This window comes from Pseudonocardia lutea, assembly GCF_042658055.1.
Taxonomy (GTDB): Bacteria; Actinomycetota; Actinomycetes; order Mycobacteriales; family Pseudonocardiaceae; genus Pseudonocardia; species Pseudonocardia lutea.
Genome location: NZ_JBHSQK010000040.1, coordinates 47,739 through 89,572, shown reverse-complemented (window position 1 = coordinate 89,572; position 41,834 = coordinate 47,739). Strand labels below are relative to the sequence as shown.

The 41,834-nt window shown below is 74.9% G+C and carries 37 protein-coding genes; 27 read left to right on the top strand and 10 right to left on the bottom strand.

From position 1 onward, the window contains the following. From ACFQH9_RS16745 to dnaE, 11 genes are all read left to right on the top strand, one after another. Positions 1–688: hypothetical protein (locus ACFQH9_RS16745; protein ID WP_379567060.1), on the top strand; the 688-nt coding region annotated here is incomplete at its 5' end. A 311-nt stretch (positions 689–999) separates the two neighbouring features. Then, complete coding sequence (ileS, locus tag ACFQH9_RS16740) at positions 1,000–4,152, top strand: isoleucine--tRNA ligase (protein ID WP_379567059.1); 3,153 nt, start codon at positions 1,000–1,002, stop codon at positions 4,150–4,152. An 81-nt stretch (positions 4,153–4,233) separates the two neighbouring features. After that, complete coding sequence (locus ACFQH9_RS16735) at positions 4,234–4,992, top strand: class I SAM-dependent methyltransferase (protein ID WP_379567058.1); 759 nt, start codon at positions 4,234–4,236, stop codon at positions 4,990–4,992. A 320-nt stretch (positions 4,993–5,312) separates the two neighbouring features. After that, positions 5,313–6,818, top strand: coding sequence for a potassium/proton antiporter (locus ACFQH9_RS16730; RefSeq protein WP_379567057.1), 1,506 nt, complete (start codon positions 5,313–5,315; stop codon positions 6,816–6,818). 8 nt (positions 6,819–6,826) lie between these two features. After that, on the top strand, positions 6,827–7,393 hold the full coding sequence (lspA, locus tag ACFQH9_RS16725; protein WP_379567056.1) for a signal peptidase II: 567 nt from the start codon (positions 6,827–6,829) through the stop codon (positions 7,391–7,393). Between the two features lie 37 nt (positions 7,394–7,430). Further along, positions 7,431–8,315 carry an RluA family pseudouridine synthase gene (locus ACFQH9_RS16720; RefSeq protein ID WP_379567071.1) on the top strand — a complete coding sequence of 295 codons (885 nt, stop codon included), beginning with the start codon at positions 7,431–7,433 and terminating at the stop codon, positions 8,313–8,315. Beyond that, positions 8,308–9,033 carry a hypothetical protein gene (locus ACFQH9_RS16715; RefSeq protein WP_379567055.1) on the top strand — a complete coding sequence of 242 codons (726 nt, stop codon included), beginning with the start codon at positions 8,308–8,310 and terminating at the stop codon, positions 9,031–9,033. The genes ACFQH9_RS16720 and ACFQH9_RS16715 overlap by 8 nt, the downstream gene beginning before the upstream one ends. A gap of 974 nt (positions 9,034–10,007) precedes the next feature. Further along, entirely contained in the window at positions 10,008–10,733 is a 726-nt protein-coding gene (locus ACFQH9_RS16710; RefSeq protein ID WP_379567054.1) for a DUF998 domain-containing protein, read from the top strand. Continuing rightward, entirely contained in the window at positions 10,730–11,605 is an 876-nt protein-coding gene (locus tag ACFQH9_RS16705) for a hypothetical protein (protein WP_379567053.1), read from the top strand. Before ACFQH9_RS16710 ends, ACFQH9_RS16705 begins: the two co-directional genes overlap by 4 nt. Continuing rightward, entirely contained in the window at positions 11,602–12,759 is a 1,158-nt protein-coding gene (locus tag ACFQH9_RS16700; protein WP_379567052.1) for a glycosyltransferase, read from the top strand. Before ACFQH9_RS16705 ends, ACFQH9_RS16700 begins: the two co-directional genes overlap by 4 nt. Positions 12,760–13,120: 361 nt before the next feature. Beyond that, positions 13,121–16,651, top strand: coding sequence for a DNA polymerase III subunit alpha (gene dnaE / locus ACFQH9_RS16695; protein ID WP_379567051.1), 3,531 nt, complete (start codon positions 13,121–13,123; stop codon positions 16,649–16,651). A gap of 188 nt (positions 16,652–16,839) precedes the next feature. On the opposite strand, the gene ACFQH9_RS16690 is transcribed toward dnaE, so the two are convergent. Further along, positions 16,840–17,739, bottom strand: coding sequence for a PaaX family transcriptional regulator (locus ACFQH9_RS16690; RefSeq protein WP_379567050.1), 900 nt, complete (start codon positions 17,737–17,739; stop codon positions 16,840–16,842). A gap of 464 nt (positions 17,740–18,203) precedes the next feature. Here ACFQH9_RS16690 and ACFQH9_RS16685 point away from each other — a divergent pair, with 464 nt between their 5' ends. After that, complete coding sequence (locus ACFQH9_RS16685; RefSeq protein WP_379567049.1) at positions 18,204–20,507, top strand: SulP family inorganic anion transporter; 2,304 nt, start codon at positions 18,204–18,206, stop codon at positions 20,505–20,507. Between the two features lie 37 nt (positions 20,508–20,544). Further along, positions 20,545–20,934 carry a thioredoxin gene (gene trxA / locus ACFQH9_RS16680; protein ID WP_379567048.1) on the top strand — a complete coding sequence of 130 codons (390 nt, stop codon included), beginning with the start codon at positions 20,545–20,547 and terminating at the stop codon, positions 20,932–20,934. A 163-nt stretch (positions 20,935–21,097) separates the two neighbouring features. Here trxA and ACFQH9_RS16675 read toward each other — a convergent pair whose 3' ends face one another. Both ACFQH9_RS16675 and ACFQH9_RS16670 read right to left on the bottom strand, forming a co-directional pair. Beyond that, positions 21,098–22,021 (bottom strand): RNA polymerase subunit sigma-70, encoded by a 924-nt coding sequence (locus ACFQH9_RS16675; RefSeq protein ID WP_379567047.1) that lies wholly within the window; start codon positions 22,019–22,021, stop codon positions 21,098–21,100. Continuing rightward, positions 22,021–22,440, bottom strand: coding sequence for a VOC family protein (locus tag ACFQH9_RS16670; RefSeq protein WP_379567046.1), 420 nt, complete (start codon positions 22,438–22,440; stop codon positions 22,021–22,023). Before ACFQH9_RS16670 ends, ACFQH9_RS16675 begins: the two co-directional genes overlap by 1 nt. A gap of 141 nt (positions 22,441–22,581) precedes the next feature. On the opposite strand from ACFQH9_RS16670, the gene ACFQH9_RS16665 reads away from it, so the two are divergent. Beyond that, on the top strand, positions 22,582–23,079 hold the full coding sequence (locus ACFQH9_RS16665; protein WP_379567045.1) for a type II toxin-antitoxin system PemK/MazF family toxin: 498 nt from the start codon (positions 22,582–22,584) through the stop codon (positions 23,077–23,079). Positions 23,080–23,089: 10 nt separating this feature from the next. Here the strand turns inward: ACFQH9_RS16665 and ACFQH9_RS16660 are convergent, their stop codons facing one another. Together ACFQH9_RS16660 and ACFQH9_RS16655 are read right to left on the bottom strand one after the other, a co-directional pair. After that, positions 23,090–23,770 carry an LON peptidase substrate-binding domain-containing protein gene (locus ACFQH9_RS16660; RefSeq protein ID WP_379567044.1) on the bottom strand — a complete coding sequence of 227 codons (681 nt, stop codon included), beginning with the start codon at positions 23,768–23,770 and terminating at the stop codon, positions 23,090–23,092. Positions 23,771–23,774: 4 nt separating this feature from the next. Continuing rightward, a complete protein-coding gene (locus tag ACFQH9_RS16655) occupies positions 23,775–24,494 on the bottom strand; it encodes an NUDIX hydrolase (RefSeq protein WP_379567043.1) in 720 nt (239 codons plus the stop codon). Between the two features lie 171 nt (positions 24,495–24,665). On the opposite strand from ACFQH9_RS16655, the gene nadA reads away from it, so the two are divergent. Genes nadA through nadC form a run of 3 tightly spaced genes read left to right on the top strand, consistent with a single transcriptional unit; the run spans position 24,666 to position 28,122 of the window. Then, complete coding sequence (gene nadA, locus ACFQH9_RS16650; RefSeq protein WP_379567042.1) at positions 24,666–25,667, top strand: quinolinate synthase NadA; 1,002 nt, start codon at positions 24,666–24,668, stop codon at positions 25,665–25,667. After that, on the top strand, positions 25,664–27,244 hold the full coding sequence (locus ACFQH9_RS16645) for an L-aspartate oxidase (RefSeq protein WP_379567041.1): 1,581 nt from the start codon (positions 25,664–25,666) through the stop codon (positions 27,242–27,244). Before nadA ends, ACFQH9_RS16645 begins: the two co-directional genes overlap by 4 nt. After that, the gene (nadC, locus tag ACFQH9_RS16640; protein ID WP_379567040.1) at positions 27,241–28,122 is read left to right on the top strand and encodes a carboxylating nicotinate-nucleotide diphosphorylase; all 882 of its coding nucleotides are present in this window, start codon (positions 27,241–27,243) and stop codon (positions 28,120–28,122) included. The genes ACFQH9_RS16645 and nadC overlap by 4 nt, the downstream gene beginning before the upstream one ends. 124 nt (positions 28,123–28,246) lie before the next feature. Here the strand turns inward: nadC and ACFQH9_RS16635 are convergent, their stop codons facing one another. Further along, positions 28,247–28,660, bottom strand: coding sequence for a hypothetical protein (locus ACFQH9_RS16635; RefSeq protein ID WP_379567039.1), 414 nt, complete (start codon positions 28,658–28,660; stop codon positions 28,247–28,249). 12 nt (positions 28,661–28,672) lie between these two features. Then, a complete protein-coding gene (locus ACFQH9_RS16630; protein ID WP_379567038.1) occupies positions 28,673–29,839 on the bottom strand; it encodes a winged helix DNA-binding domain-containing protein in 1,167 nt (388 codons plus the stop codon). A gap of 87 nt (positions 29,840–29,926) precedes the next feature. On the opposite strand from ACFQH9_RS16630, the gene hisD reads away from it, so the two are divergent. Genes hisD through hisB form a run of 3 tightly spaced genes read left to right on the top strand, consistent with a single transcriptional unit; the run spans position 29,927 to position 33,047 of the window. Then, on the top strand, positions 29,927–31,273 hold the full coding sequence (gene hisD / locus ACFQH9_RS16625; RefSeq protein WP_379567037.1) for a histidinol dehydrogenase: 1,347 nt from the start codon (positions 29,927–29,929) through the stop codon (positions 31,271–31,273). Next, positions 31,270–32,451 (top strand): histidinol-phosphate transaminase, encoded by a 1,182-nt coding sequence (locus tag ACFQH9_RS16620; protein ID WP_379567036.1) that lies wholly within the window; start codon positions 31,270–31,272, stop codon positions 32,449–32,451. The genes hisD and ACFQH9_RS16620 overlap by 4 nt, the downstream gene beginning before the upstream one ends. After that, the gene (gene hisB, locus ACFQH9_RS16615) at positions 32,448–33,047 is read left to right on the top strand and encodes an imidazoleglycerol-phosphate dehydratase HisB (protein WP_345379137.1); all 600 of its coding nucleotides are present in this window, start codon (positions 32,448–32,450) and stop codon (positions 33,045–33,047) included. The genes ACFQH9_RS16620 and hisB overlap by 4 nt, the downstream gene beginning before the upstream one ends. A 67-nt stretch (positions 33,048–33,114) precedes the next feature. On the opposite strand, the gene ACFQH9_RS16610 is transcribed toward hisB, so the two are convergent. Beyond that, the gene (locus ACFQH9_RS16610; protein ID WP_379567035.1) at positions 33,115–33,966 is read right to left on the bottom strand and encodes an alpha/beta fold hydrolase; all 852 of its coding nucleotides are present in this window, start codon (positions 33,964–33,966) and stop codon (positions 33,115–33,117) included. Positions 33,967–34,049: 83 nt separating this feature from the next. On the opposite strand from ACFQH9_RS16610, the gene ACFQH9_RS16605 reads away from it, so the two are divergent. Genes ACFQH9_RS16605 through hisI form a run of 5 tightly spaced genes read left to right on the top strand, consistent with a single transcriptional unit; the run spans position 34,050 to position 37,552 of the window. Beyond that, a complete protein-coding gene (locus ACFQH9_RS16605; protein ID WP_379567034.1) occupies positions 34,050–34,943 on the top strand; it encodes a LysR family transcriptional regulator in 894 nt (297 codons plus the stop codon). Between the two features lie 41 nt (positions 34,944–34,984). After that, the gene (hisH, locus tag ACFQH9_RS16600; protein ID WP_379567033.1) at positions 34,985–35,620 is read left to right on the top strand and encodes an imidazole glycerol phosphate synthase subunit HisH; all 636 of its coding nucleotides are present in this window, start codon (positions 34,985–34,987) and stop codon (positions 35,618–35,620) included. Positions 35,621–35,664: 44 nt separating this feature from the next. Then, on the top strand, positions 35,665–36,390 hold the full coding sequence (gene priA, locus ACFQH9_RS16595) for a bifunctional 1-(5-phosphoribosyl)-5-((5-phosphoribosylamino)methylideneamino)imidazole-4-carboxamide isomerase/phosphoribosylanthranilate isomerase PriA (protein ID WP_379567032.1): 726 nt from the start codon (positions 35,665–35,667) through the stop codon (positions 36,388–36,390). Beyond that, a complete protein-coding gene (gene hisF, locus ACFQH9_RS16590) occupies positions 36,390–37,172 on the top strand; it encodes an imidazole glycerol phosphate synthase subunit HisF (RefSeq protein ID WP_379567031.1) in 783 nt (260 codons plus the stop codon). Before priA ends, hisF begins: the two co-directional genes overlap by 1 nt. 35 nt (positions 37,173–37,207) lie before the next feature. Next, entirely contained in the window at positions 37,208–37,552 is a 345-nt protein-coding gene (gene hisI, locus ACFQH9_RS16585) for a phosphoribosyl-AMP cyclohydrolase (protein WP_379567070.1), read from the top strand. Between the two features lie 85 nt (positions 37,553–37,637). Here hisI and ACFQH9_RS16580 read toward each other — a convergent pair whose 3' ends face one another. Further along, positions 37,638–38,528: an oxygenase MpaB family protein gene (locus tag ACFQH9_RS16580; protein ID WP_379567030.1), complete on the bottom strand. Its 891-nt coding sequence runs from the start codon at positions 38,526–38,528 to the stop codon at positions 37,638–37,640. Positions 38,529–39,128: 600 nt separating this feature from the next. Then, complete coding sequence (locus ACFQH9_RS16575; RefSeq protein WP_379567029.1) at positions 39,129–39,740, bottom strand: TetR/AcrR family transcriptional regulator; 612 nt, start codon at positions 39,738–39,740, stop codon at positions 39,129–39,131. Between the two features lie 59 nt (positions 39,741–39,799). Between ACFQH9_RS16575 and ACFQH9_RS16570 the strand changes: the two genes are divergently transcribed. Further along, positions 39,800–41,386, top strand: coding sequence for an anthranilate synthase component I (locus ACFQH9_RS16570; protein ID WP_379567028.1), 1,587 nt, complete (start codon positions 39,800–39,802; stop codon positions 41,384–41,386). Further along, the coding region (locus ACFQH9_RS16565; protein WP_379567027.1) for a Trp biosynthesis-associated membrane protein at positions 41,379–41,834 on the top strand (456 nt) is incomplete at its 3' end. The genes ACFQH9_RS16570 and ACFQH9_RS16565, both read left to right, overlap by 8 nt.

Here is a 41,834-nt window from a genome sequence, read left to right as displayed (position 1 = left end):
CCCGCCCGCTGGTTCCGGTCCCGCGCCCGGTGGCACGACCGCGGGTGCTGCCGACGCCGGAAGCGGTGCCGCCGCGACCGGCGCCGGGTCCGAGGACGGGACCGGCACGGTGGGCGCGCCGGAGGGCGCGGCCGGCACCCCCGGCGCCGGCGCGGCGGCCGCCCCGGAGGACATCGACGGCCCGACCGTCGCCACGGCGGCCCACGGCGGGCCCACCACCGCCCACGGCGGTTCCGCCACGGACGACGCTGGCCCCGCTTCGACCCGGTCCGTGGACGGGGACGAGCCGGCCGGCCGGGCAGCCCAGGACGACCAGGCGCCCCAGGGACAGCAGGGCAACGCGGGGCGGCCCGAGGACCGGCAGGGGCAGGAGGGCCAGCAGGCGCCGGCCGCGCAGGAGCCCGCCGGCGGTCCGCCGCCGGGCTCGATGCCGCCCCCCGGCCCGCACGGCGAGCCGCCGGAGGAGCCCCGGGACGCGACGGTCGCGGCGCTGGTCGCCGAGCTCGAGGACGAGGTCGTCGTCGTCGACGAGCAGCCGCGCTACCACCTGCCCGGCTGCCGGTCGCTGCCCGGCCGCCAGGTGATCCCGCTGCCGGCCAAGGAGGCCGTGGAGCTGGGCTTCACCCCGTGCGGCTGGTGCACCCCGGACCGCACCATGGCGAGCCGGCACCAGGCCGCCGCCCGCTGAGGTCCTCGACCTGCACGAACGGCACCCCCGCCCGCGCCTGCGGAGCGGGGGTCCCGCCCGGGCACGACGCCCGGGAATAAGCGCTCGCGGCCTCGCGCTACCCTGGTCGCACAGGCACCGATCCGGCCATCACCGGGGAGCCTCCGGAAGAAACCGGCACCGCGCGGCGCCGGGAGTAGAACCGGACGGGTTCGGCCCGTCACAGCCGTCGAACGAGCGGTCCCGCGCGAGCGGGGCAAGCGGGGTGGTACCGCGGCGTGAGTCGTCCCCGTGCAGCCAGGCCACACACTGCACGAGGAGCACCGTCCGCCATGAGCGAGAGCTATCCCGCGGTCCCCGCGCATCCCGCCTTCCCGCAGCTGGAGCGCGAGGTCCTCAAGTACTGGGAGGCCGACGACACGTTCGCCGCCTCCGTCGAGGCGCGCCCGGCCGGCGAGAACGGCAGCAACGAGTTCGTCTTCTACGACGGCCCGCCCTTCGCCAACGGCCTGCCGCACTACGGCCACCTGCTCACCGGCTACGTCAAGGACGTCGTGCCGCGCTACCAGACCATGCGCGGCAAGCACGTCGAGCGCCGGTTCGGCTGGGACACCCACGGCCTGCCCGCCGAGGTCGAGGCCGAGCGCCAGCTCGGGATCAACCACAAGTCCGAGATCGAGAGCATGGGCGTCGCCGAGTTCAACGAGGCGTGCCGCACCTCCGTGCTCCGCTACACCGGCGAGTGGCGCGACTACGTGACCCGCCAGGCCCGCTGGGTCGACTTCGACAACGACTACAAGACGCTCGACCTGGACTACATGGAGAGCGTCATGTGGGCCTTCAAGACCTTGTGGGACAAGGGCTTGATCTACTCCGGGTTCCGGGTGCTCTGGTACTGCTGGCGCTGCGAGACACCGCTGTCGGCCTCCGAGACGAAGATGGACGACGTCTACCGGGACCGGCAGGACCCGGCCGTGACGGTCGGGCTGCGCCTCGTCAGCGAGGACCCGGAACTGGACGACGCCCTGGCGCTGGTGTGGACGACGACGCCGTGGACGCTGCCGTCGAACCTCGCCGTGGCGGTGAACCCCGAGGTCGAGTACTCGCTGCTCGCCGCGAACGGCGAGAAGTACGTGCTGGCCTCCGCGCGGGTCGCGGCGTACGCCCGCGAGCTGGGGGAGGAGCCCGAGGTCCTGCGGACCTTCACGGGGCGCGAGCTGCTGGGCCTGGGCTACACCCCGCCGTTCGACTTCTTCGTCGGCCGGGAGAACGCGCACCGGGTGCTGGAGGCGGACTACGTCACCACCGAGGACGGCACCGGGCTCGTGCACATCGCGCCCGCCTTCGGTGAGGAGGACAAGGCCGTCACGGACGCGGCCGGCATCGAGGCGGTCGTGCCCGTGGACTCGCGCGGCGAGTTCACCGTCGAGGTGCCGCCCTACACCGGCCAGCAGGTGTTCGACGCCAACCCGAACATCATCCGGGACCTCAAGGCCGGCACGGCGCCGTACGTGAAGGGTGTCCTGCTGCGGCACGAGACCTACGACCACCCGTACCCGCACTGCTGGCGCTGCGGCAACGCGCTGATCCAGCGCGCGGTCGACTCGTGGTTCGTGCAGGTCACGGCGTTCCGCGACCGGATGGTGGAGCTGAACAAGCAGATCACCTGGGTGCCGGCCAACATCCGGGACGGCCAGTTCGGCAAGTGGCTGGAGGGCGCCCGGGACTGGGGCATCTCGCGCAACCGGTTCTGGGGCAGCCCGATCCCGGTCTGGCAGTCCGACGACCCGCGCTACCCGCGCACGGACGTCTACGGCTCGCTCGACGAGCTGGAGCGGGACTTCGGCGTGCGCCCGGAGAACCTGCACCGGCCCTACATCGACGAGCTCACCCGGCCCAACCCGGACGACCCGACCGGCAAGTCGACCATGCGCCGGGTGCCGGAGGTGCTCGACTGCTGGTTCGAGTCGGGCTCGATGCCGTTCGCCCAGGTGCACTACCCGTTCGAGAACGCGGACTGGTTCGAGCACCACTACCCGGGCGACTTCATCGTCGAGTACAACGGGCAGACCCGCGGCTGGTTCTACACGCTGCACGTGCTGGCCACGGCGCTGTTCGACCGGCCGGCCTTCGCCAGCTGCGTGGCGCACGGGATCGTGCTGGGCGACGACGGCGCCAAGATGTCGAAGTCGCTGCGCAACTACCCGGACGTCAACGAGGTCTTCGACCGCGACGGGTCGGACGCCATGCGGTGGTTCCTCATGGCGAGCCCGATCCTGCGCGGTGGGAACCTGGTCGTCACCGAACAGGGCATCCGCGAGGGCGTCCGGCAGGCGATCCTGCCGCTGTGGAACACCTGGTACTTCCTGTCGCTCTACGCCGGGGCGGCCGGGGTGACCGGGCGGACGCGCACGGACTCGCCGCACGTGCTGGACCGGTACGTGCTGGCGAAGACCGCGGCGCTGGTCGACGGCGTCACCGCGGCACTCGACGTGTACGACATCGCCGGGGCGTGCGAGCAGGTCCGCGACCACGCCGAGGTGCTCACGAACTGGTACGTCCGGCGCTCCCGGGACCGGTTCTGGGCGGGCGACAGGGACGCGATCGACACCCTGCACACCGTGCTGGAGGTGACCGCGCGCGTCGCCGCGCCGCTGCTGCCGCTGACCATGGAGCAGCTGTGGCAGGGGCTCACCGGCGGCCGGTCGGTGCACCTCACCGACTGGCCGTCCGCCGCGGAGCTGCCCCACGACGACGCGCTGGTCGCGGCCATGGACCGGGTGCGCCAGGTGGCGTCGGCGGGGCTGTCCCTGCGCAAGGCGCGCAAGCTCCGGGTCCGGCTGCCGCTGGCCTCGCTGACCGTGGCCGCCGCCGACGCGGAGACCCTCGCGCCGTTCGCCGACATCCTGCGGGACGAGGTGAACGTCAAGGAGGTCGTGCTGACCACGGACGTCGCGACCTACGGCCGGTTCGAGCTGACGGTCAACGCCCGCGCCTGCGGTCCCCGGCTGGGTGGCGACACCCAGAAGGTGATCAAGGCGGTCAAGGCGGGGGACTGGACGTCGAACGCCTCCGGGACGGTCACGGCCGGCGGGATCGAGCTGCTGGAGGGCGAGTTCTCCGAGCGGCTGCAGGCCGCGGACCCGGCCTCGACCAGTGCGCTCCCGGGCAACTCCGGGCTCGTCGTGCTGGACACCGAGGTCACGCCGGACCTGGCGGCCGAGGGCACGGCGCGCGACGTCGTGCGCGTGGTGCAGCAGGCCCGCCGGGACGCCGGGCTCGAGGTCTCGGACCGGATCGTCCTGACGCTGGACGCGCCCGGGACGGTGCTCGACGCCGTCCGCACCCACGAGGCCTTCGTGGCCGGTGAGGTCCTGGCGACCGCGGTGGAGTACGCCGCGGTGGCCGGGCCGACCGGCACCGGCAGCGTCTCGGACCCGCAGGGGAAGAACACCGAGGTGAAGGTCGCCGTCGCCAAGCAGTGAGCGAGCGGCACTCTCGCTCGGACTGGTGAGCGAGAGTGCCGTTCAACCCTCGGCGCCGGGGGCCCGGCTAGGGTGCTCGCCGTGGGGAGTGCTGCCGAGCGGTGGGCGGAGCTGCAGTCCGGGCGGGGCGTCCCGCCGGAGATCCTGGCGCTGGCCCCGGCCAGCCCGTGGGGACACCATCCGCAGGACTTCACCGCGCCCACGGTCCCCTCGGACACCCCGTCGCGGGCGGCGGGGCTCGCCCTGCTCGATCCCGCCGGCACCGTGCTCGACGTCGGGTGCGGCGGCGGCGACGCGGCGTTCGCCCTGGTGGGGCCGATGACCCACGCCACCGGCGTGGACAGCCAGCAGGACATGCTCGACCTCTTCGCGGCGGGCGCCGACGTCCGCGGGGTGCCCGCCCGGACGGTCCTGGGCCCCTGGCCGGACGTTTCCGCGGAGGCCGGCGCGGCCGACGTCGTGGTGTCCCACCACGTGCTGCACAACGTCGTCGACCTGCCGCCCTTCCTCGCCGCGCTGACCGCGGCGGCCGGGCGCGGCGTCGTCGTCGAGATGCTGGCCGAGCACCCGATGGCCTGGCTCGACCCGCTCTGGGTGCGCTTCCACGACCTGCACCGGCCGGAGCCGGCGACCGTCGACGACGCCCTCGCCGTCCTGCGCGAGCAGGGCGTCGACCCCGAGGTCACCCGCTGGGAGCGGGAGCGGCGCGCCCCGCACGACCCGGCCTGGGTCACCCGGCGGCTCTGCCTGCCGCCCGAGCGCGAGCCCGAGGTCGCCGCGGCCCTCGGGGAGGTCCCGCCGCGGACGCGGGACGCGGCCACCCTGGTCTGGCGTGTCTGACCGGGAGACCAGGAACCGGACGACCACCCCGCCGAGCGAGTTCGTGGCCGGGTGCACCGGCATCGGCGCGACCAGGTGCCCGCCCCGGCGCCGGACCGCGCAGAGCAGGATCCCCGCTCCCGACGCCGCCCGCGAGGACAGGGCCACCGGCCTTCCTCCCGGCCGGCGCGCCCGCGCGGCGTCGGGCCGTCGTGGCCCGTGACCCCCGTGATCTGCGCCTTCGGCCTCGTGGACCGCGCCGGGGCCGCCACGCCCGCACCCGGCTGACCGACGCTTGACCTGCGCCGATAGGGTGATTCGCGCACGAGCCGGGGGTGGCGATGAGTCTGGAGGTCCTGCTCGGCGTCGTCGCCGCCGTCCTGCTGATCGGTGTGCTCGCGGTGCGGGTGTCCGTCCGGCTCGGCCTGCCCTCGCTGCTGCTGTACCTCGGCATCGGGATCCTGCTCGGCGAGGCGGTGCTCGGCGTCCAGTTCTCCAACGCCGCGCTCACCGAGAACCTCGGGCTCGCCGCGCTGGTGCTCATCCTCATCGAGGGCGGCCTCACCACCCGCTGGCAGGCCGTGCGGCCCTCGTTGGGGATCGGCATCGGGCTCTCGACGATCGCCGTCGTCGTGAGCATCGTCGTGGCCGGCACCGCGCTGCACTACCTGCTCGGCCTGGACTGGCGGGTCGCGTTCCTCTGGGGGGCGGTCCTCTCCTCGACGGACGCGGCCGCGGTGTTCAGCGTGCTGCGCGGGGTGGGGGTGTCCCCGCGGCTCTCGGGCGCCCTGGAGCTCGAGTCCGGCATGAACGACGCCCCGGTGGTGCTCGCCGTCCTCCTCCTCGCCTCGGACGACCCGCTGACCTGGATGACCCCGTTCCTGGTCGTCTACGAGCTGCTCGCGGGCGCGCTGATCGGGTTCGCCCTCGGGTTCGGGGGCGGCTGGGCGTTGCGCCGCGCCGCGCTGCCCGCGACCGGCCTCTACCCCCTCGCCGCGCTGGCCGTGTGCGTGCTCGCCTTCGCCGGCGGGCAGCTGGCGCACGCCTCCGGCCTGCTCGCCACCTATGTCTGCGCGCTCGTGCTGGGCAACTCGCGGCTGCCGCACCGCGGGGGCGTGCTCTCCTTCGCCGAGGGCACCGGGTGGCTGGCGCAGATCGGGCTGTTCGTGCTGCTCGGCCTCTACGTCAGCCCCGCCCGGCTGGTCGACGCCGTGATCCCCGCGCTGATCGCCGCCGGCGTCCTGCTCGTGCTCGCCAGGCCGCTGTCGGTGGTCGCGGCCGCGCTGCCGTTCACGGTGCCGTGGCGCGAGCAGGCGTTCCTGTCGTGGGCGGGGCTGCGCGGGGCCGTACCGATCGTGCTCGCGCTGATCTCCCTGGTCGAGGGTGCGCCGGGCGCGGCCAACCTGGTCGACGTCGTGTTCGTGCTCGTCGTGATCCTCACCCTGCTGCAGGGCACCACCCTGCCGTGGGTCGCCCGGCGGCTGCGGGTCGCGCGCACCGCCGAGCCGAAGGACGTCGAGGTCGACGCCGCCCCGCTCGACGAGCTGCACGCCGACCTGCTGCAGGTCCGGATCCCGGCGGGCTCCAGGCTGCGCGGGGTCTACCTGCGGGAGCTGCGGCTGCCCGTGGGCGCCACGGTCAGCCTCGTCGTGCGCGGCGAGGAGGCCTTCACCCCCAACGGGCAGACCCGGCTGCGTGAGCACGACCAGCTGCTCGTGGTCGCCACCGCCGAGGTCCGGGAGCGCACCGAGGAGCGGTTGCGGGCCGTCGACCGGGGCGGTGCGCTGGTGCGCTGGCGGGACACCGATCCCGGCCCCCGTCCGGACGGCCCCGGAAGGCCCGCATAATCGAGTGTGTGACCGACGAGCCCGCCGAGCGCACCGACACCGCCCCCCTCCCGCCACGCCGGGTCTGGGTGCTCGCGCTCGTGGCGCCCGTCGTCCTGCTGCTGGACATCCTGACCAAGGTCCTCGCCGTTGCCACGCTGGAGGACCGGCCGCCGGTGCGGCTGCTCGGCGGGCTGGTCAACCTGGTCCTGGTGCGCAACCCGGGCGCCGCCTTCTCCATGGCCACCGGCTACACCTGGGTGCTGTCGATCATCGCGCTGGGCGTGGTCGTGGTGATCGTCCGCATCTCCCGCAAGCTGCGGTCGGTGGGCTGGGCGATCGCGCTCGGGCTCGTGCTGGGCGGCGCGCTGGGCAACCTGGTCGACCGGATCTTCCGCGCGCCGGGGCCGCTGCAGGGGCACGTCGTCGACATCCTGTCGGTCGTCAGGACGGACGGCTCGTTCTTCCCGGTGTTCAACCTGGCCGACTCGAGCATCGTCTGCGGTGGGATCCTGCTGGTCCTGCTCGCGCTGACCGGCCGCGAGCTCGACGGGACCCGGGCCGACACGGCGGAGCGGGAGCCGGCCGGTGAGTGACCTCCGCCAGCTCCCCGTGCCCGACGGCCTCGACGGGATGCGGGTCGACGCCGGCCTGTCCCGGCTCCTCGGGTTGTCCCGGACCGTCGTCGCCACCCTCGCCGAGGACGGGATGATCGCGCTCGACGGCCGCGCCGCCGGGAAGTCGGACCGGCTCACCGCCGGCAGCTGGCTCGAGGTCGAGCTGCCCGAGCCCGAGACCCCGGCGGTCATCGCCGCCCCGCCGGAGCTGGTGGGCGGCATGACCGTGCTGTACGAGGACGAGGACGTCGTCGTCGTCGACAAGCCCGTGGGGGTCGCCGCGCACCCCAGCCCGGGCTGGACCGGGCCCACGGTCGTGGGCGGGCTGGCCGCGCTCGGGGTGCGGGTGTCGACCTCGGGCGCCGCGGAGCGGCAGGGCGTGGTGCACCGGCTCGACGTCGGGACCACCGGCGTGATGGTCGTCGCCAAGTCCGAGCACGCCTACTCGGTGCTCAAGCGGGCGTTCAAGGAGCGCGCGGTCGACAAGCGCTACCACGCGATCGTGCAGGGGCACCCGGACCCCACCAGCGGCACGATCGACGCGCCGATCGACCGGCACCCCCGGCACGACTACAAGTTCGCGGTGGTGGCCGGGGGCAAGCCGAGCGTCACGCACTACGACACCCTCGAGGCCTTCCGCGCCGCCTCGCTGCTCGACGTGCACCTCGAGACCGGGCGCACCCACCAGATCCGGGTGCACTTCTCCGCGCTGCGGCACCCGTGCGTCGGCGACCTGACCTACGGCGCCGACCCCACGCTCGCCAAGCGGCTGGGGCTGCAGCGGCAGTGGCTGCACGCCCGCTCGCTGGGCTTCGAGCACCCCGCCGACGGGCGGTGGGTGGAGTTCGTCAGCGAGTACCCGCCCGACCTCGCTCGGGCGCTCGAGCGGCTGCGTGACTGAGCCCGAGGACCCCGACTCCTCCGACGAGGGTGGCCTGCTCACCCGGCGGGGGCGCCGCTGGCTGATCGTCGTGTGCGTGCTCGCGGTGCTGGTCGCCGTCGGGTACGCGACGGCGCAGTCGCGGTCGCTCTCGGCCGGGCGCGGGCCCGCGGTGGCGCAGGGCCAGGTGCGGCTCGGGCCCGATCCCGGCGAGGCCGTGGCGGACTACCTCGCCCGGCTGCCCTCGACCCTGCCCGCGCCGGGGGAGCGCGCGCTGGCCCTGGTCCAGCTCGGGAAGGAGATCACGACGGCGGACGCGGCCGGGCTGACCGGGTCCGCGCCGGTCGCCGAGGTGGTGTTCCGGGTCCCGCTCCCGCGGGTGCAGACCGCCCTGCGCTTCGAGGCCCTCCCCGCCGGCGCTCCCGTCGCCGCCGCGCTCGACACCGCCCGGCAGCGCGCGGGCTACGCCGCGGCCGCCGACGCCTCCCGGCTCACCGGCCGCCCGGCGGCGGTGGCGCGGGCGGAGGCCGCCGCCTACGCCGGCCCGTGTGCCTGCGTGGTGGCGCTGGTGGTGGAGGCGGACCGCGCCGGGCTCGAGGCCCTCGCCGGGGCGTCGGGGGTGCGGGCGGTCGAGGCGGCACCGGCGGGCGTCACCGCCCCGGAGCTCGCCCTCTCCCCGCTGCTGCCGGAACAGACCACCGCCGCCACCCCCCTCCCCGACGACGGCCCCGTGCCCTGATCTCCTGGCGACTCGGGACTCCCGCGTCGGCACACCCGCTCGGGCACCGCCGCACCTTCTGCCGCCGCCGCACCTTCTCCGCCGCCGCCACACCCATCCGCGCGTCAGCACAACCGCTCGGGCGCCCCTAACAACCGCTCGGGCACGGCCACAACCGCTCGGGGGCCGCCACAATCGCTCGGGCACCGCCACAACCGCTCGGGCACCGCCACAACCGCTCGGGCACCGCCACAACCGCTCGGGCGTCGGCACACCCGCTGTGGGCACCCGGCACAACCTGAAGATCGGCGGCACACCCTGTCGACGGGGTGCGTCGCGCTTCTCGGGGTGTGCCGTCGCGACTGACCGGAGCGATGGAGGGACCCGTAGCCGCCCGTCCGTCGCTGGTGCCACGAGCCGTAGCGGGACCGGCACCCGGCGGCCGCTCAGCTGACGCGCGTGCCGACCGGACACCTCCGACCCGTTCCCACACCCGGTCGACCGCGACACACCCCGTCGACAGGGTGTGCCGCCGACCTCCCGGGTGTGAACGGGAGCCCGAGCGGGTGTGCGACCGGCGGTCGGCGGGCCCGCCGGCCCTGAGGCGAGGGGTACACCATCGCAGCGCACGGTCGGCCTGATCGACGCCACGCGTGGGGCGGGCGACCCCGGGAAAGGTCGGGGTGTCCCCCGGGTCGGTTCGGTGGATCACCGGATTCCGGCGGAGGCGCCGCGCTGCGAGCGTTGATCACATGAACGAGCGGGGGAGCGGGGCGGGTGCGGCGGCGGTGGCCGCACCGCTCACAGCCATCACCAGGACGGTCCGAGCGCCGGCGACCGCGCCCCCGCCGAGCCCGGCACGGGCCGACCGCCGGCCCCCCACCGCCCCCGCCGCTGCACCGGCGTCGAGTGCCGCGGGGCCGGGCGCCGGGCGCACCGCCATGCTCCCGACCGGCCTCACCGCTGCGATCCCGCCAGGCGCGACGCGACAGCCCGTGCAGCCGACGAAACCGCTGCCCGCCCCACCGACGCGCGCCCCGCGAGGCGCCCTGACCCTGCCCGCCGCCCTCGTCGCGGCGGGCGTGGCCATCGCCGCATGGGCCGTGGCGGTCCTGCACGTCGCGGGCGCCCTGCACGACCCGGCCGTGGACCCGCTGGTGCACACCGTGAGCGACTACGTCCTGCTGCCCGGCGGCCACCTCGTGCTCGCCATTGCCGCGGCGGCGCTGGCCCTCGGCGGCGCGGTGCTCGCCGTCGCGGCCGCGAAGGCCGGGGCCTCCCGCTCCGCCGTCGCCCTGCTCGCCAGCTGGTCGGTGGCGTTGGTCGTGGCCGGGGTCGTCCCCACGAACGTCCCCGGCACACCGGCGGATCTCGCCGCGGCGGTGCACCGCTACGCCGGGGCGTGGATCTTCGCGGTGCTGCCGGCCGCCGTCCTGCTCCTGGCCCGCGGGTCGGCCGTCCGGGCCGCCGCGCGCCGCCGCGTGGTCGAGCTGGCCCTGCTCACCGCGGCTCTCTCCGGAACGTTCCTGCTCGCCCATCTGCCGATCGTCGTCGCGGGTTCACCCCCATTTTCCCTGCTGGGTGGGGTGGAGCGGGTTCTGTACGGGGCGGTGACCGCGCTGCTCACCACGACCGCCCTCGCCCTCCGTCCGCCGACCGTCCCGCCGCCGACCGCCACGCCGGAGCCCACCGCGACGCGCATCCCGAGGACCACCCCGTGACCGCGCTCGCGCTGCTGCTCGCCGTCGCGGGCGCGACCTGCTTCGCCGCTGCCGCCGTCCTGCAGCACGGGGCGATCACCGGCCGGGTCGACCTCCGCGCGCTCCTCGCCCGCCCGCGCTGGCTCGCCGGCGCCGGGCTGGCCGCCGGGGGCGCCGGGCTGCACGCGCTCGCGCTGGTCCTGGCGCCGGTGAGCGTCGTGCAGCCGGTCGGGGTCCTGGCCGTCCCGCTGGCGGTGGGACTGGGCCTGCGGAGCACGCGACCACCCGCCCGGGTCGTGGCCGGCGCCGCCCTCTGCGTGGCGGGCGTCGCGCTCGTCGTCCGGACGGCGGCCGCGGCCACCCCGGACGCCCCCGCCGACCTCGGGCGGTTCCTGCTTGTCTCCGGGACCGCCGCCGCAGCCGCCGGACTCGCCCTGGCCGTCCTCGCGGTCCGGACGACCGCCCGGGCCCGGTGCGTCGCCTTCGCCGCGGCGGGCGCCGTCGCGTTCGGCCTGGTCTCCGCCCTGCTCCGGGCGGTCTTCCTGCAGTTCGGCACCGCGGATGCCGGCACCCTCCTCGGTGCGACCGCCGCCCTGCCCGCCGCGCTGCACGCCCGCGGCTGGTCCGTGCAGCAGGGCTTCGCGGCCGGCCCGCCCGCGGTCGTCGTGGCCGCGCTGACCGTCGGCGACCCGCTCGTGGCCACCGCGCTCGGCGCCGCGCTGCTCGGCGAGGCCGGCGGGCTCGGCGCCGCCGGGGTGGGCCTCCTGCTGGGCGCCGGCGCCGTCGCGGCCGCCGGCGTGGCCCTGCTCGCCCGGCACCACCCCGACGCCGCCCCGCGGCCCACCCCGCCCACCCCGCACGACCGACACACACCGGGAGAGGTACCGACGTGAGGATCCTGCTCGGCGCCGACACCTTCGCGCCCGACGTCAACGGCGCGGCCCGGTTCGCCGAACGCCTGGCCATCGGCCTCGCCCGGCGCGGCCACGAGGTCCACGTGGCCGCCCCGTCGCCCGACGGCCCGCGGACCGTGCACCGCTTCGGAGGAGGGGCGGTCACCGTGCACCGGGTGCGCTCGCACCGCTACCCCTTGCACGAGAACTTCCGGGTGTGCCTGCCGTGGGTGGCGCGCCCGGAGACGGCGGCGGTGCTCGACGAGGTGGACCCGGACGTCGTGCACGTGCAGGCGCACTTCTCGGTCGGGCGCGGGCTGGCGGCGGCCGCGTCGGCGACCGGGCGCCCGCTGGTCGCGACCAACCACTTCATGCCCGAGAACCTCGTCGCCCACGCCCGGGTCCCGGCTTTCCTGCACCGGGCCGCGGCGCGGCTGGCGTGGCACGACGTCCGGCGGGTCCTCGGGCGCGCCGACGCCCGCACCGCGCCCACGCCGCGCGCCGTCGAGCTGCTGACCCGGAGGACCGGGCTGCCGGCCACCCCGATCTCCTGCGGGGTGGACGTGGCCCGCTACGCCGGCGGGTGCGAGGACCCGACCCCGACGATCCTGTTCGTGGGCCGGCTGGACCAGGAGAAGCGCGTCGACGAGCTGCTGCGGGCCACGGCCCGGCTGGCGGCACCCGTCCGGCTGGAGATCGTCGGCGACGGCTCCGAGCGCGCCGCCTGGCGACGGCTGGCGGCGGAGCTCGGGCTCGGCGACCGGGCGGTGTTCCACGGGTTCGTCGACGAGGAGACGCTGCTCGCGGCGTACCGGCGGTGCGCGGTGTTCTGCATGCCGGGCGTCGCCGAGCTGCAGAGCCTGGTCACCCTGGAGGCGATGGCCGCGGGCAAGCCGGTCGTCGCGGCCGACGCGATGGCGCTGCCGCACCTCGTCCGCCCCGGCCGGACCGGCTGGCTCTTCCCGCCCGGCGACGTCGACGTCCTGACCTCGGTCCTCGACGCCCTGCTGCGTGACCCGGCGGCCCGGCGGCGGATGGGCACGGCCGCTCGCGAGCTGGTGTCCGGGCACGCCCTCGACGCCACGCTCGACGCCTTCGAGGGGGTCTACGACCGGGTCGCCGCGCGTCCCGCCGCGCCCGCCCTGGCGGCCTGACGGACCGCGCCCGCTCCACCCCCTCGGGGCACGACACGCCCGGGTGGCGGCGACGCGCCGGGACCTCGACACGCCTCGACGCGGTGAGCTGCGGGTTCCCGGCGGGCCCGGCCGCGGTCGCGGAACTGTCGGTGGCCGGGGCTAGTCTGGCCGCACCCCCGGACCCGGGGGACCCGACATCCGCCGGCACCCGCCGGGCCACCGCCCGGTCGCCGGCCGTGCACCCGGACGCCGCACCCCGAAGGCGGCCGGGAGGCCGACCGTCGGGGCTCCGCGGGCCCGCCGCACGACCCGCGCGCGAGCGCGTGAAGGGAGTCTCGACGCCCCATGGCCCCGGCGAGCGGGAACAGCGGAGTGGATCATGACTGACTCCTTCGTGCACCTCCACACGCACACCGAGTTCTCCATGCTCGACGGTGCGGCCCGGCTCGACGACCTGTTCGCCGAAGCCGCGCGCATGGAGATGCCCGCGCTGGCGATGACCGACCACGGGAACGTCTACGGGGCGTACGAGTTCTGGAAGAAGGCCAACGCGGCCGGGATCAAGCCGATCATCGGCATGGAGGGCTACCTCTCCCCGGGCTCGCGGCACGAGCGCAAGCGCGCCACCCTCGGCGGCCAGACCGTCAGCGACGACAACCCGGGTGAGATGTACACCCACATGACGCTGCTGGCCGAGAACACCGAGGGGATGCACAACCTCTTCCGGCTCTCCAGCCTGGCCAGCCTCGAGGGCTACTACTACAAGCCCCGCATGGACCGGGAGCTGCTGGAGACCTACGGCAAGGGGATCATCGCCACCACGGGCTGCCCGTCCGGCGAGGTGGCCCGCCTGTTGCAGCAGGACCGCTTCGAGGACGCGTGCCAGGCCGCGAGCGACTACCGGGACATCTTCGGCAGGGAGAACTTCTTCTGCGAGTTGATGGACCACGGGATCGAGATCGAGAAGCGGGTCCAGGAGGACCTCTTCGCGCTGAAGAAGCGCCTCGACCTGCCCGGCCTGGCCACCAACGACCTGCACTACACCTACCCGGACGACACGAAGCCGCACGAGGTGCTGCTCTGCGTGCAGACGGGCAAGACCCTCGCCGACCCGAACCGCTTCAAGTTCGACGCGCAGGACTTCTACCTCAAGTCGCCCGCCGAGATGCGGGCGATGTGGGACCCGATCCACCCCGAGGCCTGCGACAACACGCTCGCCGTCGCCGAGCGGGTCGACGTGTCGTTCGGCCACCAGGACCTCATGCCCCGCGCGCCCGTCCCCGAGGGGGAGACGGAGGAGTCCTGGCTGATCAAGGAGGTCGAGCGGGGGCTGCACAAGCGGTTCCCGAACGGCGTCACCGAGCAGTACCGCCGGCAGGCCGAGTACGAGCTCGGCGTGATCATCCAGATGGGCTTCCCCGGCTACTTCCTCGTGACCGCGGACCTCATCCAGTACGCGAAGTCCGTCGGCATCCGCTGCGGCCCCGGCCGTGGCTCCGCGGCGGGCTCGCTCATCGCGTACGCGCTGGAGATCACCGACCTGGACCCGATCCGGCACAAGCTGATCTTCGAGCGCTTCCTCAACCCCGAGCGCATCTCCATGCCGGACATCGACATGGACTTCGACGAGCGCCGGCGCGGCGAGATGATCCGCTACACCACGGAGAAGTACGGCGAGGACCGGATCGCCCAGATCATCACGTACTCCACGATCAAGGCGAAGGCCGCGATCAAGGACTCCGCGCGCGTGCTGTTCGGCCAGCCCGGCTACTCCGTGGCGGACCGGATCTCCAAGGCCATGCCGCCCGCCGTCATGGGCAAGGACATCCCGCTATCCGGCATCTTCGACCCGAGCCACAAGCGGTACGCCGAGGCCACCGAGGTCCGGGCGCTCTACGAGGCCGATGCCCAGGTCCGGGAGATCATCGACACCGCGCGGGGCCTCGAGGGCCTGAAGCGGCAGTGGGGCGTGCACGCCGCCGGCGTGATCATGTCCAGCAAGCCGCTGATCGACGTCATCCCGATCCAGCGCCGCGAGGCGGACGGCGCCATCATCACGCAGTTCGACATGGGCGTCTGCGAGACGCTCGGGCTGCTGAAGATGGACTTCCTCGGCCTGCGCAACCTCACGATCATCGACGACGCGCTGGAGAACATCGAGCTCAACGGCAAGCCGAAGCTCGAGATCGAGTCCGTCGAGCTGGACGACCCGAAGACCTACGACCTGCTCGCCCGGGGGGACACGCTCGGCGTGTTCCAACTGGACGGCGGGCCCATGCGGGACCTGCTCCGCCGGATGGCGCCCACGGAGTTCGACGACATCTCCGCCGTCGGCGCGCTCTACCGACCCGGTCCGATGGGTGCGAACGCGCACAACGACTACGCCGACCGCAAGAACGGACGGCAAGAGGTCACGCCGATCCACCCGGAGCTGGCCGAGCCCCTCAAGGACATCCTCGGCGAGACCTACGGCCTGATCGTCTACCAGGAACAGGTCATGGCGATCGCCCAGAAGCTCGCGGGCTACTCGCTCGGCAAGGCGGACCTGCTCCGCCGCGCCATGGGCAAGAAGAAGAAGGAGATCCTGGACAAGGAGTACGCCGGCTTCGCCCAGGGGATGAAGGACCACGGCTACTCCGAGGACGCGGTCAAGACCCTCTGGGACATCCTGCTGCCCTTCTCCGACTACGCCTTCAACCGCGCGCACTCCGCGGCGTACGGCGTCGTCTCCTACTGGACGGCCTACCTCAAGGCGAACTACCCGGCCGAGTACATGGCCGCGGTGCTCACGTCGGTCCGGGACGACAAGGACAAGGCCGCCGTCTACCTGGCCGAGTGCCGGCGGATGGGGATCAAGGTCCTCCCGCCGGACGTCAACGAGTCGGTCCGCAACTTCGCCCCGGTCGGGGACGACATCCGCTTCGGCCTCGGGGCGATCCGCAACGTCGGCTACAACGTGGTCGACGCGATCGTCGCGGCCCGCAGGGAGAAGGGCGACTTCACCGACTTCTCGGACTTCCTGCGCAAGGTCGACGCGGTGGTCTGCAACAAGAAGGTCATCGAGTCGCTGATCAAGGCGGGCGCGTTCGACTCGCTGGGCCACTCGCGCAAGGGCCTGCTGCTCGTCCACGCGGACGCGATCGACGCGATCATGAGCAGCAAGAAGGCCGCGTCGATGGGCCAGTTCGACCTGTTCGGCTCGCTCGACGGCAGCGGCGGCGAGGACGCCGACATCGGTGGGCTCTTCGACGTGAAGGTGCCCGAGGAGGAGTGGGATACCAAGCACAAGCTCGCCGTGGAGCGCGAGATGCTGGGGCTCTACGTCTCGGGCCACCCGCTCGACGGCGTCGAGCAGGCGCTCTCGGCCAAGGCCGACACCCCCATCCAGGCGATCCTGGAGGGCACGGTCGGCGAGGGTGCGCAGGTCACGGTCGGCGGCATCCTCACCAACGTCAACCGCCGGGTGAACAAGAACGGCGAGCCCTGGGCGTCGGCGCAGATCGAGGACCTCGCCGGTGGCATCGAGGTGCTGTTCTTCCCGCGGGCCTACCAGGTGGTGGGCGTCGACGTGGCGGAGGACGCGATCGTCCTGGTCAAGGCCCGGGTGAACAAGCGGGACGACCGGGTCTCGCTGATCGCCAACGACCTCGCCGTGCCCGAGCTGCAGGCCGCCGGGGAGGCGGGGCTGCCGGTGAAGGTCAGCCTGCGCACCGAGCTGTGCACCCCGGAGCGGGTCGCGCAGCTCAAGGAGGTGCTCACCCACCACCCGGGCACCTCCGAGGTGCACCTGTCGTTGGTCTACGGCAGCAAGATCACGCACTGGAAGCTCGCCGACACCCTCAAGGTCACCAACACCCCCGCGCTGATGGGCGACCTCAAGGCCCTCCTCGGCCCCGGCTGCCTGGGCTGACCCCGCCCGACCAGGCCCCCGACCACGCCACGGCCGGGTGCTCGACCCGCCCTGACCGGCACTGACCAGCACTGACCAGCTCTGACCAGCTCTGACCAGCACTGACCAGCACTGACCAGCAGGACGGCACTCTCGCTCACCAGGTACGAGCGAGAGCGCCGTTCGCCCGACGGGGGAGGGGTCAGGGCCTAGGCGGCCCGGCTCACCAGGGAACGCCAGTGCGCCTGGGCCTGGCGCTGCCAGCGCCGGTGCAGGGTGTCGAAGAGCGCCGCGGCGCGGGTGCCCGCCCACTCCGCGGGCAGCAGCTCGGCGGGGAGCTTCGGGTCGAGGAAGGGGAAGCGCCGCCAGGCGTGCACGAGCAGCACCTGGTGGGTGAGGACGTCGGCCGGGCCGGCGGGCACGGCGTCGCCGAACTCGGCGAGGAAGTCCTCGTACTCCCGCTCGACGGCGGCGAGGTCCCAGGCCTGCGCGACGACGTCGGCCTGCGCGCCGATGCGGCCGAAGGGGCCGACGAACGAGCTGGTCACGGCGCCGAGGCCGAGGTCGGCGACCACGTCGGCCACCTCGGCCTCCTTGCCCGCGTCGGGGGAGACCCACACCCCGGGGGCGGGGGAGCCCAGACCCGCCCAGGCCAGCCGGGTGCGCAGCCGGTGGCGCAGCTGGCGGCGGGACTCGGGGACGCTCACGAGCAGGACCAGCCAGCGCCCGTCCCACGTGGGGGCGGGGTTGCCGAAGGAGTAGATGCGCGCGGCACCGGCCGAGAGCAGGTCACGGCCGGCATCGGTCAGGGTCCAGCGCACCCGCCGCCCCGCGCGGTCCGAGCTGACCAGTCCCTCCGCCGCGGTGCGGGCCAGCGCCTGGCGCGCCGACTTGCTCTCCACGCCGAGCCCGCCGAGGACGTCGATCAGCACCTGGGTCCACACCGGCTCGTCCCGCGGCAGCACAAACTCGCCCAGCAGGGTCAGCAGCAGGGAGCGTGCACTGGTCTGGCCGAGGCCGCGGCGGCGGGACAGCACCGGGTGGGGGCCATCGAGATCCCCGGCGTCGGCGCCCCCCGGACCGACGTCCGTGCCGGCTTCGGCGGACATGGTCGGGTCAGGATAGTGCCCCGGCCCAGTCGGGACCTCGTCCCCACCGTGCTGTCGATCCCGTGACCACGCCGAGCTCATGTGGCCGACGGCAGGGGTGGCCGCCGTCGCGAGGGGGGCGTAACCCGGCGTCAACCCGTTGATCACCCGACCGGGTCGGCTGTGGCCCCGGCCACCATGATCCACACGATCGGGCCGGGATTCGCCGGAGAAGTGGACGCCGCGCGATGTGCAGCGCCGTGGGACCACCCGGAAGGACCGTTCTGCGGTGCGCGTGGCGGACCCGGTCACCGCCCGCCGGGCACGCGGGGTGATCGATTCAGAGATATCGGACGTTCCGGACAGTCAGGTCGGGAACCGGCCGGGCCCCTCCTCCGCTGTGATCGGTGGGCATACCGCCGCACGGCCGCACAGCCGCACTCGTGCGCCCCCCAGCCAGACCGACCCTGACCGGAGGACCCGACGTGCCGGACCAGACCTCGAGCGCCACCCCCGGCGGGCGCGCTCCCGACCGCTCCCCACAGCCCGCCGCTCCCCACCGGCCACGGTTCGACCCCCGTACGCTGCGCGCCGATCTCGGTGCCTCGCTGGTGGTGTTCCTGGTGGCCGTCCCGCTCTCCCTCGGCATCGCGCTCGCCTCGGGTGCGCCGATCATGGCCGGTCTCGTCGCCGCCGTCGTCGGCGGCGTCGTCGCCGGCCTGCTCGGCGGGTCGCCGCTGCAGGTCAGCGGGCCCGCCGCCGGCCTGACCGTGATCGTCGCCGGGCTCGTCGACCAGTTCGGGTGGCAGGTCACCACGCTGATCACGGCCGGCGCCGGCCTCCTGCAGCTCCTCTTCGGGCTCTCCCGGCTCGCCCGGTTCACCCAGGCCATCCCGCCCGCCGTCGTCCACGGCATGCTGGCCGGCATCGGCGTGACCATCGCGCTCGCCCAGCTGCACGTCGTCCTGGGCGGCACCGCGCAGACCGGCGCGCCGGCCAACCTCCGCGAGCTCCCGGCGCAGCTGGCGAACCTGCACGGCGGCGCGGTCGTCGTGGGACTCGCCGCGATCGCGGTCATGATCGTCTGGCCGCGGCTCCCCGGGCCGCAGAAGGCGGTGCCGGGCGCCCTCGTCGCGGTCGGTGCGGCCACCGCGCTGAGCCTCGCGCTGCCCGACGTCCCCCGCGTCGACCTGCCGGGCAACCTGATCGAGTCCGTCGCGCTGCCGGTGCTGCCCGACTCGGGGCTCTGGCCCGGCGTGCTCGGCGGCATGCTGACCGTCGCGCTGGTCGCGAGCGTCGAGAGCCTGCTCTCGGCCGTCGCCGTCGACCGGATGGCCCAGGACCGCGATGGCGGCGCCCGCGCCGCGCGCACGGACGCGGACCGCGAGCTGCTCGGCCAGGGCGCCGGCAACGCCGTCTCGGGCCTGCTCGGCGGCCTGCCCGTCACCGGCGTGATCGTGCGCAGCTCGGCCAACGTCCGCGCCGGGGCACGGACCCGCGCCTCCGCCGTCCTGCACGGCCTCTGGATCGCGCTGTTCGGCGTCGTGCTGGTCCCGATGATCGAGATGATCCCGCTGGCCGCGCTGTCCGGGCTGCTCGTGGTCGTGGGGCTGCAGCTGGTCAAGCCGGCCGACGTCCGCACCGCGCGGGCCCACGGCGAGCTGCTGGTCTACGTCGCGACCGTGCTCGGCGTGGTGTTCCTGAACCTCCTGGAGGGCGTGGCGATCGGGCTCGTCCTGGCCGGGCTGCTGATGGTGCGCCGCGCCGGCCGGGCCCGCGTGCGGGTGGAGGAGCCGACCGGCGGCGCCCCGCGGCGCGTCGTCGTCGAGGGCACGCTGAGCTTCCTCTCGGTGCCGGCCCTGTCCCGGGTGCTGAACGAGGTGCCCGGCGGCGAGCCGGTGCGCGTCGACCTCGTCGTCGACTACCTCGACCACACCGCCTACGACCACCTCGAGTCCTGGACGCGGCGGCACCGTGCCTCCGGCGGCCGGGTCGAGGTCAGCGAGCCCGCGAGCACGCGGATCGGCCCGCACCACGGCCGGTTCGCCACCTGGTCCCAGTGGCGCTCCGAGCACGCCGAGCACGCGCAGGAGGGCCCGAGCGCGCCGATGCTGGCCGGGGTCCGCGCCTACCATCGGGAGACCGCCGAGCACGTCCGGCCGACCTTCTCCGGGCTGGCCGCCGGGCAGAGCCCCTCCGGGCTGCTGCTGGCCTGCGCGGACTCGCGGGTGCTGCCGAACATGATCACCCACAGCGGGCCCGGCGACCTGTTCACCGTGCAGAACGTCGGCAACCTCGTCTCCGGCACGGGGGCGCTCGCCGCGGTGCAGTACGCGACCTCGGTGCTGCGCGTCCCGCTCGTCGCGGTGTGCGGGCACTCCGGGTGCGGGGCGATGCAGGGCCTGCTCGACGGCGTCCCCACCGACATGCCCGACGGGGCCCTGGGCGACTGGCTGCGCACCGGCCGGCCGAGCCTCGACGCGTGGCTGGCGGGGCACCCCGCGGGCCGGGCCGGGGCCGAGGCCGGGTTCGGGCAGCGCGACTGCCTGGCGATGGTCAACGTCGCGATGCAGCTCGACAGGCTGCGCGAGCTCGGCGTCGACGCCGAGCTGATGGGCCTGTTCTTCGACATCCGCACCGCCGACGTCCTCGTCTACGACGCCGCCGCCCAGGCGTTCCGGCCGCACGACCCGGTCGGTCCGGGAGCCGGCCCGGGAGCCGGGTCCGAGGCCGGAGCGCTGGGGGGATCGCGGGTGGGATCGCGACTGCCCGAGGCGCTGCGCGGGTAGGCGGAACATACGCCGACCCGGAGGAGTTGAGGTGGACATGGCGACGGTGGAACTGACGACCGACAACTTCAACGAGGTCGTGGCGGGCGACGGCACCGTGCTCGTCGACTTCTGGGCCTCCTGGTGCGGCCCGTGCCGGCAGTTCGCGCCGGTCTTCGACGAGGCGTCGGAGAAGCACCCCGACATCACCTTCGGCAAGGTCGACACGGAGGCCCAGACGCAGCTCGCGCAGGCCTTCGGCATCTCGTCGATCCCGACCCTGATGGCGGTGCGGGACGGCGTGGTGCTCTACGCGCAGCCCGGCGCGCTCCCGGCGTCGGCGCTCGAGGAGCTGATCGGCAAGGTCCGGGAGGTCGACATGCACCAGGTCAAGGCCGAGGTCGCCCGCCAGCAGCAGGAGCAGGCGGGCCAGGGGGACGCGCAGTAGGACGGGCCACCCGCCCACCCACGTCGAGCGCCGCAGGCCGGAAGGCCTGCGGCGCTCGCTGCGTCCGCCCCGACGACGAGCGAGCGGCGCTCTCGCTCGTGCCCGCTGGACGACGCTGAACGCCGCTGGACGACGGCGCCGGTCGTGCACCCTCCCGACCGGGTCACAGGGCGTCGGGCAGGTTCAGGGCGGGGAACCACGACCAGCCGAAGGTCGTGATCTCGGCGATCCGGTCGCCCTCCACCCGGAGGACGTCGAGCTTGAACGGGCGGAACACCGTGTCCCCGGGCCGCCGCAGGTAGCTCGCGGCGGCCGGCATGAGGTTGACGCCGGTGGGCAGCAGTCGCCAGTCGCCCTCGCGTTCCCCGCCGAACGCCCGCTCCAGCAGCGTCGCCAGCTGCGCGTGCCCCTCGAAGCAGTAGGGCGCGGGCGGCATGGTGACCCGGATGTCCTCGGCCGCCGCGGCGAGCGCGGCCGCGGCGTCCTGCCGTTCGTGGGCGTCGACGAACCGGGCGAGCAGCTCCCTCTCCGCCGGGCTCGGCTCGTGGGCGGACCAGTCCTCGCGGTGCGAGGGCAGGTGGGCCCGCAGCGTCTCCCGGGCCCGCTGCAGCGCGCTGTTCGCCGCGGCCACGCTCGTCCCGATCATCTCCGCGGTCTCCCGGGCGGACAGGCCCAGCACCTCGCGGGCCAGCAGCGCCGCCCGCTGCCGGGGCGGCAGGACCTGCAGGGCCACGAGGAACGCGAGCTCGATCGTCTCCCGGGCGACGACGAGCGCGTCGGGTTCTCCGTCGGTACTCGCCGGCTCGAGCAGGGTGTCCGGGTAGGGCGTCAGCCAGGACACCTCGCCCCCCGATGCCGGGCGGCGGGCCCGGGCGCGGGCGGCGTCGAGACAGACCGTGGTCGCGATCCGGTACAGCCAGGCCCGCAGGTGGGCACCGTCGAAGCCCTCCCGCCCACGCCAGGCCCGCAGGTAGGTCTCCTGGACGGCGTCCTCGGCGTCGGGCACCGACGCGAGCATGCGGTAGCAGTGCACGTGCAGCTCGCGCCGGTGCCGGGCGAAGCCGGCCTCCAGATCGGCCGTGCGCATCAGCGCTTCGGCGTCCGGATCTCCTGGAGCGCCCAGGAGTTGCCGTCGGGGTCGGCGAAGTACACGAAGGTGCCGTAGTCCACGTGCTCCGGGTGCACCCCGGCCGTCTGCACGCCGTCGACGAAGTGCTGCGGGCCGCTGTTCTCGATCCCGGCCGCCTCCAGCTCGGCGTGCGCCTTATCGATGTCCGTGACGACGAGGTGACAGCCCTGCAGGGAGCCCGGCTCCGCCCCGCCGCCGAGGCCGGTGCCGAAGACGATCGAGCAGGCCGAGCCGGGCGGGGTGACCTGGACGGCGCGGAAGTGCTCGTTCGGGTGGAAGTCGGAGTCGACGGGGAAGCCGAGCTTGCCGGCGTAGAACTCGTACGCGCGCTCGACGTCCGAGACCGGGACGACGACGACCTCGAGCCTGCAGTCCATGGTGGTTCCCTCCTGTGCGGTGGTGTCGTCACGTGGAACGGCCGCCACCCCGGATTCGCATCGGTGCACCGATGAGCTCGTCCCGGCGGGATCGCCCCCGAGACCGCCCCATGAGATCGCGTCGGTGGGATGCTGTCGACCATGGACTGGGGCAACCTGCTCAAGCAGGCCGTGGACGTCGGGATGAAGCTGATCGCCGAGGCGGACGAGCGCCCGGCGCGGCCCGCGCCGGAGGGCCACGGCGGGGTCCGGACCGCGCCGACCGCGGACCGGGCCCGTCGGGTCGTCTACGCCCCGGAGCTCGACGGCGCGGCGGACCCCGGCGAGATCGTGTGGACCTGGGTGCCCTTCGAGGAGGACGCGAGCCAGGGCAAGGACCGGCCGCTGCTCGTCGTCGGGCGGCAGGGCGGGGAGCTCCTCGGGCTGATGCTGTCCAGCCAGCACAAGCGCGAGGGCGACCCGGACTGGGTCGCGATCGGGTCCGGGGAATGGGACCGCGAGGGCCGCGAGTCCTTCATCCGGCTCGACCGGGTGCTCGAGGTCGGCGAGCACGACATCCGTCGCGAGGGGGCCGTGCTCGACCCGGCGCGCTTCGACCGGGTGGCCGACGAGCTGCGGAGCCGGTTCGGCTGGCGGTGAGCCTCGGCGGTCAGTTGGGGCCGAACGGCTCCGCGTAGGTGCTCATCGGCGTGGGCACCGCACGGAGCCGCTCCAACAGCCCGCGCTCCCGGGCGATGAGCAGCCGCACCATCCGCAGCCGCTCCACCGGGCAGGTCTGCTCGAGCAGCGCCTGCCGGTCCTCGAGCGGCAGCAGGCAGTCCGCCGCGAGCACGTGCGCGAGCTCGGCCGGGCCGACCTCCTGGGTGGGCTCGGACCAGTCGTCGTTCTTCCAGGCGGTGGCGCAGTAGGCGCGGTGCGCGGCGCGGGCGGCGCCGGCGAGCATCCGGGTCAGGTCGTCGGACTCCGAGGTCTGCTTGTCGTCCGGCACGAACTCCACCGAGCCGCAGAGGTAGGGCTTGGCACGGGTGTCGAGCTCGAGCAGGCGGAAGCGCCGGGCGCCCGAGGTCACGATGTCGTAGCGCCCGTCCGGGAGCCGCCGGACGTCGAGCAGCCGGGCGGTGCAGCCGACCGGGTACAGCGCGTCGAGGCCCTGGACGTCGGGGTCGTGCCCCTCCCGCACGGCGACGACGCCGAACTCCTTGTCCGGCACCGCGCCCGTCACGAGGTCGACGGTGAGCTGGCGGTAGCGCGGTTCGAAGATGTGCAGCGGCAGCGACGCCCCGGGCATCAGCACGGTGCCCAGGGGGAAGAGGGGGATCGTCGCGACCACGTGGTCACGGTACGGGCCGCACCGCCCCGTCGCCCGCCGAATCGCGGCTGCCCGGCGGGCGCAGCACCGCGGAGGCGTCCGTGACCCGCAGGGCCCGCTCGGTGAACCGGAACACCGCGGCAGGGCGCCCCCCGGCCGGCCCGGGCGGCGCGGTCTCGCCGGTGGCCGCCAGCACGTGCCGCCGGGTCAGCACCCGCTGCAGGTTGGTCGCCGAGACGGGGTGGCCGAGCGCGGCGACGTACAGCTCGCGCAGCGCGGAGATCGTGAACTCCCGCGGTGCCAGCGCGAACCCCAGGTTGGTGTAGGAGAGCTTGGCGCGCAGGCGGTCCCGCGCGTCGTGCACGATCTCGGCGTGGTCGAAGGCCGTGGGCGGCAGGTCGGCCACGGGGAACCAGGCGGTGTCCGCCGGCACCGCCGGGTCGGCGTCGGAGGGCACGAGCCCGAGGAACGCCGTGGCGACGAGCCGGATGCCGGGCACCCGCTCCGGCGCGCTGAACACCCCGAGCTGCTCGACGTGGGTGACCTCGCGGACGTCGACCTTCTCGGCGAGCTGGCGGCGCACCGACTCCTCGACGTCCTCGGTGTCCCCGAGCGTCCCGCCGGGCAGCGCCCAGCGCCCGCGGTCGGGCTCCTTGCCGCGCTGCCAGAGCAGCACCTGGAGGGCGTCCTCACGGACCTGCAGCACGGCCGCGAGCACCTCGTGGCCCGTGGGACGGGCGGGCATGCGCCGATCGTAGGACCCGCGCCGGAGATCCGGGCGAACCGTCCGTTCCGGGACGCAGAGGTTACGGGCAGGTGAGTTCCGGGTCACGCGGACGGTGTCCCCGGGGCGGGCGCGATGCTACGATCGCCGTGTTTTCGACCAACAGGCGAAAACATCCGAGGAGGACGAGCGATGACCGTGACGGCTGACGTGCAGGCGGGGCCCGACGTCCCGTACCCCGGCTGGGCCGACGAGGTGCGCGAGCTGGCGCAGCGCCGCGACGCGGTGCTGCTGGCGCACAACTACCAGCTGCCGGCGATCCAGGACGTGGCCGACCACGTGGGCGACTCCCTGGCGCTCTCCCGGATCGCCGCCGAGGTCGACGCCGGGACGATCGTGTTCTGCGGCGTGCACTTCATGGCGGAGACCGCGAAGATCCTCTCGCCGGACAAGACCGTGCTGATCCCGGACGCGCGGGCCGGCTGCTCGCTCGCCGACTCGATCACCGTCGACGAGCTGCGGGCCTGGAAGGCCGAGCACCCCGGCGCCGTGGTGGTCAGCTACGTGAACACCACCGCCGCGGTGAAGGCCGAGACCGACATCTGCTGCACCTCGTCGAACGCGGTCGAGGTCGTCGCCTCGATCCCCGAGGACCGCGAGGTGCTGTTCCTGCCCGACCAGTTCCTCGGCGCCCACGTCCGGCGCACCCTGGACCGGGCGAACATGCACGTCTGGGCGGGGGAGTGCCACGTCCACGCCGGCATCAACGGCGCCGAGCTCACCGCGCAGGCCGAGGCGCACCCCGACGCCGAGCTGTTCGTGCACCCGGAGTGCGGCTGCGCCACCTCGGCGCTCTACCTCGCCGGGTCCGGCACCGTGCCCGCGGACCGGGTCAAGATCCTCTCGACCGGCGGGATGGTCGACGCCGCCCGCGCGTCGCACGCGAAGTCGGTGCTGGTGGCGACCGAGGTCGGCATGCTGCACCAGCTCCGCCGGGCCGCGCCGGAGATCGACTTCCGCGCGGTGAACGACCGCGCGAGCTGCACCTACATGAAGATGATCACGCCGGAGGCGCTCCTGCGCAGCGTCCGCGAGGGCACCGACGAGGTGCACGTCGACCCGGAGCTGGCCGCCCGCGGGCGCGCCGCCGTCGAGCGGATGATCGCGATCGGCCGGCCGGGAGGTGGCGAGTGACGGGCTGGGAGGCGAGCGCGGACCTCGTCGTCGTCGGCAGCGGCGTCGCGGGGCTCACCGCCGCGCTCGACGCCGCGGCGGCCGGGCTGCGGGTGGTCGTGGTGACCAAGGACGCGGCCGACGCCGGCAGCACCCGCTGGGCGCAGGGCGGCGTCGCCGTCGTGCTCGGCGACGTGCCGGGCGACACCGTCGAGGCGCACGCGGCGGACACGCTCGCCGTCGGCGGCGGGTTGAACGACGCCGAGGCCGTCGCGGCGATCGTCGCCGGCGGTCCCGGCGCGGTCCGGCGGCTCCGGGAGCGCGGCGCGCTGTTCGACGCGCGCGGCCCCCGCCTGGACCGGACCCGCGAGGGCGGGCACTCCGCCTACCGCGTCGTGCACGCGGGCGGCGACGCGACCGGCGCGGAGATCGAGCGCGCCCTGGTCGAGGCCGCCCGCTCGCTGACCATCCTCACCGGGCACGTGGCCGTCGACGCGCTCAAGGACCCCGCAGGCCGCGTCGCCGGGCTCGCCGTGCTCGACGACGCCGGGCGGGCGGGTGTGCTGCGCACCCCCGCCGTCCTCCTGGCCACCGGCGGGTACGGGCAGCTCTACGCCAGCACCACGAACCCGGGGACCTCGACCGGGGACGGCGTGGCGCTGGCCCTGCGGGCCGGCGCCGCCGCGGCCGACCTGGAGTTCGTGCAGTTCCACCCCACCGTGCTCTACACCGGGCCCGCGGTCGGCCGCCGCCCGCTGGTCACCGAGGCGGTGCGCGGCGAGGGCGCGGTCCTGCGGGACCGGTCGGGCACCCGGTTCATGGTCGGCCGGCACCCGCTCGCCGACCTCGCCCCGCGCGACGTCGTGGCCGCCGAGATCACCCGGCGGATGGCCGAGACCGGCGCGGACTGCATGTACCTCGACGCCACCGGCCTGGAGGGCTTCGCCGCCCGCTTCCCCACCGTGTCCGCGTCGTGCCGCGAGGCGGGGATCGACCCGACCCGCGAGCCCATCCCCGTCACCCCGGCCGCGCACTACGCGTGCGGCGGTGTGGTCGCCGACATCGACGGCCGCACCGCGGTCCCCGGCCTCTACGCCGCGGGCGAGGTGGCCCGCACCGGACTGCACGGGGCGAACCGGCTCGCGTCGAACTCCCTGCTCGAGGGGCTCGTGGTGGGCGAGCGGGCGGTCCACGCGGTGGTCGAGGACCTGCACCTGCCGCGGACCGCGTCGGCCGAGCTGATCGCGCCGGCACCGGCCGTCGGCGTGGCCGACCGCGGGATCGTGCAGCGGGCGATGAGCGCCTTCGCCGCCATCGGGCGGGACGCGACGGGCCTGGCCACCGCGTCGGATCTCGTCGAACGGGCCACGCTGCTGGCCACCCCGCTCGACCGCGCCGGCGTGGAGGACGCGGCGCTGACCCTGCTCGCGCAGGCGATGCTCGCGGCCGCGGGCACCCGCCGGGAGAGCCGCGGATGCCACGTGCGCACGGACTTCCCCGAGCGCGACGACCTCTGGCAGAAGGAGTCCCTGCTCGTGACCCTGGACGAGACCGGCCGCCCGGTCGTCGGCACGGACGCCCTGGCGGGTGCGGCGTGAGCGCCGGCATCGCCGCCGGGGTCGGCGGGGCCACCGCGATCGGCGTGCCGGACCCCGAGGACCTGGCCCGCGTGGTGCGCACCGCGCTCGACGAGGACCTGCGCCACGGACCCGACGCCACCACCGCCGCGACGGTCCCGGCCGACGCCGTCGCCGTCGGGTCGTTCACCCCCCGCAGGGCGGGCGTGCTGTCCGGGGTCCCGGCCGCGAAGGCCGTGCTCGACCTCGTGGTGCCGGAGTGGGAGCTGCTCACCGAGCTGCCGGACGGGTCGCGGCTGACCCCGGGCGAGCCCGCGCTCGTCGTCCGGGCGCCGGTCCGGGCGCTGCTGACCGCCGAGCGCACCGCCCTCAACCTGCTCTGCCACCTGTCCGGGGTGGCGACCGCGACCGCTCAGTGGGTGGACGCCGTCGCGGGCACCCGGGCGCGGATCCGGGACACCCGCAAGACGCTGCCGGGGCTGCGGCTGCTGGAGAAGTACGCCGTGCGCTGCGGCGGCGGGGTGAACCACCGGCTCGGCCTCGGCGACGCCATCCTGATCAAGGACAACCACGTCGCCGCGGCGGGCTCGGTGTCCGCGGCGCTGCGGGCCGCGCGGGAGCGGGCGCCGGAGCTGCCCTGCGAGGTCGAGGTGGACTCGCTCGCGCAGCTCGACGAGGTGCTCGAGCTGGGCGCGGAGCTGGTGCTGCTGGACAACTTCACCCCGGAGCAGACGGCCCGGGCCGTGCGCCGTCGCGGTTCCCGCCCGACCCTGCTCGAGTCCAGCGGCGGGCTGGTCCTCGCGAACGCCCGGGAGTACGCCGAGACCGGGGTGGACTTCATCTCCGTCGGCGCCCTGACGCACTCGGTGACCGCGCTGGATCTCGGGCTCGACCTGTAGGGCCGATCGCGCGGCGGCCCGGCACGCTCCTCCCGGGCGGAGGTGGTCGCCGTGCGGACGCTCGTCACCTCGTGGCCGGGCTCCGGTCACCGGTGCCGGACGGAGGTCGCCGGGCGGCGCCCGGTCAGTAGGGGGCGAGCTCCAGGACGGGGCGGCCGGACCCGGCGGCGTCCCGGGCGAAGGCGGCGAGGTCGGAGAGGATCTCCCCGAGCGCGTCGGGTTCGTCGTGCGCGATGGCCTGCGACCAGGCGGCCATCACCGGCGGCGCCGTCCGCGGGGTCAGCTCGGCGAGCGCGGCCACGGCCGCCTCGGGCACCCGGGTCACGATCATGCCCACGTCGACCTCGACGGCGAGCAGCCCGGCCGGGCTGCGGGGGTCCGGCGGCCGTGCGTCGGTCAGGGCCGCGTAGAGCGCGGCCAGCTCGGCGCGGCGCAACGGGATCGACAGGTGCGGCCAGTCGTCGAAGGAGTGCTCGCCGGACGCCACCGAGGCCACCGCGTCGGCCTCGTGCTCACCGGCCAGGAACCAGTCGCTCACGATCTCGAGAACCTAGGCCAGCAGCTCGGCCGACAGCGGGGCGGGGAAGCGGACGGTGAACCGGACCTCGCCGAGCAGCGACTCCAGCGCGTGCGCGGCGGCGTCGACCTGCGCGCGGGCCTCGGCGCCGACGTCCGTGAGCAGCCGCAGCGCGATCGTCCCGTCCCTGCGCTGCACCCAGCCGCCCACGATCGTCCCGCCGACCCAGATCGTCGGGCCGCCGTTGCCGTTGCGGTCGAACAGCTGCGGGACGAGGGCCGGGTCCAGGTAGTGGTCGCGCTGCTTCCAGCCCATGGTCGTCGGGTCGAGGCCCGGGAGGAGGGCGACGGAGGGCTGCGGCTCCACCGGCTCGGTGTCGTCGGGAAGGTCGTCGGGCAGGACGTACCCGGCGTCGGTCTCGACGGCGTCCACGTCGGCGAGCGCGGCCTTCGTGGTCCCGACCGTCCAGCCCGCCCACCACTTGAGGTCGTCGCGGGTCGCCGGGCCGAAGGCGCGCAGGTAGGCGCGGGCGAGCCCGGCCGCGGCCTCGCGCCTGGGCAGCGGCTCGCCGAGCCCGCCGGGCACCCAGGCCTCGGCGGCGGCCCAGCGGTACTGCCCGTTGATCCACGTGCCGGTGGGACGGGCGCGCAGCACCTCGCCGTCGAACCCCATGACCAGCAGCACCCGGGAGTGCAACGACTGGGTGGTGGCCTCGATCGGGACCGGCGTGGTGAGCTCCGGCAACCGCAGCCCGATCTCGCGGGCGGGCAGCGGGCCCTCGGCGAGCAGCAGCTCCCGGATCCGGGCCCGCGCGCCGGCCACGGTGGCGTCGGGATCGGGGTAGCCGCCCGCGGTCAGCTGCTTGTGCAGGTTGCGGCGCTGCACCGCGGCGACGTCCACGGTCGCCGCGTGGTGGGCGAGCCGGGCGTGGTGCGGGCCGAACACCCACAGCGTGCGGCGCATGGCGTGGTGGCGGAGCAGGCTGCGGTCCTCGTAGAGCGCCCGCTCCACCGCGGCGAGGTCCGGGTGCGACATCCGGGCGGCGGCCGAGAGGTACACCGTCACGGGGTCCGTGGAGTGCAGCCCGACCAGGTCGTCGACGATCCGCGGGACGTCGTCCGTGCGGGTCGCGGGGGTCAGCCGGTGCCGGGCGACGAGCCGCGCGCGCCGCTGCGCGGCCGGGAGGGAGGGAAGCGCCACCCCCCGATTCTGCTGTGTGCGGGAAGTGCCGCCGGAGCACCACTCACCGCGCACGGGCGGCGGAGGCGCACGACGTACCCTGGACGCATGGTCCGCCCACTCCTGCGCCGCCTCGACCTGCGCCCCGAACCGCTGCCGCGACCCGCCGTGCTGCGGGGGATGCTGCCGCGCGCGGAGCTCGACGTCGACGCGGCGCTCGAGGCGGTCCGCCCGATCGTCGAGTCGGTGCGGGAGCGCGGCGTCGAGGCCGTGCTGGAGGTCACCGAGCGGTTCGACAAGGTCCGCCCGGCGTCGGTCCGGGTCCCGGTCGCCGAGCTGGAGAAGGCCCTCGCCGAGCTGGACCCGGCCGTGCGGGAGGCCCTCGAGACCTCGGTCGAGCGCGCCCGGACGGTGCACGAGGAGCAGCGGCGGGCCGACGTCGTCACCCGGGTCGTACCGGGCGGCACGGTGACCGAGCGGTTCGTGCCGGTCCGCCGGGTCGGGCTGTACGCGCCGGGTGGGCTGGCGGTCTACCCGTCCTCGGTGATCATGAACGTGGTCCCGGCGCAGGCCGCGGGCGTCGAGTCGCTGGTGGTGGCCTCGCCGCCGCAGGCGGAGAACGGCGGCCTCCCGCACCCGACGATCCTGGCCGCGGCCGCGCTGCTCGGCGTCGACGAGGTGTGGGCGGTCGGCGGCGCGCAGTGCGTCGCGCTGCTCGCCCACGGCGGCACCGACACGGACGGCGCCGACCTCGAGCCGGTCGACATGGTCACCGGCCCGGGCAACATCTACGTGACCGCCGCCAAGCGCCTGCTCCGCGGCCTGGTCGGGATCGACGCCGAGGCCGGCACCACCGAGATCGCGATCCTGGCCGACGGCGGGGCGGACCCCGTGCACGTCGCCGCGGACCTGATCTCGCAGGCCGAGCACGACCCGAAGGCGGCCTCCGTGCTGGTCACGACCTCGGACGAGCTGGCGGAGGCGGTCGACGCCGAGCTGGAGCGCCAGGTCGCCGCCACCAAGCACACCGAGCGCATCCGCACCGCGCTGTCCGGCCCGCAGTCCGGCACGATCCTGGTGCGGGACCTCGCCGACGGCGTCGCGGTGGTCGACGCCTACGCCGCCGAGCACCTCGAGATCCAGACCGCCGACGCCCGTGAGGTCGGCGCCAGGGTACGCAACGCCGGCGCGATCTTCATCGGCCCGTACGCGCCGGTCTCGCTCGGCGACTACTGCGCGGGCTCGAACCACGTGCTGCCCACCGGCGGCTGCGCGCGGCACTCGGGCGGGCTCTCCACGAGCACGTTCCTCCGCGGCGTGCACGTGGTCGAGTACACCGAGGAGGCGCTGCGGGAGGTGGCGGACCGGGTCGTCACGCTGGCGACCGCCGAGGACCTGCCCGCGCACGGCCAGGCCGTCACGGCGCGCTTCGATCGGGCGGGGTCCGGCCGGTGACCACTCCCGGGAACGAGGTCCGGCTGGAGGACCTGCCGCTGCGCGGGTCGTTGCGCGGCAGGTCCCCGTACGGCGCCCCGCAGCTCGACGTGGCCGTGCGGCTCAACACCAACGAGAACCCGTACCCGCCGCCCCCGGAGCTGGTCGCGGACGTCACGGCGGCGTGCGAGGCGGCGGCGCGGGACCTGCACCGCTACCCGGACCGGGACGCCCTCGCGCTGCGCGGGGACCTGGCGGCGTACCTGACCCGGCAGACCGGGGTGGAGCTCGGTGTCCCGAACGTCTGGGCGGCCAACGGCTCCAACGAGATCCTCCAGCAGGTCCTGCAGGCCTTCGGCGGGCCCGGCCGGACCGCGCTCGGGTTCGTGCCCAGCTACTCGATGCACCCGATCATCAGCTCGGGCACCCAGACCGAGTGGCTGGAGATCCCGCGGACCGCGGACTTCTCGGTGGACGTCGAGGCAGCGCAGCTCCTGCTCAAGGAGAAGGCGCCGGACGTCACGTTCCTGACCAGCCCGAACAACCCCACCGGGCAGTCGCTCGACCCGGCCGACCTCGCGCTGCTGATCGACGCCGCGCCCGGGATGGTCGTGGTCGACGAGGCGTACGCCGAGTTCTCCGCCCACCCCAGCGCGACCACGCTGCTGGCCACGCACGGGCACAAGCTGATCGTGTCGCGGACCATGAGCAAGGCGTTCGCGTTCGCCGGCGGCCGGCTGGGCTACCTCGCCGCCGCGCCGGCCGTCGTCGACGCGCTGCAGCTCGTCCGGCTGCCGTACCACCTGTCGGTGCTCACCCAGGCCGCGGCGCGGGCGGCGCTGCGGCACGCCGACGCCACCCTGGGCTCGGTCGCGCTGCTGGCCGCGGAGCGGGACCGGGTGGTGCCCGAGCTGCAGGCCCTGGGCCACGACTGCGTCCCCAGTGACGCCAACTTCGTGCTGTTCGGCCGGTTCGCCGACGCGCCGCGGGCGTGGCGGGCGTTCCTCGACCGCGGCGTGCTGATCCGGGACGTGGGCATCCCGGAGCGGCTGCGGGTCACGATCGGCACCCCCGAGGAGAACGACGCGTTCCTGGCCGCCGCCGCGGCCGTCGCGGAGGCGGAGCTCGCGGAGCCGACCGTCGGCGCGGAGGCGGAGCTCGCGGAGCCGACCATCGGTCCAGTGAAGGAGTTGTCGTGAGTCGGATCGGCCGCGTCGAGCGGGTCACCAAGGAGTCGAAGGTCCTCGTCGAGATCGACCTCGACGGCACCGGGCGGACGAACGTCTCCACCGGCGTCCCGTTCTTCGACCACATGCTCGACGCGCTGGGCAAGCACGGCGCGTTCGACCTCACCGTGCAGGCCGAGGGCGACGTCCACCTCGACGCGCACCACACCGTCGAGGACACCGCGATCGTGCTCGGCCAGGCCCTGCGCCAGGCGCTGGGGGACAAGAAGGGCATCCGCCGCTTCGGCGACGCCTGGATCCCGATGGACGAGGCGCTCGCGCACGCGGTCGTCGACGTCTCCGGCCGCCCCTACACCGTGCACTCCGGCGAGCCGGAGGTCATGCAGGGCTTCGTGGTCGGCGGGCACTACCCGACGGTGCTCAACCGGCACGTGTTCGAGTCGCTGGCCTTCCACGGCCACCTCGCGCTGCACGTCCGGGTGCTCGACGGCCGCGACCCGCACCACATCACGGAGGCCGAGTTCAAGGCGATCGCCCGCGCGCTGCGCGCCGCCACCGAGCCCGACGAGCGGATCACCGGCATCGCGTCCACCAAGGGCACCCTCTAGGACCTGCNGCCGCCGAATGCACGAACGGCACCCTCGCTCCTCCCTGGCGAGCGAGAGTGCCGTTCGCTCACGGGGTCAGCAGGCGGTCGAGGAGGTCGGCGAGCGGGCCGGGGTGGACCTGGGCGCCGAGGTGTGTCGTGTCGAGGGTGTGGACGTCGAACGGGTTGTCCGGGGTGAGCGCGTCCGCCTCGGCGATGTACCGGTCCTGCAGCGCCGGTGGCATCGCGCGGTCCTGGGCGAGCCGCACGTAGGTGCGCGGGATCGTGCCCCAGGTGGCGGCGTCGGCGCGGACGAGCTTCTCGTCGATCCGCAGGCTCTCGTCCGGGTCCTGCAGGTGCAGGTAGGCGAGCAGCTCGTCCCGGGTGCCGTCGGCCAGCAGCGCGGCCTGCGCGCGGTCGAGGAGCTCCGGGTCGGCCGTGCGCCAGTTCATCCGGATGGCGCCGACGGTCGCCGGATCCGCCACGGCCAGGGCGAACAGGGTGCCGAGCAGGCTGTCGGCCATCTCCGGTCCCGCGTCGTACTCCTCGAGGCCCGCCGCGACCGGGCAGTGCGCCGACACGTAGACGAGCCGGTCCACCAGCTCGGGGGCGGCGTTCCCGACGGCGTTCAGGGTCAGCCCGCCCCGGCTGGTCCCGACCAGCACCGTCGGCCCGTGCTCCCGGGCGCGGCGCAGCACCTCGACGACGGCGGCGACGTCGTCCGCCGTGCCGATGTCCCGCATCCCGCTGGGCTCGGTGGCCAGCGCGGCCGGGTCCTGCGGGCCGAGGTAGCCGCGGGGGAGGCGGGCGTCGAAGCCGTGCCCGGGCAGGTCGACGGCGAGGGCCCGGTGCCCGCGCAGCGCGAGCTCGCGGAGGGTCGGGGTCCAGCTGGCGGCGTTGCAGCCCATGCCGTGCACGAGCACGACGGTCGGATCACTCACGCGGTGCAGTCTGCCGGGGCGGGCGCGACGCGCGCACCGGCCCGCGCTGGAACCTCGTGCCCGGAGCCAGCAGGATGGGGGTGGTGGACGCCCGTCACCTCCGCTACTTCCTGGCCGTGGTCGACCACGGCGGGTTCCACCGGGCGGCCGAGGCCCTGTCGGTGGGGCAGCCCACGCTCACCCAAGCGGTCGCGGCGCTCGAGCGGGAGCTGCACACCACGCTGTTCCACCACGTCGGGGCGGACGTCGTGCTCACCGAGGCCGGCCGCGCGCTCGTCGGCCCCGCCCGCGAGGTCGGGCACGGGCTGGAGCTGGCCCGGGCCTCGGTCGAGGCCGTCGAGGGGCTGCGGGCCGGGCGGGTGGAGATCGTCGCGACCCCCTCGCAGGCGGTGTCGCCGCTGGCCGGGACCATCGCGCGGTTCTGCGCCGCCTACCCGCAGGTGCGGGTGGTGGTGCGGGCCGCGTTCACCGCCGACGAGGTCGTCGCGGCCGTGTGCTCCGGGGCCACCGAGCTCGGCCTGCTCGCCAGCGCGCGTCCCGTCCACGCCACCGGGCTCGACCTGCACCCCGTCGCCCGGCAGCGGTTCGTGCTGGTGGCCCCCCCGGACGCCACGCTCGAGGGGCCGGTGCGGGGCGAGCAGCTCGCGGGGCACCGGTTGATCGCCGGGCCGCCGGGCACCGCCATGCGGTCGGTGGTCGACGGGCTCGCGCGGCACGGCGCGACGCTCGCGGCGGAGTGCGAGCACCGGGAGGCGATCCTGCCGCTGGTCCTCGGCGGGGTCGGGCTCGCCGTGCTGCCGGACTCGTGGCGCGAGCTGGCGGAGCGGGCCGGCGCCCGTGTCGTCGAGCTGGAACCGCCCGCCCAGCTGGACATCGCCTACGTCAGCCGCACCGGCGCCGTCACCGCGGCCGCCCGCGCCTTCCTGGACCAGGCGACCCCGCGGACGCGCCCTCCCGGGCCCGTCGACGCCTGCTGACCCGGCCGGGCGCCGCCGCGCCGGTCCGTACACTGGACGGCGTGTCGCGGATCGTCGTGCTGGACTACGGATCGGGGAACCTGCGATCGGCCGAGCGCGCGCTGCGGCGGGTCGGGGCGGACGTCACCGTCACCTCCGACTTCGACGCCGCCTGCGCGGCCGACGGGCTGGTCGTCCCCGGCGTGGGGGCCTTCGCGCACTGCATGGAGGGCCTCCACGCGGTGCGGGGGCCGCAGATCATCGATCGCCGGCTGGCCGGCGGGCGCCCCGTGCTGGGTATCTGCGTCGGCATGCAGGTGATGTTCGACCGCGGCGTGGAGTTCGGCGTGGAGGCGGACGGCTGCGGGGAGTGGCCGGGCACCGTCGAGCGGCTCAAGGCGGACGTGCTGCCGCACATGGGCTGGAACACCGTGCGCGCCCCCGCCGGGTCGACGCTGTTCAACGGCCTCGACGCCGACACCCGCTTCTACTTCGTGCACTCCTTCGCCGCCCGCCGCTGGGAGCTGGAGGAGTCGCACGCGATTAGGCCGCCGCTGGTCACCTGGGCGCACCACGGCGAGGACTTCGTGGCCGCCGTGGAGAACGGGGCGCTCGCCGCCACCCAGTTCCACCCGGAGAAGTCCGGGGACGCGGGCGCCCAGGTGCTCGCGAACTGGCTGCGCGACGTCGTCGGCTGAGCAGGCCCGCGGAGCCGCGAGTCCGCGGTCGGTAGGCTCGACGGGTGAGTTTCACCCTTCTCCCCGCTGTGGACGTCGCCGACGGGCAGGCCGTGCGCCTGGTCCAGGGCGAGGCCGGCACCGAGACCTCCTACGGCGCGCCGCGCGAGGCCGCGCTGAAGTGGCAGGAGGACGGCGCCGAGTGGATCCATCTCGTCGACCTCGACGCGGCGTTCGGCAAGGGCTCCAACGCCGAGCTGCTGGCCGCCGTCGTCGGTGAGCTGGACGTCAAGGTGGAGCTGTCCGGCGGGATCCGGGACGACGAGTCGCTGGCCCGCGCCCTGTCCACCGGCTGCGCCCGGGTCAACCTCGGCACCGCCGCGCTGGAGGACCCGGAGTGGTGCGCGAAGGTCTGCGCGGAGCACGGCGAGAAGATCGCCGTCGGGCTCGACGTGAAGATCAAGGACGGGCAGCACCGGCTCGCGGCCCGCGGCTGGACCCAGGACGGCGGCGACCTCTGGGAGACCCTGGCCCGCATGGACCGCGACGGGGTGTCGCGGTACATCGTCACGGACGTCTCCAAGGACGGGACGCTGCAGGGGCCGAACGTCGAGCTGCTGAAGCAGGTCGCGGCGAAGACCCCCGCCCCGGTGATCGCGTCCGGGGGGATCTCCGAGATCGAGGACCTGGTGGCGCTCGCCGAGACCGGGGTGATCGAGGGCTCGATCGTCGGCAAGGCGCTCTACGCCGGGCGGTTCACCCTGCGCGAGGCCCTGGCGGCGGTGCGCTAGTGGGCGTCGCGGTCCGCGTCATCCCCTGCCTGGACGTCGACGCCGGGCGGGTGGTGAAGGGCGTCAACTTCAAGGAGCTGCGCGACGCCGGCGACCCGGTCGAGATGGCGGCGGTCTACGACGCCGAGGGCGCCGACGAGCTCACGTTCCTCGACGTCACGGCCTCGTCGGCGGAGCGCGCGACGATGGTCGACGTCGTCCGCCGCACCGCGGAGCAGGTCTTCATCCCGCTGACCGTCGGCGGCGGCATCCGCACGCCCGACGACGTCGACCGGATGCTGCGCGCGGGCGCGGACAAGGTCTCGGTGAACACCGCGGCGATCGCCCGGCCCGAGCTGCTGCGCGAGATGGCGCGGCGGTTCGGCTCGCAGTGCATCGTGCTGTCGGTCGACGCGCGGCGCGTGCCTCAGGACGGCACCGCCGGGCCGCCCACGCCGTCGACCTTCGAGGTCACCACGCACGGCGGCCGCACGGGCACCGGGATCGACGCCGTCGAGTGGGCCGCCCGCGGCCAGGAGCTCGGCGTCGGCGAGATCCTGCTCAACTCGATGGACGCCGACGGCACCCGCGCCGGGTTCGACCTCGAGCTGATCGAGAAGGTGCGTCGCGTGGTGGACGTGCCGGTGATCGCGTCGGGCGGGGCGGGCGCCTTGGAGCACTTCCCGCCGGCGATCCGCGCGGGCGCGGACGCGGTGCTCGCGGCCAGCGTGTTCCACTTCGGGCAGCTGCGGATCGGCGAGGTCAAGGACGTGCTGCGCGCCGAGCACGTGGAGATCCGGTGAGCGGGCTCGCGAGCGAGCCCTCCGCGGGGCGCCGGGTGCCGGAGTCCGGGCTCGACCCGGCGGTCGCACAGCGGCTCAAGCGCACCACGGACGGGCTGGTGTGCGCGGTCGTCCAGCAGCGGGGCACCAAGGAGGTGCTCATGGTCGCGTGGATGGACGACGAGGCGCTGCACCGCACCCTCACCACGCGCCGCGGCACGTACTGGTCGCGCTCCCGGCAGGACTACTGGGTCAAGGGCGAGACGTCCGGGCACGTCCAGCACGTGCACGAGGTCCGGCTGGACTGCGACGGCGACACCCTGCTCGTCGTCGTCGACCAGGAGGGCGCGGCCTGCCACACCGGCGACCACACCTGCTTCGACTCCGACCGTCTGCTCTGACCCGCCCTCGCGGAGGGAACGGCGCTCTCGTGCACACCTGGAGCGCCGGTACCGCTCGCTCCTTCGGGGGGTGATGCTCGGGCGTTCAGGCGGACATCACCCAGCGGATGCCGCGCGTGACGCCCTCGCCGGCGAGCCGGACGACGGTGGCCTCCGCGACGGGCAGGTAGGGCAGCCGCAGCGGGCCGCGGGCCCACCGGGGCAGCAGCCCGACGGCGGCCGCCGCGAGCAGCGCGTAGGGCGCCCGGGCGGGTAGCGCGAGCGGCGGGTTCAGCAGCAGGAACCGGGCGGTGGACCGCGCCTCCGGCGTCCCGCGCAGCTCCGGCCGGAACGCCCGGATGCGGGCCGCGAGCGCCGCCTCGGTCTCCGGCGGGTCGACGACGCCGAGCTCGCGCGCCACCCGCGCGGTGTCGGCCACGTAGCCGTCCCGGCCCTCCTGGTCCAGCGGCTGCGACCCGTACCGCTGGTGGGCCCGCAGGAAGCTGTCGATCTCGGCGATGTGCACCCACTCCAGCAGGTGCGGGTCACCGGCGGAGTAGGGCCGGCCGTCGGGTGCGACGCCCCGGACCCGGGCGTGCACCGCCTTGATCCGCTCGATCGTGGCGCGCGCCTCGGCGTCGGGTCCGAAGGTCGTCGCGGCGAGGAAGTAGCTGGTGCGGGCGAGGCGGCCCCACGGGTCGCCGCGGTAGCCCGAGTGCCCCGCCACACCGGCCATGGCCAACGGGTGCAACGACTGCAGCAGCAGTGCCCGCAGCCCGCCGACGAACATCGACGCGTCGCCGTGCACCCGCCGGATCGGGCGGTCCTCGGCGAACCAGCGGGGGCCGGGGGCGGAGTGGATCCGCGCGCGCCGGTCCGGCCCCTCGTCGCCCGCGACCTTCTGGAAGACGTCCGCGCCGAGCCGCGCCCGCAGGCCCGCGACCCGGTCCGCGAGGGCGCCGGACACGTCCCTGAGCCCCGGAACCTGCAGATCCACCACGAGATCCATCATGCGGCCCCGGCGCGGACCCGGCCACCCGATCGCGGCCTGGGTGGCACACCGGAGCGCCGGGTGGCGCCGCCGTGGGATCGAGGCACCGTACCCGAGCCGCACCGCTGTGCCGCTCGCCGATCGGCGTGCGGGCGGGGCCTCCCGCCGTGCCTCATGATCGCCGTTCGTGGCTCCAGACGGACGGAAATCGACCTTTCCGCTCCACGACCGACGATCACCGTCCCCGGCTGCTGGTGCGGCCTCGAGGCGCGCTGTACCCGTGCACCACGGACGACGCCGGCGAGCTGGTCGGCCGCGGTCGGCGCATGATCGTCGTTCGTGGTCGCCGAGGGCCGGAAACCGGCCTTCCGGGTCCACAGGCAATGATCATGGTCTCGGCCCGGGGGTGAGGCCTCGGGGAGCGAGCCGTACACGCTCGCGGATCGGCGGGTCCCGCCCACCGCAGGCTCCCCGACCGACGCGCCGCCCGCTCACCCCGGCCCGCCCGACCCCGGCCCCCTCACCCCGGCCCGCCCGACCCCGGCCCCCTCACCCCGGCCCGCCCAACCCCGACCCGCTCACCGCGACCCCCTCACTCCGGCCCGCTCACCCCGACCCGGCGGGCAGCGGCCCGGTGAGGTAGTGCTGCAGCGTGGGCCCGATCGTCGCGACCACCGTGGCATGGTCCGCCGAGGCCAACGGCTCGAGCTGCACGACGTAGCGGATCATGCCGAGCCCGATGACCTGCGAGGCGACCAGCGCCGCCCGCTCCTCGACCCGGTCCGGCGCCACCCGCCCGACGACCGGCCCGATGACCACCCGGACGATGAACTCGCGCATCATCCGCGCCGCCGCGGGATGCCCGGCCACGCTGCGGACCAGCGTCACCAGCGTGCCGCCCGAGGCGGAGTCCCACACCCGCAGGAAGGTCGCGACGATCCGCTCGCCGACCCGTTCGGGGTCCCCGGGCACGACCGTCTCGACGAGCACCCCCGGGTCGACCGGCACGTCGAGCGACGCCGTGAACAGCTGCGCCTTGCCCCCGAACCAGTGGTTGACCATGGCCGCGTCGACGCCGGCCCGCTCGGCGATCCGGCGGACGGTGGCCCCGTCGTAGCCCCGCTCGGCGAACTCGACGCGCGCGGCCGTCAGCAGGGCGGCCCGGGTGTCCTCACCGGTGGTGCGGCGGCCGCGCCGGCGCGGTTCGCGGGTGGTCACGGGCCCATCTTCACCCGCCCCGTCGTCGCCTCATCCACCCGGCGCGGGAGAATGGGTCCGTGACCGCAGCCACCACGACCCCCACCGCATCTCCCGCCGCGCTGGGAGCGGTCAGCCCGACGCGCGAGGAGTTCCGCGCCCTGGCCGAGAACCACCGGGTGATCCCGGTGACCCGCCGGCTGCTGGCGGACGACGAGACGCCCGTCGGCGTCTACCGCAAGCTCGCCGCGCCGGACGGCCGGGCCCGCCCCGGCACCTTCCTCTTCGAGTCCGCGGAGAACGGGCGGTCCTGGTCGCGCTGGTCCTTCGTCGGCGCCCGCTCCGCCGCCTCGCTGACCACGGTCGACGGGCGGATCCGCTGGACCGGCGAGGTCCCCGACCACCTGCCGACCGAGGGTGACGTGCTGGCGGCGGTCCGCGGCGTGGTCGAGGAGCTGCACAGCGAGCCGCTGCCCGGTATGCCCCCGCTGACCGGCGGTCTCGTCGGGTACCTGGGCTACGACATCGTCCGCCGGATCGAGCGGATCGGCAGCGAGGAGAACCCGCCGGTCGACGACCTGCGGCTGCCCGAGCTGGTCCTGCTGCTGGCCACCGACCTCGCCGCGGTGGACCACCACGAGGGCACGATCACGCTGATCGCCAACGCGATCAACTGGGACGACTCGGACGAGCGCGTCGACGAGGCCTACGACGACGCGGTGGCCCGGCTCGACCGGATGACCGCCGAGCTGGCCGCGCCCGCGCCGTCGACCGTGGCCGTGTTCGCCCCCACCGAGCCGCGCTTCGAGCGCAAGCGCAGCCAGGCCGAGCACTTCGCCGCCGTCGAGGTCGCGAAGGAGCAGATCCGGGCGGGGGAGTGCTTCCAGATCGTGGTGTCGCAGCGGTTCGAGATGGACTGCGCGGCGGACCCGCTGGACGTCTACCGCGTGCTGCGCACGACCAACCCCAGCCCGTACATGTACCTGCTCAACCTCGAGGACGCGTCCGGCGGCAGCCCGTTCACGATCGTCGGGTCGAGCCCGGAGGCGCTGGTCACCGTGGCGGACGGGCAGGCCACCACGCACCCGATCGCCGGGACGCGCTGGCGGGGCGCCACGGAGGAGGAGGACGAGCTGCTGGAGAAGGACCTCCGGCACGACGAGAAGGAGCGCTCCGAGCACGTCATGCTCGTCGACCTCGGGCGCAACGACCTGGGCCGGGTCTGCGAGCCGGGCACGGTGAAGGTGCGCAACTTCTTCTCGGTCGAGCGCTACAGCCACGTCATGCACCTGGTCTCCACGGTCACCGGGACCCTGCGCGCGGACCGGAACGCGGTCGACGCCGTGCTGTCCTGCTTCCCGGCCGGCACCCTGTCCGGCGCGCCGAAGGTCCGGGCCATGCAGGTGATCGACGAGCTGGAGCCCACCCGCCGCGGCCTCTACGGCGGGATCGTCGGGTACCTCGACTTCGCCGGCAACGCCGACACCGCGATCGCCATCCGGACCGCGCTGATCCGGGAGGGGCGGGCGTACGTGCAGGCCGGCGGCGGGATCGTCGCCGACTCCGACCCGCAGGCCGAGGACACCGAGTGCCTGAACAAGGCCCGGGCGGTGCTGTCCGCGGTCGCGACCGCGGCCACCCTGGGCCGCTTCGACGGGCATGCCTGACACCGCCGCACCCGCCCGCCGCGGCCGCCTGTTCCTCCTGACGGCCGCGCTGCTGCTGCTCGGGGCACTCGGCCTGTGGGGCACGACCCGGCTCGACTGGGCGTCCACCCGGGTCGAGGTGGCCGGGCACGGCGCGACCGGGGCGGTGCCGATCGCGGCGTCCGGCGCGCAGCTCGCCCCGGCGCTGATCGGGCTGGCCGCGCTGGCGGTCGCCGCGGTGGCCGCGGCGATCGCCGTGTCGGGCGTCGTCCGGCGGGTCCTCGGCGTGATCGTGGCGCTCGCGGGCGCGTACGGCGTGTACACGGCGCTCGCGGGCTGGCTGCGCCCGCCGGCGGCCACCGAGCTCCCGTCGCTCGTGGGGAGCGCGGCGGCGGGGGCCACCACCGCCCCCGGTGCCACGGTGGCGACCACCGCCGCCCCGCTGCTCGGCGTGCTCGGCGGGCTGCTC

Excerpts from the sequence above, each read along its gene's own strand:
- ACFQH9_RS16730 (WP_379567057.1), top strand. The coding sequence starts at position 5,313 with ATGAGTCTGGAGGTCCTGCTCGGCGTCGTCGCCGCCGTCCTGCTGATC.
- hisD (WP_379567037.1), top strand. The coding sequence starts at position 29,927 with ATGGTCCGCCCACTCCTGCGCCGCCTCGACCTGCGCCCCGAACCGCTG.
- dnaE (WP_379567051.1), top strand. The coding sequence starts at position 13,121 with ATGACTGACTCCTTCGTGCACCTCCACACGCACACCGAGTTCTCCATG.
- ACFQH9_RS16690 (WP_379567050.1), bottom strand. The coding sequence starts at position 17,739 with ATGTCCGCCGAAGCCGGCACGGACGTCGGTCCGGGGGGCGCCGACGCC.
- ACFQH9_RS16655 (WP_379567043.1), bottom strand. The coding sequence starts at position 24,494 with ATGCCCGCCCGTCCCACGGGCCACGAGGTGCTCGCGGCCGTGCTGCAG.
- ACFQH9_RS16670 (WP_379567046.1), bottom strand. The coding sequence starts at position 22,440 with ATGGACTGCAGGCTCGAGGTCGTCGTCGTCCCGGTCTCGGACGTCGAG.
- ACFQH9_RS16675 (WP_379567047.1), bottom strand. The coding sequence starts at position 22,021 with ATGCGCACGGCCGATCTGGAGGCCGGCTTCGCCCGGCACCGGCGCGAG.
- nadA (WP_379567042.1), top strand. The coding sequence starts at position 24,666 with ATGACCGTGACGGCTGACGTGCAGGCGGGGCCCGACGTCCCGTACCCC.
- trxA (WP_379567048.1), top strand. The coding sequence starts at position 20,545 with ATGGCGACGGTGGAACTGACGACCGACAACTTCAACGAGGTCGTGGCG.
- ACFQH9_RS16720 (WP_379567071.1), top strand. The coding sequence starts at position 7,431 with ATGCGGGTCGACGCCGGCCTGTCCCGGCTCCTCGGGTTGTCCCGGACC.
- ileS (WP_379567059.1), top strand. The coding sequence starts at position 1,000 with ATGAGCGAGAGCTATCCCGCGGTCCCCGCGCATCCCGCCTTCCCGCAG.
- ACFQH9_RS16665 (WP_379567045.1), top strand. The coding sequence starts at position 22,582 with ATGGACTGGGGCAACCTGCTCAAGCAGGCCGTGGACGTCGGGATGAAG.